At 42.3% G+C, this 54,191-nt stretch carries 79 protein-coding genes (1 of these 79 running past the window's edge); 73 read left to right on the forward strand and 6 right to left on the reverse strand.

Annotated elements, in window-relative coordinates; translation table 11 throughout:
- Positions 1–184 precede the first annotated feature (184 nt).
- The 50 genes from F0228_RS05140 (at position 185) to F0228_RS05385 (ending at position 31,723) form a co-directional block, all read left to right on the forward strand.
- The gene (locus tag F0228_RS05140; protein WP_171761976.1) at positions 185–700 is read left to right on the forward strand and encodes a cytochrome c oxidase assembly factor Coa1 family protein; all 516 of its coding nucleotides are present in this window, start codon (positions 185–187) and stop codon (positions 698–700) included.
- Between the two features lie 147 nt (positions 701–847).
- Positions 848–1,762, forward strand: coding sequence for an alpha/beta hydrolase (locus F0228_RS05145; protein ID WP_171731958.1), 915 nt, complete (start codon positions 848–850; stop codon positions 1,760–1,762).
- A gap of 130 nt (positions 1,763–1,892) precedes the next feature.
- A complete protein-coding gene (locus tag F0228_RS05150) occupies positions 1,893–2,306 on the forward strand; it encodes a hypothetical protein (RefSeq protein ID WP_171731959.1) in 414 nt (137 codons plus the stop codon).
- A gap of 84 nt (positions 2,307–2,390) precedes the next feature.
- The gene (locus F0228_RS05155; RefSeq protein ID WP_171761977.1) at positions 2,391–3,212 is read left to right on the forward strand and encodes an NAD(P)-dependent oxidoreductase; all 822 of its coding nucleotides are present in this window, start codon (positions 2,391–2,393) and stop codon (positions 3,210–3,212) included.
- A gap of 98 nt (positions 3,213–3,310) precedes the next feature.
- The gene (locus F0228_RS05160) at positions 3,311–4,189 is read left to right on the forward strand and encodes a transglutaminase-like domain-containing protein (protein ID WP_171731961.1); all 879 of its coding nucleotides are present in this window, start codon (positions 3,311–3,313) and stop codon (positions 4,187–4,189) included.
- 148 nt (positions 4,190–4,337) lie between these two features.
- Entirely contained in the window at positions 4,338–4,955 is a 618-nt protein-coding gene (locus tag F0228_RS05165) for an HAD family phosphatase (protein ID WP_171731962.1), read from the forward strand.
- Positions 4,956–5,097: 142 nt separating this feature from the next.
- On the forward strand, positions 5,098–5,682 hold the full coding sequence (locus F0228_RS05170) for a nucleotidyltransferase domain-containing protein (RefSeq protein WP_171731963.1): 585 nt from the start codon (positions 5,098–5,100) through the stop codon (positions 5,680–5,682).
- Positions 5,683–5,732: 50 nt separating this feature from the next.
- Positions 5,733–6,158 (forward strand): GNAT family N-acetyltransferase, encoded by a 426-nt coding sequence (locus F0228_RS05175; RefSeq protein WP_171731964.1) that lies wholly within the window; start codon positions 5,733–5,735, stop codon positions 6,156–6,158.
- 44 nt (positions 6,159–6,202) lie between these two features.
- Positions 6,203–6,970: an alpha/beta hydrolase gene (locus F0228_RS05180; protein WP_171731965.1), complete on the forward strand. Its 768-nt coding sequence runs from the start codon at positions 6,203–6,205 to the stop codon at positions 6,968–6,970.
- 292 nt (positions 6,971–7,262) lie between these two features.
- Positions 7,263–7,727 carry a cupin domain-containing protein gene (locus F0228_RS05185; RefSeq protein WP_102425241.1) on the forward strand — a complete coding sequence of 155 codons (465 nt, stop codon included), beginning with the start codon at positions 7,263–7,265 and terminating at the stop codon, positions 7,725–7,727.
- 32 nt (positions 7,728–7,759) lie between these two features.
- Positions 7,760–8,269, forward strand: a complete 510-nt coding sequence (locus F0228_RS05190; protein WP_253820279.1) for a GNAT family N-acetyltransferase — start codon at positions 7,760–7,762, stop codon at positions 8,267–8,269.
- Positions 8,270–8,429: 160 nt separating this feature from the next.
- Positions 8,430–8,810, forward strand: coding sequence for a GFA family protein (locus F0228_RS05195; RefSeq protein WP_239931092.1), 381 nt, complete (start codon positions 8,430–8,432; stop codon positions 8,808–8,810).
- 268 nt (positions 8,811–9,078) lie between these two features.
- The gene (locus F0228_RS05200; protein WP_171731890.1) at positions 9,079–9,444 is read left to right on the forward strand and encodes a GFA family protein; all 366 of its coding nucleotides are present in this window, start codon (positions 9,079–9,081) and stop codon (positions 9,442–9,444) included.
- 91 nt (positions 9,445–9,535) lie between these two features.
- Positions 9,536–10,033: a GNAT family N-acetyltransferase gene (locus tag F0228_RS05205; RefSeq protein ID WP_004741060.1), complete on the forward strand. Its 498-nt coding sequence runs from the start codon at positions 9,536–9,538 to the stop codon at positions 10,031–10,033.
- A gap of 193 nt (positions 10,034–10,226) precedes the next feature.
- Positions 10,227–10,649 carry a VOC family protein gene (locus tag F0228_RS05210; RefSeq protein ID WP_102425725.1) on the forward strand — a complete coding sequence of 141 codons (423 nt, stop codon included), beginning with the start codon at positions 10,227–10,229 and terminating at the stop codon, positions 10,647–10,649.
- A gap of 192 nt (positions 10,650–10,841) precedes the next feature.
- Complete coding sequence (locus F0228_RS05215; RefSeq protein WP_137408500.1) at positions 10,842–11,687, forward strand: MBL fold metallo-hydrolase; 846 nt, start codon at positions 10,842–10,844, stop codon at positions 11,685–11,687.
- 47 nt (positions 11,688–11,734) lie between these two features.
- Positions 11,735–12,334, forward strand: a complete 600-nt coding sequence (locus F0228_RS05220) for a glutathione S-transferase N-terminal domain-containing protein (protein WP_102425783.1) — start codon at positions 11,735–11,737, stop codon at positions 12,332–12,334.
- Between the two features lie 70 nt (positions 12,335–12,404).
- A complete protein-coding gene (locus tag F0228_RS05225) occupies positions 12,405–12,743 on the forward strand; it encodes an aldehyde-activating protein (RefSeq protein WP_102349925.1) in 339 nt (112 codons plus the stop codon).
- A gap of 30 nt (positions 12,744–12,773) precedes the next feature.
- The gene (locus F0228_RS05230) at positions 12,774–13,256 is read left to right on the forward strand and encodes an ATP-binding protein (RefSeq protein WP_171731889.1); all 483 of its coding nucleotides are present in this window, start codon (positions 12,774–12,776) and stop codon (positions 13,254–13,256) included.
- Between the two features lie 142 nt (positions 13,257–13,398).
- Complete coding sequence (locus F0228_RS05235) at positions 13,399–14,154, forward strand: isocitrate lyase/phosphoenolpyruvate mutase family protein (RefSeq protein WP_102413587.1); 756 nt, start codon at positions 13,399–13,401, stop codon at positions 14,152–14,154.
- Positions 14,155–14,346: 192 nt separating this feature from the next.
- Positions 14,347–14,859, forward strand: a complete 513-nt coding sequence (locus tag F0228_RS05240; RefSeq protein WP_008217703.1) for a DinB family protein — start codon at positions 14,347–14,349, stop codon at positions 14,857–14,859.
- Between the two features lie 28 nt (positions 14,860–14,887).
- Positions 14,888–15,346 (forward strand): GNAT family N-acetyltransferase, encoded by a 459-nt coding sequence (locus tag F0228_RS05245; RefSeq protein ID WP_171762020.1) that lies wholly within the window; start codon positions 14,888–14,890, stop codon positions 15,344–15,346.
- 82 nt (positions 15,347–15,428) lie between these two features.
- Positions 15,429–16,277 (forward strand): NAD(P)-dependent oxidoreductase, encoded by an 849-nt coding sequence (locus F0228_RS05250; RefSeq protein WP_171731888.1) that lies wholly within the window; start codon positions 15,429–15,431, stop codon positions 16,275–16,277.
- A gap of 115 nt (positions 16,278–16,392) precedes the next feature.
- On the forward strand, positions 16,393–16,842 hold the full coding sequence (locus tag F0228_RS05255) for a DUF3291 domain-containing protein (protein ID WP_132942140.1): 450 nt from the start codon (positions 16,393–16,395) through the stop codon (positions 16,840–16,842).
- A 350-nt stretch (positions 16,843–17,192) separates the two neighbouring features.
- Positions 17,193–17,678: a GNAT family N-acetyltransferase gene (locus tag F0228_RS05260; protein ID WP_061031389.1), complete on the forward strand. Its 486-nt coding sequence runs from the start codon at positions 17,193–17,195 to the stop codon at positions 17,676–17,678.
- A 50-nt stretch (positions 17,679–17,728) separates the two neighbouring features.
- A complete protein-coding gene (locus F0228_RS05265; RefSeq protein WP_171731887.1) occupies positions 17,729–18,130 on the forward strand; it encodes an HIT family protein in 402 nt (133 codons plus the stop codon).
- A gap of 47 nt (positions 18,131–18,177) precedes the next feature.
- Positions 18,178–18,786, forward strand: coding sequence for a pyridoxamine 5'-phosphate oxidase family protein (locus F0228_RS05270; RefSeq protein ID WP_105057843.1), 609 nt, complete (start codon positions 18,178–18,180; stop codon positions 18,784–18,786).
- Positions 18,787–18,791: 5 nt separating this feature from the next.
- Positions 18,792–19,223 (forward strand): NUDIX domain-containing protein, encoded by a 432-nt coding sequence (locus F0228_RS05275; protein WP_171731886.1) that lies wholly within the window; start codon positions 18,792–18,794, stop codon positions 19,221–19,223.
- A gap of 102 nt (positions 19,224–19,325) precedes the next feature.
- A complete protein-coding gene (locus F0228_RS05280) occupies positions 19,326–20,048 on the forward strand; it encodes a riboflavin synthase subunit alpha (RefSeq protein ID WP_171761978.1) in 723 nt (240 codons plus the stop codon).
- A 36-nt stretch (positions 20,049–20,084) separates the two neighbouring features.
- On the forward strand, positions 20,085–20,621 hold the full coding sequence (locus F0228_RS05285; protein WP_171731884.1) for a GNAT family N-acetyltransferase: 537 nt from the start codon (positions 20,085–20,087) through the stop codon (positions 20,619–20,621).
- A gap of 44 nt (positions 20,622–20,665) precedes the next feature.
- Positions 20,666–21,295: an HAD family phosphatase gene (locus F0228_RS05290; protein ID WP_171731891.1), complete on the forward strand. Its 630-nt coding sequence runs from the start codon at positions 20,666–20,668 to the stop codon at positions 21,293–21,295.
- A gap of 186 nt (positions 21,296–21,481) precedes the next feature.
- Complete coding sequence (locus F0228_RS05295; protein WP_171731883.1) at positions 21,482–21,898, forward strand: GNAT family N-acetyltransferase; 417 nt, start codon at positions 21,482–21,484, stop codon at positions 21,896–21,898.
- Between the two features lie 45 nt (positions 21,899–21,943).
- Positions 21,944–22,378: a GNAT family N-acetyltransferase gene (locus F0228_RS05300; protein ID WP_102425903.1), complete on the forward strand. Its 435-nt coding sequence runs from the start codon at positions 21,944–21,946 to the stop codon at positions 22,376–22,378.
- A 63-nt stretch (positions 22,379–22,441) separates the two neighbouring features.
- A complete protein-coding gene (locus tag F0228_RS05305) occupies positions 22,442–22,777 on the forward strand; it encodes a 5-carboxymethyl-2-hydroxymuconate isomerase (protein WP_116870514.1) in 336 nt (111 codons plus the stop codon).
- A 71-nt stretch (positions 22,778–22,848) separates the two neighbouring features.
- Positions 22,849–23,205, forward strand: a complete 357-nt coding sequence (locus tag F0228_RS05310) for a hypothetical protein (protein ID WP_116870515.1) — start codon at positions 22,849–22,851, stop codon at positions 23,203–23,205.
- A 122-nt stretch (positions 23,206–23,327) separates the two neighbouring features.
- Complete coding sequence (locus F0228_RS05315) at positions 23,328–23,867, forward strand: GNAT family N-acetyltransferase (protein ID WP_171731882.1); 540 nt, start codon at positions 23,328–23,330, stop codon at positions 23,865–23,867.
- A 27-nt stretch (positions 23,868–23,894) separates the two neighbouring features.
- Positions 23,895–24,287 (forward strand): VOC family protein, encoded by a 393-nt coding sequence (locus F0228_RS05320; RefSeq protein ID WP_171731881.1) that lies wholly within the window; start codon positions 23,895–23,897, stop codon positions 24,285–24,287.
- Positions 24,288–24,297: 10 nt separating this feature from the next.
- Positions 24,298–24,771, forward strand: a complete 474-nt coding sequence (locus tag F0228_RS05325; RefSeq protein ID WP_171731880.1) for a GNAT family N-acetyltransferase — start codon at positions 24,298–24,300, stop codon at positions 24,769–24,771.
- A gap of 29 nt (positions 24,772–24,800) precedes the next feature.
- Complete coding sequence (locus tag F0228_RS05330) at positions 24,801–25,145, forward strand: hydroxylase (RefSeq protein WP_105057105.1); 345 nt, start codon at positions 24,801–24,803, stop codon at positions 25,143–25,145.
- Positions 25,146–25,344: 199 nt separating this feature from the next.
- Positions 25,345–25,893, forward strand: coding sequence for a hypothetical protein (locus tag F0228_RS05335; RefSeq protein ID WP_105057106.1), 549 nt, complete (start codon positions 25,345–25,347; stop codon positions 25,891–25,893).
- A 131-nt stretch (positions 25,894–26,024) separates the two neighbouring features.
- Positions 26,025–26,441, forward strand: a complete 417-nt coding sequence (locus F0228_RS05340; protein ID WP_061031374.1) for a VOC family protein — start codon at positions 26,025–26,027, stop codon at positions 26,439–26,441.
- Positions 26,442–26,483: 42 nt separating this feature from the next.
- Positions 26,484–26,891: a GNAT family N-acetyltransferase gene (locus F0228_RS05345; RefSeq protein WP_171731879.1), complete on the forward strand. Its 408-nt coding sequence runs from the start codon at positions 26,484–26,486 to the stop codon at positions 26,889–26,891.
- A gap of 61 nt (positions 26,892–26,952) precedes the next feature.
- On the forward strand, positions 26,953–27,534 hold the full coding sequence (locus F0228_RS05350; RefSeq protein WP_105057108.1) for an HD domain-containing protein: 582 nt from the start codon (positions 26,953–26,955) through the stop codon (positions 27,532–27,534).
- A 168-nt stretch (positions 27,535–27,702) separates the two neighbouring features.
- Positions 27,703–28,116 carry a GNAT family N-acetyltransferase gene (locus F0228_RS05355; protein WP_061031371.1) on the forward strand — a complete coding sequence of 138 codons (414 nt, stop codon included), beginning with the start codon at positions 27,703–27,705 and terminating at the stop codon, positions 28,114–28,116.
- A gap of 67 nt (positions 28,117–28,183) precedes the next feature.
- Positions 28,184–28,576, forward strand: a complete 393-nt coding sequence (locus F0228_RS05360) for a hypothetical protein (RefSeq protein WP_116870521.1) — start codon at positions 28,184–28,186, stop codon at positions 28,574–28,576.
- 162 nt (positions 28,577–28,738) lie between these two features.
- Entirely contained in the window at positions 28,739–28,996 is a 258-nt protein-coding gene (locus tag F0228_RS05365; RefSeq protein ID WP_105057110.1) for a hypothetical protein, read from the forward strand.
- A 104-nt stretch (positions 28,997–29,100) separates the two neighbouring features.
- Entirely contained in the window at positions 29,101–30,105 is a 1,005-nt protein-coding gene (locus F0228_RS05370; protein ID WP_116870522.1) for a S66 peptidase family protein, read from the forward strand.
- Positions 30,106–30,146: 41 nt separating this feature from the next.
- Positions 30,147–30,668, forward strand: a complete 522-nt coding sequence (locus tag F0228_RS05375) for a GNAT family N-acetyltransferase (RefSeq protein WP_116870523.1) — start codon at positions 30,147–30,149, stop codon at positions 30,666–30,668.
- 141 nt (positions 30,669–30,809) lie between these two features.
- Positions 30,810–31,271, forward strand: coding sequence for a DUF302 domain-containing protein (locus tag F0228_RS05380; protein ID WP_171731878.1), 462 nt, complete (start codon positions 30,810–30,812; stop codon positions 31,269–31,271).
- A gap of 227 nt (positions 31,272–31,498) precedes the next feature.
- A complete protein-coding gene (locus F0228_RS05385; RefSeq protein ID WP_105057115.1) occupies positions 31,499–31,723 on the forward strand; it encodes a hypothetical protein in 225 nt (74 codons plus the stop codon).
- Between the two features lie 88 nt (positions 31,724–31,811).
- On the opposite strand, the gene F0228_RS05390 is transcribed toward F0228_RS05385, so the two are convergent.
- The gene (locus F0228_RS05390; RefSeq protein ID WP_171731877.1) at positions 31,812–32,144 is read right to left on the reverse strand and encodes a PBPRA1643 family SWIM/SEC-C metal-binding motif protein; all 333 of its coding nucleotides are present in this window, start codon (positions 32,142–32,144) and stop codon (positions 31,812–31,814) included.
- A 266-nt stretch (positions 32,145–32,410) separates the two neighbouring features.
- Between F0228_RS05390 and F0228_RS05395 the strand changes: the two genes are divergently transcribed.
- The 4 genes from F0228_RS05395 (at position 32,411) to catB (ending at position 35,103) form a co-directional block, all read left to right on the forward strand.
- Complete coding sequence (locus F0228_RS05395) at positions 32,411–33,127, forward strand: HAD family hydrolase (RefSeq protein WP_061031363.1); 717 nt, start codon at positions 32,411–32,413, stop codon at positions 33,125–33,127.
- Positions 33,128–33,168: 41 nt separating this feature from the next.
- Positions 33,169–33,564 carry a nuclear transport factor 2 family protein gene (locus F0228_RS05400; protein ID WP_171731876.1) on the forward strand — a complete coding sequence of 132 codons (396 nt, stop codon included), beginning with the start codon at positions 33,169–33,171 and terminating at the stop codon, positions 33,562–33,564.
- 86 nt (positions 33,565–33,650) lie between these two features.
- Entirely contained in the window at positions 33,651–34,382 is a 732-nt protein-coding gene (locus F0228_RS05405; protein ID WP_105057119.1) for a glucose 1-dehydrogenase, read from the forward strand.
- Positions 34,383–34,476: 94 nt separating this feature from the next.
- A complete protein-coding gene (gene catB / locus F0228_RS05410; protein WP_061031360.1) occupies positions 34,477–35,103 on the forward strand; it encodes a type B chloramphenicol O-acetyltransferase in 627 nt (208 codons plus the stop codon).
- Positions 35,104–35,137: 34 nt separating this feature from the next.
- Here catB and F0228_RS05415 read toward each other — a convergent pair whose 3' ends face one another.
- Complete coding sequence (locus F0228_RS05415) at positions 35,138–36,316, reverse strand: BamA/TamA family outer membrane protein (RefSeq protein ID WP_105057120.1); 1,179 nt, start codon at positions 36,314–36,316, stop codon at positions 35,138–35,140.
- Between the two features lie 115 nt (positions 36,317–36,431).
- Positions 36,432–36,797: a cytochrome c gene (locus tag F0228_RS05420; protein ID WP_061031358.1), complete on the reverse strand. Its 366-nt coding sequence runs from the start codon at positions 36,795–36,797 to the stop codon at positions 36,432–36,434.
- Between the two features lie 204 nt (positions 36,798–37,001).
- On the opposite strand from F0228_RS05420, the gene F0228_RS05425 reads away from it, so the two are divergent.
- The 3 genes from F0228_RS05425 to F0228_RS05435 are packed head-to-tail and all read left to right on the forward strand — an operon-like array spanning position 37,002 to position 37,997.
- Positions 37,002–37,253, forward strand: a complete 252-nt coding sequence (locus F0228_RS05425; protein ID WP_105024956.1) for a Rho-binding antiterminator — start codon at positions 37,002–37,004, stop codon at positions 37,251–37,253.
- A gap of 8 nt (positions 37,254–37,261) precedes the next feature.
- Positions 37,262–37,495: a hypothetical protein gene (locus tag F0228_RS05430; protein WP_105057121.1), complete on the forward strand. Its 234-nt coding sequence runs from the start codon at positions 37,262–37,264 to the stop codon at positions 37,493–37,495.
- A 52-nt stretch (positions 37,496–37,547) separates the two neighbouring features.
- A complete protein-coding gene (locus F0228_RS05435) occupies positions 37,548–37,997 on the forward strand; it encodes a GyrI-like domain-containing protein (RefSeq protein WP_061031355.1) in 450 nt (149 codons plus the stop codon).
- Between the two features lie 71 nt (positions 37,998–38,068).
- Here F0228_RS05435 and F0228_RS05440 read toward each other — a convergent pair whose 3' ends face one another.
- Positions 38,069–38,728 (reverse strand): glutathione S-transferase, encoded by a 660-nt coding sequence (locus F0228_RS05440; RefSeq protein ID WP_105057122.1) that lies wholly within the window; start codon positions 38,726–38,728, stop codon positions 38,069–38,071.
- A 104-nt stretch (positions 38,729–38,832) separates the two neighbouring features.
- Here F0228_RS05440 and F0228_RS05445 point away from each other — a divergent pair, with 104 nt between their 5' ends.
- Positions 38,833–41,088, forward strand: coding sequence for a peptidase U32 family protein (locus tag F0228_RS05445; RefSeq protein WP_105057123.1), 2,256 nt, complete (start codon positions 38,833–38,835; stop codon positions 41,086–41,088).
- A 106-nt stretch (positions 41,089–41,194) separates the two neighbouring features.
- Here F0228_RS05445 and F0228_RS05450 read toward each other — a convergent pair whose 3' ends face one another.
- Positions 41,195–41,659 carry an acyl-CoA thioesterase gene (locus F0228_RS05450; RefSeq protein ID WP_008217785.1) on the reverse strand — a complete coding sequence of 155 codons (465 nt, stop codon included), beginning with the start codon at positions 41,657–41,659 and terminating at the stop codon, positions 41,195–41,197.
- A 126-nt stretch (positions 41,660–41,785) separates the two neighbouring features.
- Complete coding sequence (locus F0228_RS05455) at positions 41,786–43,624, reverse strand: ABC transporter ATP-binding protein/permease (RefSeq protein WP_171731875.1); 1,839 nt, start codon at positions 43,622–43,624, stop codon at positions 41,786–41,788.
- A 517-nt stretch (positions 43,625–44,141) separates the two neighbouring features.
- Between F0228_RS05455 and artP the strand changes: the two genes are divergently transcribed.
- The 15 genes from artP to F0228_RS05535 form a co-directional block, all read left to right on the forward strand.
- Entirely contained in the window at positions 44,142–44,870 is a 729-nt protein-coding gene (gene artP, locus F0228_RS05460; protein ID WP_116870621.1) for an arginine ABC transporter ATP-binding protein ArtP, read from the forward strand.
- Between the two features lie 97 nt (positions 44,871–44,967).
- On the forward strand, positions 44,968–45,699 hold the full coding sequence (locus F0228_RS05465; protein WP_102424729.1) for an arginine ABC transporter substrate-binding protein: 732 nt from the start codon (positions 44,968–44,970) through the stop codon (positions 45,697–45,699).
- Between the two features lie 3 nt (positions 45,700–45,702).
- The gene (gene artQ, locus F0228_RS05470) at positions 45,703–46,389 is read left to right on the forward strand and encodes an arginine ABC transporter permease ArtQ (RefSeq protein ID WP_171731873.1); all 687 of its coding nucleotides are present in this window, start codon (positions 45,703–45,705) and stop codon (positions 46,387–46,389) included.
- Positions 46,386–47,054, forward strand: a complete 669-nt coding sequence (gene artM, locus F0228_RS05475) for an arginine ABC transporter permease ArtM (RefSeq protein WP_171731872.1) — start codon at positions 46,386–46,388, stop codon at positions 47,052–47,054. The genes artQ and artM overlap by 4 nt, the downstream gene beginning before the upstream one ends.
- 313 nt (positions 47,055–47,367) lie before the next feature.
- Positions 47,368–47,718: a RidA family protein gene (locus F0228_RS05480; protein ID WP_171761979.1), complete on the forward strand. Its 351-nt coding sequence runs from the start codon at positions 47,368–47,370 to the stop codon at positions 47,716–47,718.
- A 174-nt stretch (positions 47,719–47,892) separates the two neighbouring features.
- On the forward strand, positions 47,893–48,519 hold the full coding sequence (locus F0228_RS05485; protein ID WP_061034095.1) for a hypothetical protein: 627 nt from the start codon (positions 47,893–47,895) through the stop codon (positions 48,517–48,519).
- A gap of 142 nt (positions 48,520–48,661) precedes the next feature.
- Positions 48,662–49,330, forward strand: a complete 669-nt coding sequence (locus tag F0228_RS05495; protein WP_171761981.1) for a hypothetical protein — start codon at positions 48,662–48,664, stop codon at positions 49,328–49,330.
- Between the two features lie 126 nt (positions 49,331–49,456).
- Entirely contained in the window at positions 49,457–50,236 is a 780-nt protein-coding gene (locus F0228_RS05500) for an FRG domain-containing protein (RefSeq protein WP_171731196.1), read from the forward strand.
- Between the two features lie 155 nt (positions 50,237–50,391).
- Entirely contained in the window at positions 50,392–50,847 is a 456-nt protein-coding gene (locus F0228_RS05505) for a GNAT family N-acetyltransferase (protein ID WP_171731195.1), read from the forward strand.
- A 60-nt stretch (positions 50,848–50,907) separates the two neighbouring features.
- Complete coding sequence (locus F0228_RS05510; protein ID WP_171731194.1) at positions 50,908–51,462, forward strand: nucleotidyltransferase family protein; 555 nt, start codon at positions 50,908–50,910, stop codon at positions 51,460–51,462.
- Positions 51,463–51,729: 267 nt separating this feature from the next.
- Positions 51,730–52,368, forward strand: coding sequence for an RraA family protein (locus F0228_RS05515; RefSeq protein ID WP_171731193.1), 639 nt, complete (start codon positions 51,730–51,732; stop codon positions 52,366–52,368).
- 164 nt (positions 52,369–52,532) lie between these two features.
- Positions 52,533–52,955: a hypothetical protein gene (locus tag F0228_RS05520; protein WP_171731192.1), complete on the forward strand. Its 423-nt coding sequence runs from the start codon at positions 52,533–52,535 to the stop codon at positions 52,953–52,955.
- Positions 52,956–52,999: 44 nt separating this feature from the next.
- Positions 53,000–53,407, forward strand: coding sequence for a hypothetical protein (locus tag F0228_RS05525; RefSeq protein ID WP_171731191.1), 408 nt, complete (start codon positions 53,000–53,002; stop codon positions 53,405–53,407).
- 345 nt (positions 53,408–53,752) lie between these two features.
- Positions 53,753–54,085, forward strand: coding sequence for a YnfA family protein (locus tag F0228_RS05530; RefSeq protein WP_171731190.1), 333 nt, complete (start codon positions 53,753–53,755; stop codon positions 54,083–54,085).
- Between the two features lie 57 nt (positions 54,086–54,142).
- Positions 54,143–54,191 carry the start of a DUF6434 domain-containing protein gene (locus F0228_RS05535; protein WP_171731189.1) on the forward strand. It continues 167 nt past the right edge of the window, so 49 of the gene's 216 nt are visible here — the first part of the coding sequence; its start codon is at positions 54,143–54,145; its stop codon lies off the right edge, out of view.

Genomic DNA, 54,191 nt, shown 5'->3' on the forward strand with positions numbered 1-54,191 from the left:
GAATAAATGACTTATGCGTATCTAAGCCAATGAAAATTATGCTATCTTTACTCATGCTAGCCTCCAAATTTAGTTGTTTGACGCACTAATTATGGCTCTGGCTTTAAGCTAACCCACGATTTTGGAGGCTAGCACCTCGTGGGGGTCATTATGTCTATGTACCCGAATAGAATTAGTGGAATATATGGAAAATAGTAAAGAAATCCCTGAACAGATTAAAGGTTGGAATTGGGGGGCATTTGAGTTCAATTGGATATGGAGTATTCGCTTTCGTACCTATCGCGCTTTGTTAGTTTTGGTACCGTTCGTCAACATTGTGATGCCATTTATTCTTGGCTTCAAAGGCAATGAGTGGGCTTGGAAGCATAACCAGTGGAGTAGTGTTGAAGAGTTTAAAAATTCTCAAAGAAAGTGGTCTGTTGCAGCTGCGATAATGTTGACTTGTGGTGTTCTCTTTGCGGTCATCTTAACTATCAGCATGAATAGCTCATTTGAAGAGTCTGGTTCAACTAAGTTAGCACTTCGTACTCTAGAGGGTTCGGATAAGTTTCTCGCAAATATTGGTACGCCTTACGACATTGATTTAATCCAAGGAATTATTCGAGGGTATGAAGTTTCCGGCTCTGCGGATATGCAGTACGAGATTGAAGGCCCACAAGGTGAAGGCCTATTCGAGTGTGGTGCTTGGAGTTCTATCTGACGTTCGTACTTGTTACCGGTCTCTCAATAGAGGAGCCATCGTTTAATCGAACTACCAGATAGAAGAACTTTAGTTGCAGCTAAAGTCTGGGTCTCACCTTACCCGATTGGAGTGCTTATTATCCATACAAGCGTATAGAGTTATAAAATGACCAAGTACCTAGAAGCTGGCATCAGAGAGCTAGTCGAAGAATTTGAATCTAATGGTAAACCTTGCCCTTCAGCACAAACAGTCGCTGATCGCCGGGCTGGCTATATTGGTAGCACTGTACTAGCTGGTGAAAGTCCTAAAATTGAAAGCGAATACTTAGATGTAATTAATAGTATTCCGGTTAAGATTTACAAGCCTACAGATGAAGTGAACTTACCTATAACAGTCTATTTTCATGGAGGTTGTTTCATCAGTGGTGGCTTTGAGACACATGATGCTCAGCTAAGACAAATTGCTCTTCTATCCAACTCGATAGTTATTTGCATTCAATACAGGCTTGCACCTGAACATGCTTATCCAGCGGCACACGATGATGTATACCAAGCTGTACTTGGTGTTAAGGAGCAAGCGCACAAGTATGGTGGTGATTCAGAGCACTTAGTATTTATTGGCGATAGCGCCGGAGGACAATTAGCTTTGGCTACGACGCTTAGATTGAAAAAGCTAGACCAGTGGTTGCCACGTCAGCAAATTCTTATTTACCCAATGCTGGATCCAACAGGCAATTCGAAAAGTTACAGAGAAAATGGTTCAGATTATATTATTACGGCAAATATGCTTCTTTCTGGTTTCGAGTTATACGCGAATTGTAGCTCTAAAGAAATTGTTGAACCAGAGCTTAACCTTTTAAACAGTGATTTCAGCGGTCTGCCCATCACAACTATTATTACCGCGGAGTTTGACCCGCTACGTGATGAGGGTGAGCACTTATACAAATTGATGCTTTCACAAGGCGTTGAGGCTTACTGCGAACGTTATTTGGGTGTGATTCATGGTTTCTTTCAGTTGTCTGGCGTTTGTAATTCGGCAAAACGCTGTATCACTTCAATTTCAAACCAAATAAAAAACTAGATATAACAAACTGCTCAAGATGGATTTGCAACGCGTGGCATTTTTACTATGTGTTGCGTTTAGTGTTTAAGGTGGTAGGAGGTGGCGTTGGTAACACCTTAATGCGTCGTTATGTACCACATGAGGATTTATGGAACTAGCTAACTTTAATGACGACTTTTGGCACCTAAGGAATGGAGAAAAATGTCATAGAGACAATCCTGATACCTTTTGGATTCCTTCCTTAAACGAGCGGAGAGCGCTGAAAGTTGGAGATGCAGCTAAAATAATCTTGGAAATTGAGTGTGAAGATGAAATGGGTCGAGTCCAGATTGAATCTGAGCGAGGGTACGTAATTATATCTGAAATCGTTGACGATAAGTTTATTGGTATTCTGGATTTCCAACCTTGTTGCATCGAACCTAACGAGGAAAGTGTATATCTTGGGTTTGGGGTTGAAATCCCGTTTGGTATAGAACATATAATCGATATAGATCGACCACCACAAGACTATGTCGACTGGCAATTAAATCGGAAACCTGAAAAAGTCTGGTATCGTCGGTGATAAATAACAAGCGTTCAAGACGAATTCCCAACGCTTGGCAGTTTTGGTTCAAAGTGTTTTGTGTAATCGAGAGCTAAAGAAAGAATGAAAGTACTGATAGCAGGATCTAATGGGTATATTGGTAGCCACGTGACTAAATTGTTTGTCGAATGTGGCTTTGAAGTTTCGACATACAGCAGGACTCGCGGTGTCTTATCTTCTATTCGGAGGCTTAACCAAGCCCCATCAGATTTCTCTGGTTACTTTGATATCGTTATAAATTGTGCTCGTCCACATTGGTCAGAATTTTCGTCGGAGGAAATAGCTGATTTAGAGTCCAAGCTGCTAACTCAGTTGGATAGATTCGCAGCTGAAGGAGCGACAAAAATCCACACATCGGGTGTTTGGTTATTCGGTAATGCTTCTTACCATGACCTCAAAGAATTTAGGCTTAAGCCTCTAGAGGTGGTGAAACCGGACACAGTTACAATAGGCTACGCTATCAAGAAGAACTGGCATGTCGTTTACTGTCCTAGTTTGGTTTATGGTGGAGAAAACTGCCAACTAAAGCGAATTGTAGATTCTTTATCCGACCAAACTCTCCAAGTAGCGATACCATCTAAAGGTAATAACCAATATATTCATGTTGATGACATCGCTAAATTTTATTTGGCACTGGTTCGAGGTAAACGTCCCGCTATACAACATTTTATTGCTGAGATTGAAGGGTATAGTCCTGAAGCTTTTTCCCAGCTGTTACTAGACTGTCAAATCGTAAAGCGGGTTCATCAGATCAGTTGGGGTGACTTTGAGAGACAACATGGCGCTTCGGCAGCCGAAATTGAAAAGCTAAATCTTTACCTTCCAATTAGTCCTTTGTTTGAACCGACAGAGTCATTGAGGAAGTACATAGAAAATTATACATAACAAACTGAACAAAATTGATTCGTAATACATGGCATTTCATACCTCACATCATAACTAGACGCCATATATACGCACATATCCACAAAGGCTTAAAACAGATGGTTATCAATGACTATATAAAAAATACGGAGTTTACAGAGCTCCCTAATGATTTACTCGATATCAGTAAGGTGCCTGATGATATAGCGGGTATATGTAAATTTGTTCAAGGGAACCTTATTCACTCTTATTGGCTTGAGCACTATGGTGTTGAGGCTGACCCCTTAAGTAAACTGACAGAAATGCAGACTCGGCATGCTAAAGACTTAGTCTCTTTAGCAATGTTGAAATCAGCTGAGCCTTCTCATACGTTCAAGAAGCCAAACCACCGAGTTATCAGTATTTGTAGAGACTTTTCACTGCTGGTTTGCGCTATTTTGAGGGCGAAAGGGTTACCAGCTCGGCTAAGGAGTGGGTTTGCGACTTATTTGACTCAGAACCATTTTGAAGATCACTGGGTATGTGAGTACTGGAGTGAAGGGAAAGGGTGGGTATCCGTGGATGCTCAGCTAGACGACGTTCACCGACAAGTGTTGCAGTTTGAATTTGATCCGTGTGATGTACCGTCAACAAACTTTATAGTGGCAGGCCAGGCTTGGAAGTTATGCCGTGAAAACGTGGAGTCTGCTGATAGTTTTGGTTTTCGAGATTTTAAAGGTTTAGCGTTTATCAAAGGGAGCCTCATTAGAGACTTGTATGCATTATCAAAATTTGAAATGCACACATGGGATACAGGGTGGGGCATACTGCCTAAATTCATTAGCCCAATTTCTGGAGAGTGGGAATTAACTCTGCTAGACGAACTTGCAGAGGTCAGTTGTTCTTCAGATAGTGTTAAAGCTCTTGATTTAGTGAAGTCGTGTAATGAAATAAGGCTTCCAAGCGGCTGGGATTGTTCTCAGTTTCCGACATTGAGTGAGCTCTATGCTTCACTGTAGCTATGGCGTACGAAAGCAAGGAAATTAAACTTGATTTATATTCCAGTGATTTTATCAGTCGGAGAAAGGTGAACACTGTTCTGAGAGTATTTTAGTTTGGTATCTGGTGGGTTTTTGAGCCATTTCATTCATTTTAAAGGAGTAAATAGTGAGTTCTGAAAGGATAAAAAATATTGTTTTCGACATCGGCAATGTCGTCGTTCGTTGGTCACCTGAAGAGATTATTCGTCTTACTTTTGGAGATTGCGCATCAGCAGAAGAGAAAGCGAAGTCTGTATTTCAGTCTGATATTTGGTTAAATCTAAACAAAGGGCTGTTATCTGAAAATGATGCAAAAACCCAATACCGTGATGTGCTAGGTTTCACTGAATTAGAATGTGAACGTCTATTTTACTACGTTAAGCAAACCCAAATCTTGATTTATGGCTCCGTAGAGCTTGTTAGACGTTGTAAATCTGCAGGTTATAGAGTTTTTGCATTGACTGATAACGTCCATGAAATTGTGTCTCATTTAAAAGCAACATATACATTTTGGGACTTATTTGAAGGCGCTATTGTTTCCGCTGAGGTTGGTCTACTTAAACCTCAAGTTGAAATATACGAATCATTGCTCTATCAGTATGGCTTAGAGGCATCAGAAACCGTTTTCATTGATGATATGCCATATAATGTGGCTGGCGCAGAGTCAGTTGGTATGAACGCAATTCTCTTTAAAAACACTTATCAATGTGCACAAGCTTTGAAAGCACTGGGTGTCCAACATTGACAATATAATTGTCACTAGATCGCAAAGCCTGATTCATGGTTCTCGACATTTGTTGTTCGAATTGGTTGAAATATCTATCCTCAAGATCAGGTTTGACGGCTTTGTTTAATGAAAATATTTTGCTATCAAAATGGAGGTAACTTTGAGAACAGAAAAGCTAGATTTAGAGCACCTTCCCCTTCAAAGTGAACTAATTCGCTCTGTTTGCTCAGCCTTTATGGTAGAAAGTGACGTAGTAGCGGCTGTGCTATTAGGCTCATTAGCAGCAGGGAGAGGTGACCGAGTTTCGGATGCTGATATTCTTATTTTTACGAAGAACAACTTCCATAAATCTGCCAATAAGTGCTTCTCAGTTTTTGAACACGACAAGGAAATATTTTACCTACTTGACGGTTTTCACAATGATAATGCTTACTTTAAAAAGTATATCTTCAATGATTTAACGAGTACCGAAGTTCACTGCTTAGATTTGAGTGAACCGTTCAGTATTTCAAAGCCATTCAAAGTTCTATTCGATAAAACAGGCATCATCGAACAAAGGGTAACCAGTGAGCCCGCTCCAAAGCATGAGGATTTTCCTGCCTATACGAATGGTGATAAAGGCCTTACTTGGGAACTTTTTGATTGCATTAAGTGGATGAGTCGAGGGAACCATGAGTTGGCTAAGAACCATTTAAAGAAGCTTGTCGATAAACTTGAACCGACTGCATTAAAAAAAGAACGATAGTTTATTCTTTGCGAGAGCATAATTTTTTCAACCAAATTAAGGACAAATCATTGGATATCATTTTTACTCACTCGCCGAGCCCTCAAGATATCGATCAGATTTACCAAGGGCTAGGTGATTTCAATCGAAGATTTATACCAGAAATCACAGATGAGTCTTTTGCTATTTTTGTTCGCGATAAATCAGGAGAAATTCTCGGAGGTTTAACTGGTTTTATCTATATGACTTCAGTTCAAATTAGATTTTTTTGGTTAACAGAAAAGGAAAGAAATCAGGGGTATGGAGCTGCACTAATACGAAGGATAGAGATGTATTGTAAAGAGCGAGAAATACGTAATATTGCAGTTGACACTTATACGTTCCAAGCCCCCGACTTTTATGAGTCTCATGGTTTTAAGGAGGTAGGTCGTTATAAGGATTATTTGAAAGAAGGAGTAGACAAAATCTTTTATCAAAAAGCATTAATAGACGGCTAACAAATGGAAGCGTAAGTGACTTATAACTAAGGGTAAGAGGAATCATGGAAGGTGTTTTTGTCGAAAAAGTTGATTTAGGTGAGATTGTACACCTGCTTTATTGCAACAGAGAGTGGGTGAAAAGCCCTTTAGTCATCATCTGTCATGGTTGGAACAATGATAAGTATGAAGGTTCTAATTTGGCGTTAAACCTAGCTCTCCAGGGTTATTCAGTCATCTGTTTTGATTCAGATAGCCACGGTGAGAGGAATGATGGCAAAGCTCAGAGCATGGATAGCCACTCGCGTTTTATTAAAAGGGTGACACAGGTTATCAAGCAGAACGCAAACGACATTGATACACTTATTAAGCATTATCAAGAAGATATTCGGATTGACCCATCAAGGATAGCTCTTGTCGGCATTTCGATGGGGGCACTGTCTACATTCTATTCGCTGACTCAAAATAACCAGATTAAAGTTGCGGTGCCTATTCTTGGTTCTCCTGATTTCGTCGGTTTGGAGAAGTTCGCATTAAAAGCAGATTCGGACAATAAGACTTTTAACGAAGACGAAAAGTTAGCAATTAGGTATATGAAAGAGATCGATCCATGTTTGTATCTTCTTGAAAATGAAAGTCGCCCAATGCTAATTATAAATGGCGAGAGAGATGATTGGGTTCCAGCTAAGTTCGCGAAAGACTTTTTTGAAAAGGTTAAGAGTAAATACGATAAAAATAATACTGAAATTGCGTTCAATTTGGCTGACGAATCACATTATTTTTCGAATGATATGCGTGATCATACGATATGTTGGTTGAATAAACATCTGTAAACTACCACTTATATCTGGAACGAAAAACAGCTACAACCGTCCCTATTCTGATTCATAAGGCTTGGTATTTCTTTTTCCGGTGAAGGGTTCAGTTTGGAATATTTCAAGACTATGTGTTTTTAAAAATCGGCAAAGTACAAGAAATCTAATGTAAAGAGTGATTTATCGATTCAATACGCAAGCTTGAGGGATTCAGATTAAAAGCATTTTAACAGTTCGCTAAGTCTTGAGGTTAGAGAAGCTTATCAATCTTCGCTGTCGAGCTTTGTATCACATCCCACTGAGGAAAAATATGACGAAAGTAAAAGATACTGCAAGCTTAATAGGTGACACTTTTAACCCGTTTCCAGAGCCATACAAATCAATTCTGGGGGACTCTGAATGCAAGGGGCTGGGAGACCTATTTGGCTTAACCCAGTTTGGAGTGAACCTAGAGATACTTGAATCCAATGCGCAATCAGCTTTAAGGCATTGGCACACAAAATCCGACGAGTTCCTATATTTGCTTGAAGGTGAGCTGTGCTTAATCATGGACGGCGGTGAGCAAGTTATGAAGCGAGGAATGTGCGTTGGTTTTCCCGGTGGTGTCGAGAATGGGCATCATTTAGTAAACCGAAGTGACAAACAGGCAAAGTTTATTGTTATAGGTAGCCGCGTAGCAGGTGATAAAGCTCATTACCCGGACGACGATTTTAAGTGGGTAGAAGCAAGTTCTGGTAATTGGGTGGCATGCAGAAAGGACGGCACGCGCTATTAGCCTTTTTCATATTAGTAGATAGGAAGGGAGTTTTGACATTCACAAGACAATTCGAATGCTCAGACCTTACATTTAGGCCAGTGGTCGTTGATGACGCTGTTTACTTGCTCAAATCTGTAGGTTCAGATTTGTTCCCTAAGTCGCTTCCTTTAGCAGACATCAAAACGCTTACACAAGCACGGGAGTGGTGTTTAGAGCGTGCTTTAGAGTGGGAAGAGGGTAAGTGCTATGTTTGGAGTTGTCGGCATTTAAACGATTCGCAAGTTATTGGTCAGGTCACGTTACTCCCTTTGGAAAATTGTCTTGCGTTAGCTTATTGGATTAGCCCCAAATGTTGGGGGAAGGGAATTGCTACGCAAATGTGCAAAGCATTATTGTCACAAGTTCAGAGTTCCGGCTATCAAGGCGAAATTTGTGCTGGTGTTCACTCTTGGAATCACAAAAGCGCTTCGGTGTTGAAGAATTTGGGCTTTCAAGAGATTACCTCTAGTAACGCAAATACTGTGGAGTACCATTTAGCAATGGCTGAATATCAAGTTTAAGAGTTGCTGGCATTTAACCTGTGGTAGTAAGTCTTTAGAGTAACCATCATTAGGTATTGCTTGCCCGTTCCGCTTAAACGCATTTTTATAGGTATTAATAAGGAGTATTTGAGTGAAAGGTAACTGTTTATGTGGCGCTGTCTCGTTTGAGTTGTCAGGCGTGTTACCCCTTATTTATCAATGTCACTGTTCATTGTGTCGCCAAGTCTCGGGGTCTTCATCAAATTCAGCTTTAATTATAAAAGAGTCGCAATTCAAATGGTGTACCGGCGAGCATCAAATTAAGTCATTTTCTACTCATTCGGGTTTTAAATCGGAGTTCTGTTCTCAGTGCGGTAGCCCTGTACCCAACATGAGTTCTAGCGGTGAATCTTATTGGGTTCCAGCTGGTTTGCTAACTGAAGCGGTAGATACAAAAGTTGCTGCCCATGTTTATGTTGGTTCTCACGCTAATTGGGATGTAGGTTTTGTTAACGACGGGATCCCTCAGTTTGAAACAATGCCAAGTGAACAAGATTGGTTAGCGCTAAGCGGGAAATAACTTCGTTAAGTGGGCTTTCCTTTTCTGCCCCAAAAGTAGCCTGAACTTAACCATAGTACTTATAACGTCGTCCATATTATCGTTTCTATTGCTCATTGATGCGCATCGCTACTCAGTTCCGTATATATCTTTATGATTGGTGTTTTTGATATTTAATCAGTGGCTTATAGTCGATTAGTCACTTGTGAGTTAGCTTCATACTTTTGTCGATGCTATGAATACGAAAGTGTTTGGGTGACTCAGTTAAACGCTAGTAATGAGGTATTAAATGGTTTTAGGAAGTTGTCTCTGTAATGCTGTACAGTTTAAAGTCACTGGTGACTTTAAGCGTATCGTCAATTGTCACTGTAATTTATGTCGAAAAATGAATGGAGCTGCATTTTCAACTTACGTTGCAGTACTGCAGACAGACTTTGAGCTGGTTACTGGTGATTTATCGTTTTGTGATGTGACGGAGAATGCGCGAAAACACTTTTGCGGTGAATGTGGCACACCGATATTCAATTCAAATCCAAAATACGCAGGGTTAAATATTCTACATCTCGGCTGCCTAGACTTAGATTTGTTAGGTGAGCTAAAACCAGATGTAAATATCTACAATGAGTCGAAAGTCAGTTGGTTAGAAAACATTTAAGGTTTGCCCACTTTCGACAAGGCAATAGGTTGACGCTAAAGCCCGTTCATTAGCATAGTTGAACTTGTTTATTTCATAGGTAGGCCCTTCAATGGAAGTACAATTAATTGAGATTAAAGAACAAGAACGGAAAGTGCTTGAGAACTTGTTCTCTTATTACATATACGATATGACCGAGTATATGAAGTGGAGCCCTAACAATGAGGGCAAATTCAGCTACGACTCTTCCCAGTTTGACGTGTACTGGGAGCGAGAAGATCATATTCCCTATTTCATCTATGTGGATGCCGAGCTCGCAGGGTTTGTATTGGTTCGCCGTTATCCTAGTGATTTATCGAGCTATGATATTGAACAGTTTTTTGTACTCAGAAAATTTAAAGGGCAAGGTGTTGGCAAGGAAGCCTTAGCACAGGTCGTTTCTGTATTTACAGGCAAATGGCAAATTCGAGTGTTGTTAGAAAACTCTGCGGCTCTATATTTCTGGAAGTCTGCTGTTTCTCGCATTGTTGGGGACAAATTTAGAGTGACGAAAGCCAATGATGTCGACCTTTTGATGTTCTTCATACACTTTGAAAGCAACGGTTATTGATTAGCGAAAAGTAGTTTCCGAGCTTCGTTGACATGGCTTCAAGTGAGCTAAGAATTGATAAGACAGTAGTAGCAATTCTCACTCAGTCGCTTAGCATCGTATTACTGAGTAAGTTTGCTTGACCTCAAGTTAAGTTGAAGTAACAGAATGTTTTCGATTGTTATTCGTATCACTAACTAGAGGATTATTTAGCATGACTCAGATAGAGCATTTAAACATTACTGTTCCAGATATTGATGAAACCCTGATGTTTCTTAGTATTGTCGCCCCTGACTTTAAAATACGTAAAGATGTGGACCTCCCTGGCCGCCATCGTTGGGTTCATGTTGGAAATGAGCAAAGCTATTTCGCTCTTCAAGAGCCTCACTTAGACTCGCTCGCACCAAGAGCTATGCAAGAAACGTATAAGAACCATGGGGTCAACCATATTGGTTTAGTTGTACAAAATCTACAAACAATAGAAACTAAACTTGTCGAACAAGGCTATCGTCGAGGTATATATGCTCCAAGAGAAACGCATCGAAAGCGAGCATACTTTTACGATAAAGCGGGTTTTGAGTGGGAGCTCACAGAGTTTTTATCTGACATACATGATGAAATGTACTTATACGAGTGATCGTAGAAATATGTGTGACTAGCAATAAAAAGTTTACACTCGATGGCTATTACGCAATGGCTTTGTCATAAGTGGTTTTCTTGCCTATGTAGTACTCAAGGCTGCAACGGAGCCAAGGCCACAAGGAAATTAGCACCAAAGTTGCATTGATGTTTGCGCTCTGAAGAGTGGGCAAAAAATATAAGAGAAACGATGAAAATAACGACGTTAGTTGATAATAATCGCTTAGACAGTAGGCCTGATTTAGCTGTTGAACGCGGGTTGTCACTGCATATCAAAACTGAGTCGCTAAGCATGTTATTCGATATGGGAGGTGGCGGTACTTTTTGTCAAAATGCGCCTTTACTCGACGTAGAGATCAAAGACGTAGACCTAGCCGTTATATCACATAGACACCACGACCATTGTAATGGCGCCATCGATTTTGTTCGCCATAATTCTAATGCCAATGTGTTTTTGAAACACAGTGATGAGCGTAGCTACTACTTCCGTGCTTATGGTTTTAAAAATAATGTCGGTATTAATCCGGATTTACTGAAAAATAGTAGTGGTCGTTTGAAATTCGTGAATAAGACGACCGAGATTGCGCGTAACGTATTTATCATTACTGATATCAGCGATAAATACGAAAAGCCAAAAGGGAATCAGTACCTTTACACAAAATCTCAGGACAAATGGAAGCAGGACTCATTCGATCATGAGCTTTTGTTAGTAATCAAAGAGGAAGACGGCATCGTTATTTTTACTGGCTGTGCGCATAGTGGTGTCCTAAATATGGTCGATACCGCGGTTACTCATTTTCCAGAAGAACGAATTAAAGCCGTTGTCGGGGGCTTTCATTTAGTGGGGTTACCCTTATTTGATAGCATTGGTGGGACTACGAAAAACATCAAAGACCTTGGACTTGCGTTATCAGAGTATCCAATTGATAAGCTCTACACGGGGCATTGCACCGGAAAAAAAGCATATAAGTTGTTAAAAGAAGTATTGGGAGAACGCCTGGAGGCGATTCCAACAGGTAGCTGTATCATTGTGTAGTTACTCTCAAACTGGTTCCAATCAAATGTCATTTTGAAGGAGTGGGGATGGCAATTTTGTTATATAGCGCAAAGGGCTCGAATAGCTCTGAACGGGTAGAGTGGGCGCTCAATTTCAAGCGCATAGCTTACGATAGAATTGAAGTTAGCTCTAATGAACTAACGACAACATACCTCGATATAAATCCGTTTGGTTATGTTCCGGCACTTTCGGTTGATGGTTTAATTTACTCTGAATCGATGGCAATCATTGAGTACCTTGAAGAACGCTTTCCTAATCCGAGTTTGTTTGGAAAAAACCTAGATGAAAAAACTCACATTCGTCGAGTTTGTGAATACGTGAATAGCAGCATCCATTCTCCTCAAAATAGAACAGTATTACGATTTCTACGCCCGCAGTTATGTGAGCAGTCAAAGCGCGAACTGCGTGGAGACTGGATTATGCAATGTCTAGAAAAGTTAAGTACGTCGATTTGCCTTAAATCAGGGTTCGCTGTGGGGGTGGATTTTAGCGCAGCGGATATCTTTGTAGCTTCAATTTATAAAAAGGCGTTACAACACGGTTGTGAAAGAGATAATTTCTATGACGGGCATTTGAAGTACCTCCTTGAAAATGAGAGTGTTAAGCTTTCAGAGCCACAAGGCTGATAAGCCTTTAGCGAATGATTCAAAAGGTCCAACGCTTAGACGCATGTTGAGTTTCTTCAAGAGGAAAGAAATGGAGTTAAAGTGTCACTGCGGTAATGTTAGCTTGGTGTTGGACTCACTCCCTGAGGAGGTTGGTGAGTGCAATTGTTCGATTTGTCGTCGTTATGCCGCAGCTTGGGCGTACTTCTCTCCAGACCAAGTTCAAATCAGTATGAAGGAAGATACGGATTTTTACTGTTGGGGAGACAAAGAAGTAGAGTTTCACCGTTGTAACTCATGTGGGTGCCTGACGCACTATGTAACAACGGAGAAATGCTCCGAGGATATTTTGGCAGTAAATATGAGAATGGCCGATATTGAAATGCTTTCGAGTATTCCTGTTCGTAAGATTAATGGTGCGTCCTACTAATCATCCAACAACAAAAACTGACGAGAAATTATGGCTAAAATCTATTTCGTATGTGGTTTCATTGGTTCCGGTAAAACGACTTATTCCAAGCAGCTTGCAGACAAACATAGCGCTTTTTGTTTCTCGATTGATGAGTGGATGATTCCTCTATATGGCGAGCATATGGAGCGCGATGTCTTCGATAAACGGCTTGCTACTCTACAAGACTTATTTAAAGAATCTGCGCTTCAGCTATTTTCTCTTGATGTCCCTGTTATTTTCGATTTTGGCTTTTGGAAGAAAGCGCACCGCGATGCTTTTATAACATGGGCATCGACTGTCGGTGTTGAAAGTGAAGTTCATTATCTCGATGTATCGTTCGAGACATGTAAGCTGAGGGCATTGAAGCGCAACGCAGATCTGAACGGAAAGTCGTATGAAATGACTCCTGATATGCTAGCGTTGTTCTGGTCTTGGTTTGAAATACCAACCTCAAATGAAAATGTGGTTTGGGTAAAGCCCCCCTCCGAGTAGATATTCGATAGCCTTATTGTTTGTTCGGTACATAAAGAGTCTGGGGTATAAATTTACTATTCACTTCCGAAACTGGCGAGTTCTTTGTTATGCCTGTTGCTAGCCTATGTCTGAAACCAAAACACTTTAAGGAGTATCAGACATGTTTAAGACAATGCATACCGCATCAAAACCACTCGTTATTTGTAATGTTTGGGATGTAGCAAGCGCCTTAATTGCAGAGCAAACCGGCTTTTTAGCGATTGGGACATCGAGTGCAGCGATTGCACGCAGTCACGGGCTTGATGATGGTGAAAATATCGAATTTGAAGAGATACTATCGGCGGTAAAAGCTATTGCACAGGCAACAGATCTACCTCTGAGCGTGGATATTGAATCAGGTTACGGAGATACACCGCAGGCAATCTATGAAAATATTACTGAGTTGGTGAATGTTGGCGTGGTCGGAATCAATATAGAAGATAGCGTAGTCGTTAATCGTGAGAGGCGACTTTGTGATTGGATGATGTTCTCGCAAACGTTGAGAAAAGTTAAAAGTATGCTCAACAAAGCCAACCTAGAAGTGTTCATTAATGTCCGCATTGACACATTTTTAATGGATGTAAAAGAGCCTCTAGTGGAGAGCATCAAAAGAATCCAAGCCTATCAGCAAGCAGGTGCTGATGGAGTTTTTCTTCCATGTATCAAAGGAACCGATGATATTAAAGCCGTTGTAGATAGCACATTGCTGCCCATAAATGTCATGTGTGTTCCTGAATTACCAAATTTTAAAGAGTTAGAGGCTCTTGGCGTGAAGCGCATCAGTATGGGTAATTTCTTGTACGAAGCGATGCTTTCCTCATTGCAAAAGAACCTGATAACCATAAAACGTGAGCAATCATTTAGAACATTATTTTGATACCGCAACCCTAAATAGGGTGCAAGCGATCGGAACTTTAAGCTACAGCACTTGTTTTCAAACCAAGTGTGACCCCGTTCCCGTGCGCGGATAAGAGTTGGGACTTTAAAACTCCACAGTTGATTTGCTTGATTTCAAAGGTTATGGAATTCTTAATGCACGGGAGTCAATCAAACCAAAAAGGACAAATAAATGCAGTTTGCTAAAGCATTTGAATACAAAAAATGGGCAAATAGTCAGCTACTCGACTTTGGAGAGAGACAATTTTCAAAACTGCCGGAAAATGATGGCATATTTTTCTTAAGAATTCTGAATCATACGACTGTAGTGGATAGTCTTTTTACAAGTCGAATCCTAGGAGAACCGGAAAAATACACTGCTGATAATACGGTTGAAACGCCTTCCTTTTCAGAGCTACGTGAGCGAATGGCTCATAACGATACTCGGTTAGTGCAGTATGCAATGTCAGCCTCAAAAGATGAGTTAGAGAAAGTCATTCAGTTTAACTTCATAGATGGTGATATAGGGACAATGTCTGTTGAAGAAGTCCTTCTCCACTTGCTCACACACGGTAATAACCACAGAGGCATGGCTTCTAGAGTGTTAGCTGAAAACAATTTAGAACGCCCAAAGGACACATTTACCCGTTACCTTCATCTCGCGGAGCCGACACGCAGAGGTAGCGCGGTGTTGAAAGAAAAATAGCAGTAAGTGAATTTGGGAATTCAATATGATGACTTTAAGAACTGCAGACACGCATGAGTTAGATGATATTTATCTTATGGGCTTTGATGTATGGGGAGGTTCCGCATCTGTCGATGAGTATCTAGCTTGTTGTAATAAAAGTGATAAGTATCAGAAGGGAACTTGGTATGTGCTTATTGAACATCAAAAAATCTTATCTTCCTTGATTGTTTATCAGGGAATGTTTGGTCTTGAAGATGGTAGCTGCGGGCTTGGTTCCGTTGCTACACCTCCAGAGCTAAGAGGCAAAGGCTATGCTTCAAAGTTAATTAACATGATAAAGAATGAGTTACTCCAGAATCAAAATAATACGGTGTTGTTCTTACATAGTGATATCGACAAAACGTTTTATAGGCGGTTAGGGTTTACAGTGACTGAAGGTTCTGACTGCATGTACATTACGAGTGATGGTATGGCATTTAAAGGGACCCTGCCTAGATACTTCTAATCGCAGATGTCATGTAAGCTTTTTCGTAAAATAAATTACCAGTGTTAGAAGCCTAAGGCTTGGCACTTAATTGAGGGAACGAATGAGAGTTTTGATATCAGGCACCAGTGGTTATATTGGTCGCCACGTTCATAAAGTGTTCGTAGAAAGTGGCTTGGAGGTCTTTCGGTACTGTAGGGACAATGGTGTTGTTCCTTGCTCGGTTCATTCTAAAAACGTATCGACAGGGTATGAAAATTACTTTGATGTGATTATCAACTGCGCGCGTCCTCATTGGGCAGAGTATTCAGCAAGTGAAATTGTCGATATTGAATCCAGGCTAATCAAGCTGCTTGATAATTTTGCAAGTGAAAATGCAATAAAGATTCACACCTCGGGAGTTTGGTTATTTGGCCGTGCATCTCACCAAGATCTTAAAGAGTTTAGACTTAACCCCCTCACAGCCGTTGAGTTAGACGTAAGAACAATCGAACATGCGATGAGTTCAAACTGGAATATTGTGTACTGCCCAAGCTTGGTGTATGGCGGTGACAATTGCCAATTAAAGCGAATTGTCGAGTCTCTTACTGAACAAACGGTTCAAGTTGCTGTTCCGTCGACAGGGAACAATCAATACGTGCACGTTTATGATGTCGCCAAATTTTATTTACTTTTGGTCTTAAAGCCAACTTCGGAAACGCAGCACTTTATTGCAGAAACTAAGGGGTATAGCCCAGAACAGTTTGCTCAACTCTTATTTGAATCAAACGTTATTGAAACAGTCGACAAATGTTCTTGGAGTGAATTTGCGAGACTGAAGGGCCGTGATGCAGCAGATATAGAACGATTAAATCTCACTCTTCCAGTTAGCCCTTTATTCGAATCGACAGAACTTATTAGCGACTACATAACAAGTTTGTGTACCAAAATTAATTGTAGAACGATCAGGTAGTTGCCGTGTTACAGTGTGAAGCATCAGTGACAAGTTAAGGTTAGCGAATCGCCTTAGCTATTGCTCAAGGAAGCGTTCTTTATTTCCATCATAATCCATTCAAGGAAGAAGCATTGTGAAACTCGCTCAATTAAATATAGCACTCGCGAAATACCCTTTAGACGCACCAGAGATTAAAGACTTCGTCGATAATTTGGAATTAGTAAATGGCATTGCCGAAAGTAGTGAAGGGTTTGTGTGGCGCCTTAAAGATGAATCTGGCGATGCTACCAACATAAAAGCGTTTGATGATCCGAACATGATCGTCAATATGTCTGTCTGGGAATCGGTCGACGCGTTAAAGAACTTCATGTTTCGTACTCATCACCGCGACTTTATGCGAAGAAAGGGCGAATGGTTTCATCGCTTAGCGGAGGACACGTATGTGCTTTGGTGGGTTAAGGATGATCACATCCCAACTCTTAATGAAGCGATTGAACGTTTGGAGCACCTTAGAGAAGTGGGAGACTCTCCTTACGCATTTACCTTCAAAACAAACTTCACTGAGGAAGAGGCTCCAAGATAATCTGCTGTCGGAGCTTGTTAGTCCTCGGCTTACCTCAATAACTGGCTTATAAAAACGTTTTATTAATAGTAGCTCTTTGTTAATAATGTGTATCACTACGCACTTCCGCATCTATCCGGATTGGTGGCATATTTGCTATGGTAGTCAGTACGTTACGGAAATATATTAGCCAGTTAGCGAAGGTGTGTAACTTCTTTAACCACCCAGTTTTGACCTCGTGCTGCTGTTATCTCCTTTCATAACATACTAATTATTAACAGGGCGCCTCCGATAAATAAGTACCACATCAATGTGTCAACTTGGCGGTAGTAGAATCCGTTTTGCCATAAATTTGGTTCAGGAGGAAATTCATGATCAGTGAAATGTCTAAATCTGACTTTGAGTCATTTTGGCCTACTTTCTTGGCTGTGATTCAAGCACAAGAAACCTACGCATTTGATCCGGAAATGACGATGGAACAAGCCTTTTCGGTTTGGTGTGAACAGCCATCAAAAACTTATGTCTATACCGAGAATGACGTTGTTTTAGGCTCGTACTACATAAAGCCTAATGCAATGGGTCCAAGCGGTCATATTTGCAACTGTGGTTACATGGTTTCCGAAGAGGCCAGGGGGCAGGGAATCGCGCGGTCTTTGTGCGAACACTCTCAACAAGTTGCGATTGAATTAGGCTTTGAGGCGATGCAATTCAACAGCGTCGTGTCGACGAACAAAACGGCAATCAAGCTTTGGGAAAGGCTTGGCTTTAGTATTATCGGATCGATTCCTAAGGCCTATAAGCATCCGCAATTAGGGGCCGTGAGCAGCTATATCATGTACAAATCACTTAAAAAGTAATATAGCTCGACTTCTGGTCCCTTAAGAAAGTTAACGTTAAAACTGAATTCATGAGGCTTAAAGTGACGATAGTCGAAAAAATTGTTAGTCGTGAAATAGAAGCCGTCATCGTTTATGAATCCGATGACGTGATTGCTTTTGCTGACCACAATCCTATTAATTTTGGGCATATTTTGATTTGTCCGACACATCCGTACGCCAACTATATCGATCTACCAGAAGGTGTTCTTACTGAAATTCATTCTGTCGCTAGGCAGGTGTATAGACGTATTGAAGAGGCGTTTAAACCTGATGGTATTTCATTCTTGCAAAATAACGGTGAGTTTAATGAGTTGTCTCATTACCACCTGCATATCTTTCCAAGATTTGAGGGCGATCAGTTCGGTTGGCAGAGTAGTGAACTCGGTATCCAAAGTATGGAGAAACTGCGCGAGTCATTAAAATACTTGTAATTTATAGTAAAAACTAGATGCACAAAAGTGCACGAAAAGGCTTAACAATGAGTGAAATAAAAACATTAGAACAATTAAATGAGCTTTATGCCGAGCCGAGTAAAAGGGCTAAAAATAAAGTACTTCCAGCACTGGATGCCCATGCGATTACTTTGATCAATCATTGCCATTTCGCGGTGTTGGGGACGACAGACTCGCACGGATTTGGCGATTTGTCTCCAAAAGGCGGCGAGCCCGGTTTTATTAAGGTTGTCGATGAGTCTACGGTCCTAATACCTGATAGTTCGGGAAACAATCGAATTGATGGTTTAAAAAACATCATCAACAACCCTGAAGTTGGATTACTGCTGATGGTTAATGGGATTGATGAAGTGGTACGTCTTAAAGGTAAAGCGAGCATCCATACCGATCCAAATTTGCTTGCCGCTTGTCCTGACGGGAAGAAAGCCCCAAAAGTCGTGATTAAAATCGCTGTAGAGTCTATGTACTTTCATTGTGCCAAGGCGGTCATGAGAGGCAAGCTTTGGTCTGATACGTTTAAAGTTGAGCGTTCCATTCTGCCTTCACTGGCACAGATCATGAAAGATCAACAGAGTTTAGAAGGCCCTGCGATCAATCAAGACGATATGGTCAAATATTACCAATCGACACTGTGATACTCATGAAGAATGTAGTTCAAATTATCTTTGTGTCGGGCTCTAAGTTTCTGCTCGGCTTTCGTCAAAACACAGATGCGTTCGACCAATACTGGGGATTTCCTTCCGGAAGAATAGAGCAAGGGGAGTTGCCTAGAACCGCAGCAGAGCGAGAAGCGCGAGAAGAGGTTGCGGTTGACGTTGGGAACTTAACATTGTTCGCGATTGTCTCTGACCCGGAGCTACCCATTTGTCACTATTTCTACCTATGCCATGAATGGGCTGGCGACATACAGAATGCTGAGCCCCATTTATGCCAAGAGTTACGCTGGTTTGACCGTGATGAGCTACCCGAAAATTGCACACCGATAACTTACTTAATCAATCAGCAATTGAACGACACCGCGCTTACAAAAAACATAAAGCCTGAGATTAACCACCCCAAGCTATGTGCGTAAGCCGTTTTGTGTCGAGTAACAGACTTTTCATTTAGGCTAGTGGCGTTGGGTATTAGTCAAACGTCACGTTGTGCCAACACTAAACACAATAACAGGGAAGATATGTTTACAGGTATTGTACAAACCGTTGCTAACATTGCTGAAGTCAGCGATAACAACGAAATAAGAACGTTTGTCATAGAGTTTCCAACAGGCTTTTGCGACGACTTGGAAATTGGTGCCAGTATCGCAATTGATGGCGTGTGTTTAACCGTCACTGAGTTGCTGTCAGATGTTCGGGTAAAGTTTGACGTCATGCTGCAAAGCCTATTAATTACGACGCTAAGCAATTATGAAGTTGGTCAATCAGTGAATGCTGAGAGGGCGGCCAGAGACGGTGCTGAAATTGGCGGTCACCCACTTTCTGGTCACGTTGATTTTAATGTCGCGATTATCCAAATATCCGAAATTGAAGATAACTACTGCGTGCGCTTAGCTCTTCCTGATGAGTGGAAAAGATATGTATTCCCAAAAGGTTATATTGCAATCAATGGGGCAAGCTTAACCGTTTCTGACGTTAATAAAGTCGAAGGGTGGTTTGAGGTTTGGTTGATCCCAGAAACCCGTCGAATGACCGTCTTTTCATCGAAATCAGTAGGTAATTTCGTCAATATCGAAATCGAGCGTGGTACTCAAGTTGTTGTCGACACGGTGCGTGATACTTTAAATGAAAATCTAGGTCCATTATTACCTTTATTTGAGAAGTTACTGTCAGAGCAAGGTATCGATTTAGATGCATTGGGTTATAAGCCTAATACATTGGGTTGCGAAAACGAACCAAAGTAATGCGGATTGGTACGCCAAAAAAGATGAGCACTTGAAATGTTAGAAACGACACGAACTCAGATTGAAGCAATGGGTAAGCAACACGCGGCATCGCTCTTACAATATCATCTAGAAAATCGCTGCCATTTAGCTCCTTGGTCTCCCATGCGCGACGAGCAATTCTATACCTTGGAGTATTGGGAAGACTTTTGTCATGCCAGTGAAGCGTTATTCGAGAGCGGGAAAGAAATTAAATTTGTCGCAATCGACAAAGAAACGAGAAAAGTTGTCGGTGTTTGCAGTTACACCGCCATTGCTCGAGGGGTTTTTCAAGCATGCTTTTTGGGCTATCACATGGCACAAAAATATGAAGGTAAAGGTTTTATGACTGAAATTCTTGAGGTCACACTTCGATACATGTTTGACGTTGTCGGTCTCAATAGAGTTATGGCGACCTATATGCCACGTAATAAAGCGAGTGAAAAGGTTTTGTTTAAGCTTGGTTTTGAAAAAGAAGGCTACGCGAGGAAATACCTGAAAATCGCAGGGAAATGGGAAGATCATATTCTTACCTCGAGGATTAGCGACAACTAGAAAGTACAATGATGAGCAAATGACACAAGGAGAGTAAATTGAAAATGTATGAAGTGTACCTATTTGATATGGACGGTACATTGGTTAATTCAGAACCTCTAAAAGGCAAAGCTCTAGCATTAGCATGTCAAGATTATGGTGCAGCGGTAGACCACAATATTTACAAAGAGGTGATGGGAGAAAGTTGGCAGGTGGTGACAAACCACTTTTTCAAGCATGCTGATATCGCTCCAAGTTTGGCAGAGTTTAATCTAGCTTTTCGTTCACACTATGAGCAAATGCTAAGTGAGCAACTTGAATTGAATGATGGTGCTAAGGCTTATCTCAACAGCTTGAAACTTGCTGGCAAAAAATGCGGTGTGGTGAGCTCTGCGGCAACTTGGATGGTTGAAAATATCTTAACCTCGTTAAAGCTTGAAGATACCTTTGACCTAGTTATCACACAGGAAGATGTGACTAAGCATAAGCCAGATCCCGAAGCATACAATCTTGCTTTATCTGGGCTTAACGCTTCACCAGAACAGACTATCGTGTTTGAAGATTCAGCTGCAGGTATTCAAGCAGGTAAAGCAAGTGGTTGTGATGTTGTTGCAATCCAGCATGAGTTTAATGGAAAGAATGACTTAAGTGACACCATAAAAGTCATCAATACATATGAAGAAATCTCTCTTTAAGCATCTAGCGACCATATGGACTGTAACCCTAACCTGTGCCATCACCTTTTTATCGTCAGGTACCCATCCCCCAAAATACGCAATAGATCGCCAAAAAAATTTGAAGACTGGCTTGTTGGCCCGGCAGAAGTTTCAATAATGAACGAGTTATTTTATATAACTCGACAGACTAGGAGTACTTAGCAAATGGAATACACATTAGATACCGACCCATCAGATAGTGACATAAACGAAGTTCGCACTGGTCTAATCAAACACAATACGCCATTTCTTGAAGGCATACCTAAATCTCAAGTGGGTTATTACGCCATGGAAGAGGGTGTTAAGGTTGGTGGTGTTATTGCGGATCTTTGGGGAAACTGGCTATTGATCAAGTTTCTTTGGGTCGATGACTCAATGAGAGGCAAGCAGGTCGGCAGCCAGTTACTGCAACACCTAGAAGAGTACGCACAGTCTCAAGGCTGTACTTCATCACTGGTCGACACGTTAAGTTTTCAGGCCAAACCTTTTTATGAGAAGCATGGCTACCAATGCCAAATGGTGCTTGAGAATTATCCTCTAGACTCATCATTAGCGTTTCTCACCAAGTCGCTAACAGAGTAATCATATAGGGCAAGGATGAACACAAACAGACACAAGGAAAGTGAAGTGATTAATATTCGAGAGATGTGCATCGCCGATTATGATTCTGTGATTAACTTATGGTGCGAAACCGAAGGTATGAGCATTCGCGATGCAGATTCAAAACAGAGCATTGCAACTTATCTCGAGCGTAACCCCGGCTTGAGCTTCGTTGCAGAGTCTAAACAAGGCGTGGTTGGTGCGGTGTTAGTAGGGACGGATGGCCGTCGTGGATATTTGCAGCACCTAGCGGTCAGTACTGAATTTAGAGGACAAAATCTAGGTTGCCAACTAGTAACTGAAGCGGTTAACGCATTGGCTGGGGTAGGTGTCCCCAAGACACATTTATTCGTGTATAACGATAATATTAACGCTCAAAAATTCTATGAAAAGTTAGGCTGGTTTCCACGTGATGAAGTGCGGATGTACTCGTTTAATAGCTCGGGTAACAGTAACGCCTAACGGTTCTATTTTGTCAGTAAAAGCAGCACATAACTAAAACTAGGTTAACCTAAGGAGCAAGATTTGCCTCATTGTATTATCGAGCACTCGTCGACAATTAATGCCGAGCAACTGAACAGTAAAGTGTTTTTAGGAGCACTGAACTCAGAGTTATTCGAAGCAGACGGGCGAGATATCAAAGTTCGAAGTATCGCTTATGAGAACTACCAAACGGGTACAGAAAGAGAAGATTTTATCCATGTGACTGTGCGTATATTGTCTGGCCGAAGTGACACCGACAAAGTAATGCTATCTGAAACAGTGATGACGCAATTGCTGTCTTTGTCCCTCAGCAGAGCATCGATCACCGTTGAGGTGGTTGATATGGACAGAAATAGTTACGGAAAGGTCGTTGTCTAACAGGCTGGAAGTCGCATTTTATACGCTGATCTTTGTTCTTTCACTCCAACTCGCTACAGGAATATTGGGAAATGTTGTTTATCCATAAATCTCAACCTTTGGTTCATGGCTCAGCTCTATGCTCTGAGCTGGCCGATTTTTTAGCTGACAATAAGAGTAAAATTGAGGACAAACTGGTTCCAGACCTGTCGTACATCGATGATATGGCACATGTGGTCAACGGAATCAAAATCAAAAGTGTGCAACATGTGAATCATAACCAGTATCGTCTTGAATATGCGTTCGACTGGGAACTATTCCTTGGGTGTTCAGATAGAAATGAAACGGGCGTTGAGAATGGGCGTGTTCTGTTTATCTTGGAAGACGATAATAATCTTAATTTCGATTTTCCAGATATGAGCTCTCGGGATACCAGAGACGAGTTTTAACTCATACGTGAGGTATCGTTTTTATTAATGTTGATTCTTTAGTTTTGGCATTAACGAAATTCAATGAGTAAGGCGATAAAACATTTCAGCCATTTTGAGGCGAAGTTGGAATAGGAGTAATAATGAAAATAGTAGAAGCAAAACACTCTGACTTAGAAAGTTTGTTCGTGTATCTGGATACACAGTTGTCAGAAATCGCATTAGAAGAAACACCGCTATTCCAGCCAGTCTCAAAGTCAGATTGTAAAATGTCGGAAGCACATAAGGCTCGCTTTTCTGATGGGTTTAAATTTGAGTTTGGTGCGAACGGCTGGCGAAAAATTTGGTTAGCTAAAGATTCGAATGGTGCTATTTGTGGCCATATCGACTTGCGCCATCATAATGGCAATTACTGCTCTCACCGTGTGTTACTTGGTATGGGTGTCGACAGCAGCGTGAGAAAGCAAGGCTTAGGCTCGAAACTAATGAATGTAGCGATTCAATATTGCCGAGAGAGCGAAGCGATTGATTGGCTGGACCTTAATGTACTGTCAAACAACCTTCCTGCTAAAAATCTTTATTTGAGAACGGGGTTTACGGTTGTCGGCGAAATGGAAGACTACTATCGAATTGATGGTCAGTCGGTGTCTGAGCTAACAATGACGCTGCAGACTCAAGGGTGATAGACCCAAATCAATCAGGAGGCAAACTTGACCAGACCACTAGCAATTCTCATTCATGTTCCAAACATCGAGCAGGGACTCAGCTGGTATCAAGCCGCCTTTCCTGAGTCTGTCGCCACCTATCATCCGTCTTCTGACTTTACGACTCTAGATATCAATGGTTTTTCTATTGAGATTGTACAAGCGGATGAGAAAGTTGGCTCTGGCAAAAAGGGAACAGTGCTTTATTGGTCTACAGAGGATTTTGATAAGTCACTTTTGCATTTTCAGTTAACTGGGGCTCAGTTATACAGAGGTCCAATGGAAATTGAGGGCGGACTAACGATGTGCCAAGTCGAGGACCCTTTTGGAAATCTGATTGGTTTACGCCGCATTCGTAAAAATATCGCTTGTAATGAGACACGACTAGATAGCGAATAAAGGAATAACAATGATCACTATCGAAAGACTTAATGATGCTGATATTGAGCAAGTTAACGAAATTCAGCTCGCAGATGAGCAGGTTAAATTCGCAGGAACAGCAACGGACTTTTTGTCAGACGGCAGCGAGACCACGCATCTACACATTATCAAAGATGGCAGTGAGGTGGTGGGCTTCTTTAAGCTTGATGTTGCTTACCCCGCTGGCTACAAATTTTGTCCTGAAGGTAGTATTGGCTTAAGGGCGTTTGCTCTTGATAAAAACCAACAAGGAAAGTGGCTAGGTACTGGCGCGGTGAAAGCGCTATTTCCTTATCTAGCAGCCAACTACGAAGGATATGACTGGATTTACTTAACGGTTAATTGTAAAAATCCCGCAGCTTATAACTGCTATGTTAAAGGTGGCTTTGAAGATACTAATGAACAGTACCTAGGCGGCGCTGCCGGTCCACAGTTCATTATGCGTGGAGCCATCAGCGCTTAACTTAAATCTGTTTATCAAAAGGCAAGGCCATGAAAGTTCAATATCTTGAAATTGTTACCCCTGAAGTAGATTCGGTTTGTGCAACTTACGCGCAGATCTACGATGTGAAGTTCAGTGATGCCGATGTGAACTTAGGTGGCGCTCGTACCGCTAAGCTCTCAAATGGTGGAGTGATTGGTGTGAGGGGACCACTCCGTGAAACTGAGGAGCCAGTCGTTCGCCATTACACGCTGGTAAAAGACATTGAAGCCGCAGTAAACGCGGCTGAAAAGTTGGGTGCTGAAGTTGCCGTTCCACCAATGGAGTTACCACGTCACGGAATGTGTGCCATTGTTATTCAAAGTGATGTTGAACTCGGTTTTTGGCAGCTGTAGCTGGTCGTTTGACCAAAGGTATAGAATATAAAATGGCATTTGTTCTAAGGAGGGAACATGTCAATTACATCCGACATCCTTAACAAGGTATCGGGCGGCTTTTTGGCGACATGTGGGGTGTTACTCGCAACAAGGTCATGAGGTTATGTTCTAGAGTAGTGCGGTCTTAACTGCGGGAAAAGAAAGGAGCTCAACCAATATGAAGACTCGTTTTAAAACGGCAACTTTCTTGTTGGCTTCACTCGCTCTATTTGCTTGTAAAGACAAAGCCGATATCTACGCTAATCCACCAGCTAACCTTGTTAAGCAGATCGACGCGTATTATCCGCTTTCGATAAAGTATGTGAAAAAGCATGAGCAAATCGCTTTGTCTCAAGGTGTCCCTTTACGCCCCCAACAGCTAAAAATTGCTCGCGACATCGGTATCCAACATCCAGAAAAAATACGCGTTCTTTATGTCGATCAAATGCCATTACCTGAAAATGAGTCGCTACGTTTTCAGATGCAAAGGTTGGGTTTAGATTCTCCTTATTTTACGGGAACGGCTTTCGGATATGGTATTTGGATTGCGAATAGGGCCAAAGGAGATAAGTTGTTGTTTGCTCATGAGTTGATCCATGTAAAACAGGCGGAAGATCTTGGGATAGAGGCGTTTACTAAGGAGTATTTATTGCAGTTAGCGGTGTTTGGTTACGGTGAGGCTCCAATCGAGTTAGAAGCTTATAACAAGGCGCCCAATTACTTGTAATTCAGAACAATATGGTTTGTTTTAAGCTGCGCACCAGGAAGCTTTTTCTCTATTTTAAGGAATCTATTCTAGAGTATGAACTAAAGGCATGGCATGATTTTGGTCTTGCTTAACCCATAACAAGGTACGTTATGAAACAAAATATTGTCCATATTGCACTTGTCGTAAAAGACTACGATGAAGCCCTAGACTTCTACGTGAACAAACTCAAGTTTGAGCTTATCGAAGATACCTACTTACCAGAAGAAGATAAGCGTTGGGTTGTTGTTGCTCCACCTAATTCACACGGTGTGAGCTTATTATTAGCGAGAGCCTCCAAGCCCGAGCAATTGGATTTTATCGGCAACCAAGCTGGTGGCCGTGTGTTCCTCTTCTTAAATACCGATGATTTTTGGCGTGACTATGAACGCATGATGTCTCTGGGAATCAAATTCGTTCGAGAGCCGAAAGAGCAAGCCTACGGAACAGTGGCGGTATTCGAAGACCTTTATGGAAACCTATGGGATCTTCTGCAATTAAACCCAGACCACCCAATGGCAAATCGATAAACCTGAATCTTACAAGCCAACACCAAATAGCACCGGAGCAACATGGACATAACCAAAATTTCAGCGGATAACGTGCTCCCCATTCGTCACCAAGTACTCTGGCCAAACAAACCAATGTCGTTTTGTGCGGTAGAAGGCGATGAGCATGCCTCGCATTATGGTGCTTATATTGATAACCAATTAGTTTGTGTTGCGTCTGTTTACGTTCAAGGGAAGCAAGCCAGGCTACGTAAGTTCGCTACATTGCCAGAATACCAAGGGCAGGGTGTTGGCTCTAAGGTGATCGCGCACATCATCAAAGATCTACAAGCGGATAAAGTGAGTTATTTTTGGTGTGATGCTCGCACAACCGCTTTGGGTTTCTATCAAAGGTTTGAGATGCAGGTTGAAGGCGTTGAATTCCAAAAATCGGGAGTCTCTTTCTACAAGATGTCAGTTCAGTGGGGGTAAAGACTTTCACCGTAACCCTGTGCATCACTTAAAACATCAATTCAAGTTAAGGAAGCGTATCGTGGAAGAAATCAAAGGCATTTTGCAATTCATGGCTGAAGTGGAAAAGTTGAAGGATGTTCATAGACAAACGAAGCCAGTTGGTCTGGATCGCTATGAAAACTCCGCTGAGCATAGCTGGCATGTCTGTTTGAGTGCTCTGATGTTGAAAGACTACGCGAATGAAGAGATCGATATAACCCGAGTGATGAAGATGCTGCTGATACACGATCTCGGTGAAATCGATGCGGGTGACACGATCATCTACGCCAGTGAAACGGAAGAAAACAAACTTAAAGAGAGAAACTGTGTCGAGCGTTTGCTTGAGTCATTGCCGAGCCATCTAAGATCCGAATATTTGGAGTTATGGCTAGAGTTTGAAGCGGGTGAGTCACCGGAAGCGCGATTCGGTAAAGCGATTGATAGAGTGCCACCTTTACTTCATAACATCCATGGCGGCGGCCATAGCTGGAAGAAGCACAATATATCTAAAGATAAGGTACTGACATTTAACGGTGAACGCATTTCTAAAGGCAGCAAGGCACTGTGGAGTGAACTAGAAGTTCAACTTGAAGCGGCCGCCGATCAAGGGTTATTGAAGTAAATTTACATCCAGCTTGCCAAGGGTGATGGAAAAGGGATGACATCATCCCCACCTTTTAGGCGCTGATATGCCCTTTAGATTGTGACATTCTCATCAAAATATCGAGGTACTGTTTATTTATACAGTTGCCGTGTGTATTCTCACAGCTCATTAAAAGGAGTAGTAAGAATGGCGTTCAATTACGAAGAAAAAGTCCCAAATCCAGCCGAGTTTTGTGAGATGCGAGTGAAAGCAAAATTATCACCGAAGTCACTGAAGGCAGCCACAATCGCTTTACCAAATAGTTTATACGGCATTTCTATTCGAGATGGTGACCAACTCATTGCGATGGGGCGTGTTGTTGGCGATGGCGCGTGTAATTTTGAAGTGGTTGATGTCGCAGTCGATCCAACCTATCAAGGGCAGGGTTTAGGTAGAAAAGTGATGGAATACATCGACAATTACCTATCGTCTGTGGCATTGGAAGGATCGTATGTTTCCATGATTGCTGATGAACCGGTGTTTTATGAGAAACTCGGTTATAAGCTTGTATCTCCTGCTAGCCAAGGCATGACAAAGAAGTTTCCACCCAAGCGTATGTAATAAAAACTTGTGGCTCTACCATGACGTTATGCAAAGAGCCTCAAGTTTAAAAGGAACACATAAATTAATGAAAAATAGAATCTTGGCGTTATCGCTGCTTGGTCTATCAAGCAGTGTATTCGCTGACAGTGAATTACCAAGCAGTAGTTATGAAATGACCGTTGCAGTGGAAGAGCAATCCCTAAAGCACGACTTTCCATCTGTTAAGTTTGATTACCTTGGCCAGACGCTTACCACGAGCGTTGATGAGTGTTCGTATACTGGAACGCTCTCTGAAGATGACGACAACACGATTCTTCTATCGGCGACGATGTCATGCACTTATGAAAGTGGATCAAGCTACAGTGAGATGCCAGACTTCGTGCTCAAGCATGAGGGTGGTGAAGCGAGTATGAGCTTTGGTGATGGCGATACTGATATGTGGACATACTCCGTCACAGTTAAGAAGCTCGATTTATAATTAATCTTCATTAGCAAGTTGACACGTTAGCCATGGCACTCTCGTCGCCTCTTGCTGCGTAACTACATGCCATGAGACGTCGATCAATATAATAAGTTAGATAATTCAACGTTAGATTGTTACTATGCAATCAACTTTATAAATGTGTATTGGCTTATATAAATGATTGATAGTAAGTACATTAAACACCCATACTACTGTGAAAACTGTAACTCAATGACTCCACACCTTGCTATGAGCAGCTCTGTTGAGGAGCAAAAGGAGCAAGCGGAATCAGAAGCAAGGCAGTGGAAAATAGGGATGTTGGTGGAGTATATCGTAAACCTGCTCTTTAAAGACGACAAAGACACGCCTGGCTTTTTCATAGACCAAGAATATCAATATCAGTGTGAGAAGTGCGGCACCAAGTCATGGCATTGATATTATTGGATTTGGTTTCATTCGATACCTAATTTTTAGCCTCTAAAACTTCAGCTAAAAAGGCTCATTCTGCAGTTTCCTTTTTGTTATGGAGGACAAAGGAAGTGATTTACCCAAAGGCTTTAAACATCGGTGACAAAATTGGTTTTTTCTCACCGTCTTCCCCTGCGACAGTGTTCGCTCCCAATCGGTTTGCTCGCGCTAAAAACTACTTGGAATCAAAAGGTTTCATCTTGGTTGAAGGCTCATTGACGGGGAAGTCTGATGGCTACCGTTCTGGCTCTATTCAAGCAAGAGCCGAAGAGCTAAACCAACTCATTCGAGATCCTGAAGTGCGCTGCATTATGTCTACAATCGGTGGCAATAATAGCAACTCGTTATTACCGTATATTGACTATGAGGCACTCAAAAACGATCCAAAGATCATCATAGGTTACTCCGACGTAACCGCATTGCTATTGGCGATTCATGCTCAAACTGGCTTAGTCACATTTTATGGCCCGGCACTTGTTGCCTCATTTGGTGAGTTTCCGCCGCTGGTTGATCAAACGTTCCAATCATTCAGTGAGTTGTTGTGCGAGAGTACAAGTCAACATCAATACACCATTCCCCAGGTATGGACGGATATTAAACACGACTGGGAAACTCAGAACTCCGCGAAGCCAGTCTACAACAATGAATGGAAGTTTATCGGCAAAGGAAAAGTCAGTGGCCGAGTGATTGGTGGTAACTTGAGTACGATGGCTGGGATTTGGGGTAGCCAATATATGCCCGAAATTCTCGATGACGATATTCTCCTTATCGAGGACTCGTTGAAGGGTATTGAGACCGTAGAGCGCTCTTTTGCGCACCTGTTGGCTTGCGGGGTGTTTGATAAGGTGGGCGCTATCATCTTAGGTAAGCATGAGTTATTCGACAATAAAGGGACCGGACGAACACCACTCGATGTGCTTCTTGAAGTGTTAAACGGTAAAAACGTGCCGATATTGTATGGATTTGATAGCTGCCACACTCATCCAATGTTAGTCACGCCACTTGGCGTTCAAGGGAGTATCGACTTTGATAATCAGACCTTTGAGCTGCAGGGACCTTGGGTTACTAACTTCTAGTCTCATAGTGTTTCGAGAATCCATTTGGAGCAAGGAAGTGCATGGAAGTCATATCTGAAATTGAAGTAAGTAAAGAGCAGCATCAAGCGATTACGACACTCAGGAATAGTGCATTCCCAGAGCATCAGGTTCAACGCTCATACTACAAACAACTCCCTCATATGCGCGCTCTGCAACACCATGAAGGACAGTTGGTTGGTTATCTTGGCCTTGATTATCGAATGATCAACGTTGGCGGTCATGCTTTTAAAGTTCTAGGTGTTATTGATTTTTGTATCGCCGAGGACGTTCGAGGTAAAGGTCTTGGTTCAACAATGCTTTCTGAACTTGATGCTTATGCAAAGGAGAGGGATGTTGATTTCATTATCTTAATCTCCGAGTTACACAGTTTTTATTCATCGCACGGTTACAACCGAGTCGTTGCCGACCATTCTTGGCTAAGGCTCAATGAGCATCTAAGTTATGGCATCGCTGTCGAGGAAGTTGACGAGCTGTATGTCAAATCGATCAGCGGTGTCAGTTGGCCATCAGGGAAAGTCGATTGGTTAGGGTACATGTATTAACACTGATAATAGGATGCATTGGAAAGGTGATCCTCTCGGCAAACTGAGTTTATAAACCTGTCTATACTGAGTTAGGTTACGCCACGACGTTAGATGGCGCTATGAATGTAAGTTTGATTAGGTTAAATCTCAGAGGTGACGATGAAAAAATTACTACCACTATGCGCCATTCTACTTTCTGCATCCTTTTCAGTTGCCGCTTCCGACGGTTTGATAAAGTACCAAAGTAATTACTCAGTGAAAGAGACGGCAGACCGTTTTGAAGAAATAGCCAAAAGCAAAGGTTTAACCTTGTTTGCGAGAATCGACCATCAGAAAAACGCGAGTACGGTCGATCTTGAATTGAGACCAACTGAAGTCATCATCTTTGGTAACCCGAAAGTAGGGACATCGTTAATGCAATGCGCTCAAGAAGTCGCGATAGATTTACCGCAGAAGGTGTTAGTCACGGAGGATTCTAATAAGAAAGTATGGTTGTCTTACAACGATCCTAATTACTTGGTAGAGCGTCACGCGATAAATGGCTGTGACGAGGTGATTAAGAAGATTTCAGGTGTGCTTAGTAAGTTATCTGAGGCGACGGTTGCTAAAACGAAATCTTGATTAGGTCGCGCTTAGAGCTACGTGCGAAAGAGCAAAAGGTTCACCTCATCAGAAATGTGATCGAGTTAAACAGCTTTGTGCGTAAACAAGTAACTGGCTGAGCGATTTTTCATGGTCGCCATATTTGTTATATGCATCTTTGATTCTATAAAATATCTTGAGATTAACTGAAGCTATGTCATATTCGTATCTCTTAAGTCTCTGTTATCAATAGGATTGTAGATACGATGTATGGAAGTGAACAAACGCGAGCATTTTGTTGTAATTGCAAAGCGCTAACATTGCACAAATACACCTTGTTCAGTAGCCAAGCGCAAAAAGCGCCACAAGATGAGAAGAAACCAGGCTTGCTGATGCAAATCTTGTCCGGGTTTATTTCCAATGGTGCAACGGGAGACTACAAATGTACTCGATGCGGTACCTACCTAGAGACGCCGGACCATCTAGATTGATGAAGGGTTTGGGTAAATAAAAACGGGAAGATCTCAGCGATCTTCCCGTTGTATTTCGTTTTGCTATTGGTAATTCAATTCAGAAGTATTAAGCGCAGCACTTCTTATATTTCTTACCGCTACCACAAGAACATGGATCGTTACGGTTAGGCGTTTTTTCGAACGTCATTGTTTTTGGCTTGTTTAGTACAGTATCAAGCTCAATCGTGTTCTCTTCTTTCTCTGCGTCTACTGTTACGTTAACGAAGATAGCGTGCTCAGCAGCCAGTGCTTCAACTTCTGCTTTACGAGCTTCAGTTTGAACCATTGCAGAGATTGGAGATTCTTCAGTACCCGCTTTTACATCGCGGTTTACGTTATAGCCTGCAAGAACGTGGTTTTGTCTTGTTTCGATACGGCCTTTGAAAAATAGTTTCGACATGGGGTACTCATTCAGAAATAGTGTAATTGCGCTCATATTCATGTTGATGGCGCATGGAGCGGGGGATTATACGCATATATTCCAATTGATAAAGCAATGATCTAATCAAAGGCTTATAGGCTTGTCCTTACACAGAAATACCTAATGTGATCCGTTAAATTTTTGCTTTTGTGTGGATTAGGTTTGAAGTTAGAGATATTTATATTTCACTCTGCAGCCATAGGAGTGGTAAATTCAAATATCTAATCTAAACAAAGAGATAAACAATGAAGCTAGATGCTATCTTGTGGGACTATGATGGAACCTTAGTCAATTCGGTGCCAAAGAATATCGCCATAACGAAGGACATTATCTCTGTGGTTGCACCGCACCTCTCTGGAGAAAACTTGCCAAAGTACTTAACGAGCGAGGTGCTTTATCACGAAGCAAATCACGGCGCTAAAAACTGGCAAGCTTTATATGTCGACTACTACGGAATGTCTCATGATGAAATGTTGGTTGCTGGTGGGATGTGGGCAGAACATCAAGAGAAGAACCAAACGCCAGTCGAGTTGTTTGAGGGTATGGAAGCGGTGATAAACCGGTTTGCAAATCTTCCTCATGGCATCTGTTCTCAAAATTCTCAATTGAATATTCGCGGTGTACTCGATAGCTATGGTATTGGTGAGTTGTTTAAAGCGGTTGTTGGTTATGATGACGTATCAAATGGCAACCAAAAGCCACATCCATTTGGTGGTATTAAGTGCGTTGAAAATATTTTTGGTGAAGGTCAAAGCGACGAGCTTTGTTTAATGTATATCGGTGACCATGAAGCGGATACTCATTTTGCACGCAATATCGAGGCTGCACTTGGTGGGAGAGCTAAGGTGGTTGCTGTTGCCGCGGGTTACAGCCGTTCTGAACCAGAAAAGTGGCAGACTAAACCCGATTACATCGCTAGTAATGTTGATGATCTTTTGGCGATCATTGGCAAATATGCGTAATCAACAAGTACCAAGTAATTCGATAAATTTAAGGAAGAACAATGACACCGAAAGAAGTGGTATTAGGTTTTTGGGAAGCCATGCGTACTAACGATTTTGCAAAAGCGAGCGAATGGTTGGCGGAGGATTTCCAAGGTTATTGGCCTCAGTCGTCTGAATTGACGGTAGGGCGTGATAACTTCACAGCAATCAACTCTGAATATCCAGCAAATGGACTTTGGAAGTTCACACTTAACTCGATTGTGTGTGAGGGCGATACAGTCGTTACTGATGTGTCGGTGACTGACAGTGTTCTTAATGACCGTGTGATTACCTTCCATACCGTGGTTGATGGCTTGATCAAAAAGCAAACTGAGTTTTGGCCGGATGGCTTTGCCCCACAAGAGTGGCGTTCGCAATGGGTTCAGTTAGTCAGCCCTGAATCACTCAATCAATAACCTCAAATGCCACAACACGAGCGCACAGTAGCGTACGTGAATAAAAACAATCAGATAAATTGAAAGTCAGCAAGTTAGGAGAGTTCATGAACAAGGTCGTAATCGTTACTGGAGGAAGCCGAGGTATAGGTGCTGCAACGTCTAAGTTATTAGCAAAACAAGGCTATGCGGTTTGTGTCAATTTCATCCAAAATGAATCAAGAGCTGAAGCGCTAGTTAACGAAATTAGAGAACAAGGCGGCACTGCTATCAGTGTGCGTGCTGATGTATCGGTTGAATCAGACGTTAAATCCTTGTTTGAAATTGCACGCAATAAACTCGGGCCTGTGACTCACTTGGTGAACAATGCGGGCATCTTATTCACTCAATCTGCATTAGAAGATATTGAGCTTGATCGCTTTGAAAAGGTAATGAAGTCAAATGTGTCGAGCTGTTTCCTCTGCAGTAAAGCCTTTATCAAGCAAGCGGATGGTGCTGGCTCGATTGTGAATGTATCCTCTGCGGCTTCACGTACCGGAGCGCCATTCGAATACGTAGATTATGCAGCTTCGAAAGGTGCAATGGACTCCCTTACTAAAGGTTTGTCCCTTGAACTGGCGTCAAGAAACATCCGTGTCAATGGCGTAAGGCCGGGTTGTATCTATACTGAAATGCACGCCGATGGTGGTGAGCCAGGAAGAGTGGATAGGTTGGCTTCACAACTTCCGTTGCAAAGAGGTGGCACGCCAGAAGAGGTCGCGAACTCTATCGCTTGGTTATTGTCAGATGAAGCTTCTTATGTGACAGGGTCATTTATTGATATTGCCGGTGGGCGTTAGGAAAAGTAAGGCTTTTACGCAAAAATAGAAATTAGTTAGAATCATAGCGCAATAAAGAGTACCCAACTAAAAGAACGAAACTAAGAGTACAAATATGAATAACTATTTTGAAAGCCCATTCGTGGGTAAATCACTTAAAGAACAAGTAACCAACCCAAATATCATCGTGGGCGAGCACAGTTACTATTCCGGCTACTATCACAACCATAGTTTTGATGATTGTGCGCGCTACCTGCTCCCTGACAGAAACGATATCGACAAGTTGATCATCGGTAGCTACTGCTCGATTGGTTCTGGTGCCGTGTTTATGATGGCAGGCAATCAAGGTCACCAAAACCAGTGGGTGAGTACATTCCCATTTTTCTACCAAGAAGATGAAAAATTTGAAGGGGCAATCGACGGCTTTGAACGCTCAGGCGACACTGTGATTGGCAATGATGTCTGGATAGGCACAGAGGCGATGATCATGAGTGGCGTAAAGGTTGGCGATGGGGCCATTATCGCTAGCCGCGCAGTTGTAACCAAAGATGTTGAGCCGTACTCAATTGTTGGTTCTAACCCAGCTCGTCATATCCGCTATCGTTTTAGTGAAACTGAAATTGCGCAGTTGCTAGAAATGAAGTGGTGGGAATGGAATGAAGAGCAGATCAAAGGTGCGATGTCCTTGATGTGCTCTTCTGATATCGATGGCTTGTACCAGTATTGGAAGACCTTCGCCTAGTATCTTCTGCTTGGTACATCGAATCGTTATTTAGCTAGATACCGGCTCCGACTTGAAAGTAGAGTGCGGTATCTTCTTCGCTGAACGCAATATCAATCCCTGAAATCAGGCCATAACGCCTTGCGATAAGATAACGAAATCCAACGCCATACGCTGACTGTGAGCTTTGGTCGAACATATCGCTGTCACTGTCGCCAGCATAACCAATCCCAGTAAACACACCGGTAGACCAACGTGGCGTCCATTGTTTGCTTACTTGCACCTCTGCCGCAAAGGTATGCTCTCCTTGATAACGGTTTCTTGCAATACCCCTCAACTGAATGTCTGGATAGTATTGAGGCGATAGAAAGCGTTCATCAGTCGACAAGGATTTGTATTGTCCGCGCAAAGCGAGATTCCATTCTTTGTTGAGTTCCCAATAATTCAGTCCCTCTAGATTGAACGTTTGGTAGTTGTAATCACTGCCAAGTCCATCACCAAACCATAGATACTCAGCGACATAGTTATAGCCTTGAGTAGGATTTAGAAAGCTATTTTTACTGTCATACTCAGCGATTAAGCCCAAACCTGATGAAGTTGGTGAGGTATTACCAATATTGTTTAGGATCTCTTGTGCTTTGGGGTGGTTATTGAGTGACAATTTAGGTGCAAAAAACTGTTGAGATAGGCCAACTAACCATGGTGAGTCTTGGATTCTAAATTGAAGCTTTTGTATCCCTCCCATGCCTTTTAAGCCAAGCTCGATACCTTCATTTGGAGCGAGTGGTGAAAGGGCATTGGGAGAACTTTGTCGGTAGAAAGTCATGTTGATATCGCCATAACCCAAACCACCAAGGTAGCGTATCGAATCCTCTTTCCAGCTTCGCTTGTGACCAATAAATGCCATCCAAGTGCCGTTTTCTGTCGCAAAGCCACCGACTGCGGTGATTGCTGGTGTTAAGAGTTGTGCGCCTCCATCAATCGATTTTTCTGCTAGCTCTTTACGTGTGTTTTTCTGTTCTTCTGATTCATGAAGGAAGATACCGGTGAAACCACCACCGTAGCCAACCGCTGGCTCTGTGATCAAAATCGGGACGGGTAAAAAGCCATAGGCATTTTCAGCTAGGTATTCACCCATGTCCAAGTGACCATCGATTTGGTCGATAAAACTCACCGCACCTGCTGTTGTAGATACGAGCACGAGAGCACTTGTGGCTAGGGGTGTTAAGTTCATAACGTTCCGTATTATTCACTGTCCAATAACTTCAGTGTAATCAAACGAATAGATAGCGCAATAAAACGAACGTTATTAAGTAAGTTCAGCGTTTAAAAGTTGAATCGATTAGCAATTATCGTTGGATCATTTCGACATAATCAAGAATATCAATGGCATCTTGTCTTGTAATCACTCCTTGCCACGATGGCATTCCCTCTTCAATGTCACCTTCTAAAATGTCATCAACCAAGGAGTTCTTTGTCGTAAAGAATTCGCCAAGCTTATTGGGAATATTGGCGGGTTTGCTTGGCAGAGATGCGGCTGTTGGTCCATCACCGAAACCTTTGTCACCATGACACGCTTGGCAAAGCTGTCGATATTTGGTCTTGCCGTTGGCGAAGTGGCTCGCATCATTCGCTGTCGCGGCACTCGCGGTGAATGACATGATTGACGCCATTAAACAAAAAATGAAAAGGGCTATGTGTTTGGTGGTTTTCATTGTCTTGTTCTCATGGTTATTTAACAACGTAAGAATAAGTGGGTGTGGGTAGAAGAAACGTGAATAACCAAAGTGGGACTATGATTAAACCCATGAGCATCTTGTGTATATGCTGTTTCAATGTGACGTGAGTAAATGATTGATTATAAACAGTTTGCATAGAATGGCATGTCGCATTAGCGTGATGGATGAATGGGAGGCATTATGATTAGTTGCAGTGATTACGATTATATTGAAATTGTGTGTATGCACAGATACCCAATTAAGCTCACTTTACGTTCTGGCGAACAGGTCGAGGGTGTTGCATTAGATACCCAGCGTAACCAAGACAAAGAAGAATGCATTAAGCTAAGTGTCTCTGGTCAAGAACAACTTGTTGTATTGACGGGAATTACTGAATTAGAAGTGTGTGTCGACAACCCTCATTTTAAGCAAAAATCTTTCAAAACGTCATAGGGTGACATATGAGTAATTCAATAGAGCAAAGCTACTGCACATCTTGTCGTGATCGTACGCAACACGTTGTTGTTTTGGTTAGAAAGGAGAGTGCATTTGCAGGCAAGCCAAACCAAAAGCGGCATGAATTTATCGCAGGCGTAATTAAAGGATGGCTTCTTGGGCCTTTTATCGCCTCTATGGATGAGTTTTCTCGCCATGTTGTTTGTCAAAAGTGCGGACACAAAGAAATCCAAGACTAGAATCGAGTTGGCTTAACAGTTGACGCAATAAAATGGCTTAGGAAATAGAAGAGTGAAAGAACAAATATTAGGAGCGGTAAAGGCATATGGTTTTTCGGTAAGAACCAACAATACCGATGAAGTTGACCCAGCTAAGGCAAAAATAGGGCAATTATGGCAAGGCTTTTTCGAACAAGCTTTTCCAAAGTTGACTCCGGACTCCAAGGTTTACGGCGTATACACCAACTACGAGTCAGATTTTACGGGTGACTTTGATGTGATTGCTTGTACCAATGCGCTTACTGATAACGCTATGGATGATCTAGTTGAAACCAATATCGAGGCGGGTAAGTACCTAACGTTCTCTGCACAAGGCGAGTTGCCACAAGCGGTGATCGATCTGTGGGGAGAAGTATGGGCGTATTTTAACGCCACAGATTGTCCACATACTCGAGCGTACACAACCGACTTTGAGCTGTACAAAGGCGAAACTGAAGTCGAGATTTCAATTGCGATTCAATAATCTTTGAGTGCAGACGCATCGTGTAAAAGTTTATGAAGTAAAAGAGCCGCTCGTTATGAGCGGTTTTTTTGTTATCCAAAAAGACAATCTTGCTTGGTGTCATTCCATAATGGGTACTGTTTCATTACTTGGGTATAGAGTTTACTTTCAAGGTGCGACCGTAACCAACGCCCAACGTTCTGGTATTCAGACTGCACAAACCATTTCTTTTCTACTCTTACAAACTGACTGACGAATGGCATCACAGCAAAGTCGGCTAGGCTAGGGGAATCTCCAAACAAATAGTCATGGTTGGCGAGCTTAGCCTCAAGCTCGCTAATAAAGGTTTCACATAAGTTTCTACGCTGCTCGATGTCGTCATTGCGATAGCGAACAGAAGCGCGATATTTCTCTAAGTGACCAATAAACTCATTGTCGTTTTGTTGAATGAGTTGGTGGATTTGTTCACTGAGTGAAGGGTTACTCGAACGCAGAAGATCTTGAGGATCGTTCTGCTGAAGCGCCCACATCATCACATCTAAGCTCTGCTCAATAACTTTGCCATCGGATAACACTAATACTGGAACCGTACCTTTTGGCGAACTGGCCAGTAGTTCACTAGGCTTGTCTTTGGTGACGATTTCTCTCAGTAGTACTTGTTGTTTGGATAAAGCGATGCCCATTCTCCCGCGCATGGCGTAAGGACAGCGGCGGAGAGAGTACAGGACAGGTAAAGCTGAAGGATTAGGCATTGTTGAGGTCATTGAGTTTGAAAAGTGTTGTACAGTGGTAAACAGATCGTGATGTGGGTAGAATACGCGGCTTAAAAATTATAAGTAAGTGAGCGACTTCAAAAATGAGCAGAAAAATTGAGTTATTAGCCCCTGGTGGCGATGTAGAAGCGATTAAAGCAGCCATCGTAGCCGGAGCAAATGCAGTTTATTGCGGTTTAGATACCTTCAACGCTCGTAACAGAGCTTCTAACCTGTCGTTAGATGAGTTGAACGGGGTAATCCGCCTTGCTCATGAATACGGTTGTGAGATCTTTCTAACGCTTAATGTAGTGTTGCTGGAGCACGAAACGAAGAGCATTACTAAGCTATTAAACCAGCTGGTGAACACCAAGGTAGACGGCATCATTGTCCAAGACTTGGGCTTGTTTAACCTAGTGAAGAAGCACTTCCCATCATTAGATGTTCACGCTTCAACTCAGCTAACCACACACAACGAAGGTCAGATTAAGTTCCTGTCTAAGGTTGGTGCATCGCGCGTTAACTTATCTCGTGAGTTGAACCTACCTGAAATTAAAATGCTGACTGAAGTCGCACACGACCATGATGTACTAACAGAAGTGTTCGTACATGGCGCACTGTGTATCGCGTTTTCGGGTCAATGTTACTCAAGCTCAGTAAGTGTGGGGAACTCAGGTAACCGCGGTCGTTGTAGCCAAGCATGTCGTGATGAATATGAAATCACCAATGCGGGTAACCGCTTTCCACTGAACCTAAAAGACAACTCTGCCTATTACGATTTGCCAGAACTGGTAGACGCAAAGGTAGACTCGCTTAAAGTCGAAGGTCGTATTAAAGGCGCACACTACGTTTACACCGTGGTAGATACGTGGCGTAAGCAGATCGATAGCTTTGTACAAGAGGGTTTGTTGCTTGAAGACGATGCTAACCTACACAAAGTATTCAACCGTGAATTCACGAACTCTTTCCTTAAGGGCAACTTAACGAAAGACATGTTCATCGATAACCCTCGTGATAACAGCATTAACTATGCGGTTGAGCAGGCGAAAGAGAAGAACAACGAAATCTCAGTGGTTCAGATTCAAGAAGCGACAGTACAGCTGCATGAAGCGAAAGATGTACTTGGTGACGAAATGCGTGACAAGATTAAGTTCCTTGATATCCGTAAAACGCCGGTTGCTATGTCTTTCAGCGCAAAAGCAGGTCAGCCATTTACGGTGACAGTGAAGACAGAAAAAGAGAACTTCACCCTGCAATCTAAATCGCTGCTTACAGCAACAGAAGAGAAAGCGATCACTCAGGAGCTACTTGAGAAGCGATTCAAAAACGTGAAGAGTGCGGTTCACACACTAGAAAGCCAAGATTTCAGCGAAGTGGACTCTGGGCTAGTGATTCCGTTGAAAGAAGTGTCTGACCTTAAAGACGAGATCGACTTCATTCTAAATGGCTCTGTTGAAGTGATTAAGCACGTTGAAGTGCCAGCACTGCCACAGCATCCTAAAGTGAACGAAAAGCCGACTATGTCAATGCTTATCGCTGATGTTGCAGACCTGCACCTATGTGATGTGACGGATGCGGACGTTTACTTCAAGCTACCAGAAAGTTTTAAAAAGCGTTGTAACAAGTACATCGATATCTTAGCGGCAAACCCACGTTTGATTCCTTGGTTCCCTGCAGTATTGATCGGTAAGGACTACGACGAAGCCGTTCGTATCCTGGAAGTCGTTAAGCCTGCTCGCATCGTGACTAATAACACGGGTATCGCATACAAGGCTTACGAAATGGGTATCGAGTGGGTTGCAGGTCCATTCATGAACACGACAAACTCTCACGCACTAGTGACGCTTAAAGAAGAGCTAAACTGTGCGGGCGCGTTCATTTCGAACGAGATCAACAAAGGTCAGATTCGTCATATTCGCCGCCCAGAGAACTTCAAACTGTTCTACAGCATTTACCACCCAATCTTGATGATGACTAGCCGCCAATGTTTCTTCCAAAGAACAGTAGGCTGTAACAAACCAAGCATCGAAGCGGGTTGTATGTTGAAGTGTGAGAAAGCTACCACGATTACTAACGTGAAAGGTATCTCGTTCGCTGTTGATAAGCAGAAGGGTGGCTACCCAAGCATTTACAACCACGAGCAGTTCCTAAACCATGACGCTGTAACGGATTTCTCTGGCCTGTTTGACGAATTCTTCATTGACCTAACCAACATCGGCGCGGGTTCAAAAGAAGTTCAAGACAAGGTAGAGCTGATTAAGCACTTCGAAGGTTTAATCAACGGCGTTGAAGGCTCACAGCAACACCTAGAGCAACTTGTCGAGATTCGTACTAACGCTCAGTACGTTCAAGGTTTATAAGGCTTAACTGCTTATCAGCACAGTGAACCAAGAAACAAAAAGCCACTCAAACGAGTGGCTTTTTTTATATCTGAGGTTTCTAATTCGGTCTGAATTAACGAATCGTTTATTCCGTTACTGCTTCTTGTTTGAAGCATGGGCTTTTAAGCGTGTTCATGCGTTCAATTTCACTGGTTAGGCGCAGTGACAGCAGCGCTTTTTGGTTCGATGCAAAGTCGAACATCACGATAGTCGCTGTACCAACAGTAGTCAGCTTTTGTTGCGCTTTACTGACGATCGCGTATTCCATGGTAAACCGATCGTCTTGAATATCGGTGACTCGTGAACCCACCATCAAAGTATCAGGGTAGGTGACAGGTCGGAAATATTTACAATAAGTGTCGCCAAGAACAGGGCCAACTTTGGTAATTGCCATCTCTTCCATTAGCTCTACGTGCTTAAAGAAATCTAAGCGAGCGGTTTCAAAGTAGCGAAAATACACAGCGTTGTTGACGTGATTGAGTGCGTCCATTTCTCCCCAAGCGACTGGGATTTCTGTTACTACCGGGTAGTCAGATAATAATGCTTCCATGCGAACTCTCTTATTGTTATTTATCCTTCATTGGAATAAAAACCCTACCGCTAATTTAACAAAACTGCAACACGTGTGATTTAAGTTTTTGAAGCTAGAAATCACACGTTGTCAGAGACTTGGCTGTTAGTTATTAGCAGGTTCGTCACTCAGGTGTTTGAATTGGAGTTCAACCAGGCGTTGGTAAAGTTCACAGCTGTTGATGAGCGACTGGTGGTTGCCGATGTCTACAAGCTGTCCTTGATCGAGTACTGCAATTTGGTTTGCGTGTTTGATTGTCGATAAACGGTGGGCGATGATGATCGTTGTTCTGCCGCGCATTAATTCTTCCAATGCTTGCTGAACATGATGCTCACTTTCACTGTCTAGAGCACTTGTCGCTTCATCTAACAACAGAATATTAGGATCTTTCAAGATGGCACGTGCAATCGCAATGCGCTGACGTTGACCACCGGAAAGCCTTACACCGCGCTCACCGAGGAAGCTATGATACCCATCGGGTAGGTTCTGAATAAACTCATGTGCGTGTGCTTTTTTCGCGGCTTCAATCACTTGTTCATCGGTCGCTTCTGGGTTGCCGTAGCGAATGTTATGGAACACATCGTTACTGAATAGAGCAGGCTGTTGAGGAACAAGCGCCATCTGTTTTCTTAGTTCATTCGGGTCAAACTGATTCAGTTCCACACCACCAAGCGTCACTTTACCCATTTGAGGGTCGTAGAAACGTTGCAGTAATTCAAATAGGGTGGTTTTACCTGCACCAGATGGGCCAACTAACGCCAATACTTTACCTTCGTGCGCGGTTAACGACAGGTTGCTTGTTGCTGGTTGATCAGGTCTAGACGGGTAACAGAAGGTCACATTATCAAAAGCGACTTCTGGCGTTAAGTTATCGAGCGATGTTGGATTCTCGACTGGGGCAACGATGTGGCTTTCCACTTGCAGAATCTCAATTAAACGCTCAGTAGCACCTGCTGCGCGTTGCAATTCGCCCATCACTTCAGAAATTGTCCCTAGGGATGAAGCGACCATAATCGCGTAAAAGACAAATGCAGCCAGATCGCCGGCGGACATTGTGCCGTTGATAACATCAGTACCACCCACCCAAAGCATGCCTGCAATCGCACTGAACACGATAACAATCACGCCAGAGATAAGAATCGCGCGCTGTTTTACGCGTTGACGACCAATTTCATAAGCCTTTTCTACTTCAAGCGCGAATGATGCTTTCTCTTGAGCTTCTCGGCTGTAGCTCTGCACGGTTTTGATGTGCTCAATCGCTTCGCCCGCATAAGAGCCGACGTCTGACATCGAATCTTGGCTTTTACGTGATAGCGCTCTTACACGACGCCCGTAAACCAAAATTGGAATCAAGATAAACGGCACCGATGCCAGCACGATAAGCGTGAGTTTAATGTTGGTGGCAAACAACATGATGATTGCACCAAGGCACATTAGCGCGCTGCGCATCGCCATCGAGAACGAAGAGCCGATGATACTCTGAAGCAGGGTGGTGTCTGTTGTAATGCGCGACATGATGTCGCCACTGCCATTGGTTTCAAAGTAGCTCGGATGGAGTGTTACCACGTGATTGAAGACGGATAGGCGGATATCTGCACTCACGCGTTCGCCTACAGAAGACACCAAATAGAAGCGGAAGAAGGTACCAATAGAGATCAATACCACCACAACCATGATGAATTGGATTGCGCTACCTAAGTCTGATAACGATTGTTGGCTAAAACCTTGGTCAATAAGAAGGCGAATACCGTGTCCCACTGAAAGGGTTAAGCTCGCTGTGAAGATCAAAGCGATCAGAGCTGCAATCACGCGGCCTTTGTAAGGTTGAATAAATTTAATCAGCTCAAGCAAAATGCTGAGGCTTTTCTTCTCTGGTTTTGATTCTGGATTCTGTTGAGTCTGTCGCTGAGTAGCCTCAAGCGTAGAAGAGACATCGTTTTGCATATGATTGCCTTAGTGTTTGTCGCTTTAAGAATAGATGACTGGTTACTTGTAATACGTCTTGTTCGCTGGCAAGTGCTAGTTATTGAGAATAGATGCCATTAAAGCATTTATTGGAGCGTCACGCTTCCTAGGAAACTCAATTTTCAATAACTCGTGTGCATTCGATGCGTACGTGGAAAGCTAAACAAAAGAAAAATTAAGCACACTTATTCGCTCCTGTCAGAGTAATAATAGGGTGGTTACCCCTGATTTTTATTCAGGTTTATAGGTTCAATTAAGAGTCTACTACCTTCGCTGATTAAGTGGGTTTGGATTTATATAAACGTTTGCTTTTTGGTGTCATATCCGAGTTTTCAATAGCTTGGATGAAAAAGAGGTAGGAGCAGTTAATGAGGCTGTTTTTTGTGCAATATTTGTTACAAAAATTCAACAAATTAATTTTTTATACATTTTTCTTGCATAAAAGTTCAGTTTAAATAGAATAACCAACAAATGACAATTAATGCAGTATTTTGGCATGAGTATTCAAGTAAAGAGCATCAATAAATCATACGGCGATATCCAAGTTCTTCACGACATCAGTTTTAACTGTGAGAGTGGTGAAACCTTGGTCCTGCTTGGCCCAAGCGGCGCCGGTAAGAGTTCACTACTGCGTGTTTTGAACCTGCTAGAAATTGCGGATAACGGTGAGCTAGACATTGCGAATGAGCAATTCGATTTTTCTAGCCAGATCCAAGAGAAGCAGGGGCTGAAACTTCGTCGTAAAGTCGGCATGGTTTTCCAACAATACAACTTGTGGCCACACATGACGGTAATGGAAAACTTGATTGAAGCACCAACTAAGGTTGCAGGCCTAGATAAGCAAGAAGCGATCAAACAAGCGCAAACGGTTTTGAAAACGTTACAGCTTGCAGACAAAGCAGACGCTTGGCCGTTACAACTATCAGGTGGCCAGCAACAACGTGTCGCCATTGCTCGTGCTCTTATGATGAAGCCAGATGTATTGCTATTTGACGAACCAACAGCGGCTCTTGACCCAGAGATCACCAACCAAGTTGTTAGCATCATCAAAGAGCTAAGCGGCACCGGGATTACTCAGGTGGTAGTGACTCACGAAGTTGACTTCGCCAAGAAGATTGCGAGCCACGTTCTTTACCTTGAGAAGGGTTACATCGTGGAACACGGCACTAGCGACGCATTTATTAATCCGCAGACTCCAGAGTTTGCTGAGTATTTGACTCACTAAGTCACTGACTAGATTTACCTAAACACAACATCGATTAAAACAATCAAATTATAAGAATGGCCACAGGCCACTATCACAATGTATTCGGAGTAACAAAATGAAAAAGATTCTACTAGCTTCACTTATCGGCCTTGCTTCTTTCAATGCAGCAGCTCAAGAAGAAATCAAATTCGCAATGGAAGCGACTTATGCACCATTCGAATACATGGATGAGAACAACCAAATCCAAGGCTTCGACGTTGATCTAGCAAACGCACTTTGTGAAGAGATGAAAGCAACGTGTACTTTCCACAACCAAGCATTCGATAGCCTGATCCCAGCTCTTAAATTCAAACGTTACGATGCGGCTATCTCTGCAATGGACATCACTGAAGCACGTCTTCAACAGGTAAACTTCTCTGACGCTTACTACGACAACTCTGCAGCATTCATCTCTATTGAAGGCAAAGTAGCAGACCAAGCAGCATTAGAAGGCAAGCGTATCGGTGTTCAAAACGGTTCTACTCACCAAAGTTACCTTCTGGAGCAACTGCCAGGTGTGACAGCTGTTCCTTACTCAAGCTACCAAGATGCATTCATCGACATGAAAAACGGTCGTATCGATTCTGTATTCGGTGACACAGCGGTAGTAGCTGAATGGTTTAAGAAAGAAGACAACCTAACGTACGTTGGCGACCAAGTAACAAACCAAGAGTACTTTGGTAATGGTTTTGGTATCGCAGTAAACAAGAGCAACCCAGAGCTAGTTGCACAACTGAACACAGCACTTGCAGCAGTTAAAGCAAACGGCGAGTACGACAAGATCTTCAACAAGTACTTCGGTAAGTAATTTATGGAATTAACGGGTTACTCTTTAGGGCTCGTCGAGGCAAGCTGGATGACTATTCAGCTTGCATTCGTAAGCCTATTGGTTGGATTAGTTTTAGCGGTAATGTTTGCTGGCGGTGAAATGTCTCGTCGCATTGCAATCAAATGGCCGACAACCGCGTTCGTGACAATCGTACGTGGTCTACCAGAAATCTTGGTAGTTTTGTTTATCTACTTTGGTTCAACGCAAGTGCTCTTCATGATCACTGGTGATTTTATTGAAGTAAGCCCGTTCTTATCTGGTGTTGTTGCGTTGTCACTTATCTTCGCTTCTTACGCTTCACAAACCATTCGTGGTGCTTTGAAAGCGGTAAGTAAAGGGCAGAGAGAAGCGGCGAGTGCATTGGGTATTCCACAATCGCACGCATTCTTCAGAATTGTTTTGCCACAAGCAGTAAGACACGCATTACCAGGCTTAACGAACCAGTGGTTGGTTCTATTGAAAGATACCGCATTGGTTTCTCTGATTGGCGTAACCGATCTTCTGAAGCAAGCGCAACTAACATCAGCAGCAACGCACGAAGCATTTACTTGGTACGCAACGGCGGCAGCTATCTACCTAATCATCACATTGATCACGCAAAGAGCAGTAAAAGTGATTGATGGTAAGTTCTCTATTCAAGGTTTGGGTAACAAAGGGGCAATGGCATGAATCAACAATACCTCTCTCAAATGCTTGAAGGTTTAGCGACCAGTCTTCAACTCACAGGCGCGTCACTGCTTGTTGGTTGTATCTTGTCGCTGCTGATGACGGTAACACTGATCCTAAGATTACCTGCGATTCACTGGGTAACACGCGGCATCATCACCTTGTTCACCGGTACACCATTACTGGTTCAGATCTTCTTGGTGTATTACGGCCCTGGTCAGTTCGATTGGATTCGTGAAAGCTTCATGTGGATATGGCTTAGCCAACCTTGGTTCTGTGCAATGTTAGCATTGGCTTTGAACACTGCGGCATACAGCACGCTACTGTTCAGAGGTGCATTCAACGCGATTCCTGCAGGGCAGTGGGAAGCATGTCGTGCACTAGGTATGGACAAAATCGCGACCCTTAAAGTGCTATTGCCATACGCACTACGCCGCGCCGTTCCTGCTTACTCGAACGAAGTAATTTTAGTCTTCAAAGGCACATCGCTGGCAAGTACCATCACCATTATGGATTTGATGGGCTACGCGCAGCGTATTAACGGCCAAACCTACGACACACTAACTGTGTTCGGTATTGCTGGCGCATTCTACCTAGCAGTAAACGGTATTTTAACGCTGATCTTCCGCCAAGTTGAAAAGAAAGCTCTAGCATTTGAAGCTGCATAATCTAGCCACTCACGAGTCTAATTAACGTATAAAGCCTGCCATTTATGTTCGCATAGATGGCAGGCTTTTTTGTGCTCTCAACATGGTTAGTAGATCTGGGAGTATATACAGTGCGAGCGATTTTCGCTAGATTCATACTATATGGAAATATTCTATATTTTGTTATTCGATGTACCTATCTATGTTTTAAGTCACTGAAATAATGAAATTAATTGTGCTAGAGTACCTTGCATATGAAACTAGATAGAATGATTCTGTGTTTAAGTGCAGAATTTCTCTGTCTAATAGCTGTTAGCAGTTCAAGGAGAACAAAATGATCGAAAGGAAGCGGGGTGTCTATCAAGGTCGGAATAAGTCCTCAGCATATAAAGACTTGGTTTGGACGGTAGCAACATCATCAGACACTTCTCTGGATATAGTTGGTCAAACTAAACTGACGCTAGAAACGATAGAACAAAACCTTAAAGAATTGGGCTCTGACAAAACTCAAATAGTAATTGCGCAAGTGTTTATCGCCAATATGCCAGATAAACCTAAAATGGATAAAGTTTGGTGTGAGTGGTTGGGTGAAAATCCAGAACACTGGCCTCAACGAGCGTGCCTAGGTGTTGCGTTAGAAGGTGACGTACTTATTGAAGTGACAGTAACAGCGGTAAGACGTTAGAACACTGCTAACAAGCAATTTAAGAGGGATTCACAACGCTTGGCATTTTTGCTTCTACTTCAAATATAGTGTTTATGGCACAATGCATTAGGTTGGGTGGAGGCGTTGTTCACCCCTTAATTGGGCGTTATATAAACCTAATAAACACCCAGCCACAGTGATAATGGAAGAGAAATGATTGAACTATTTGAACCTTTGAAACCATACCTCCCCATGATTACCATGGGGTTAGCAATATGGTCATTGTGGAATTCAATCAAAAACCGGAAACAAAGTAACGAGCTAAAAATGCAGGACTTGGCATTGAAGCGTTTAGAAAGGGAAGACAGGTTTCGATACCAACATCCTCACATGTATGTGTGTTTAGATGCAAACTTGCCGGTTGGTGATCCACCTACTATTTCTGCGAGCGAAATAGTGGTAGCTAATCGTGATGAGAGAGATGTTCGAGTTGAGACAATAGAATGGGCTTACAGCAATGGCTCAAGTTGGCCTGTTGAAAATTTAAATTTTCAGCCTACAGTATTGAGTACTTCAGACTCTTTTACGTTTAACATTGATCCGGATGTAAATATATTCAGGTTCAGCAGTGGTAAAGCTAGCGATATGGTTTTTAATATCGTAGACCTATCTATAAAGGTGAAGTTGTCGACTGATGGCGGTCAAATATATTCAATTGATAACCCACGTTTAAAAAGGGCATTGCTTTATAAACACGTAAACTCTTACTTTATGAGAAAGTTTGGAGAGTATCTCATTTGCCGTAGATACAACATTGGGCTATGGGAGATATTCATATAACAATCTGTTTAAGATCGATTCGCAACGCGTGGCATTTTTACTATGCGTTGCGTTTAGTGTTTAAGGTGGTATGCGGTGGCTTTGGTATGGCGTTGCTCACACCTCAACAGGGCGTTATGTGTAATCATTGGGAAAAGAGAAAGTGAAGCTTTCAAAGTCGTTAGAAGAATCTCTTAAAAAAGATGATCTGAGCAATTTAGCTGTAAATCTTGGTGAAGTTGGTATAGATCCAATTTTAGATAACGGAGTACTAAGAGACATACCGATTCTTTCTAGTCTTGTAGGTGGTATTAATGCGGTTGGTAGCGTGCGTGATGCTCTGTTTACGAAAAAGCTTATATCATTCCTTTCTGAGTTGTCTGATATTCCGGTAGAACAGCGCCGAAGTATGATCGATTCAATTGATAACTCGGATGACTACAAAGTAAAAGTTGGAGAGAAGCTTATCTATATCATAGAGAAAGCAGAAGACCACTATACGAGTAAAATCATAGCAATATTCTTCTCTGAGTTTCTTGTTGGAGAAATTACATACAATCAATTTTTAAAAATTAGTCGAATTATCGATAGTATGTTTATTGGTGATTTTTTAGAGTTTGCTAGTGAGTCGTCAGAACCGATTGATTTTAATTCTGAAAATACATTTATTAACACTGGCTTAGTCGATGTGTATTTTGAACCTGTGGTAGTTAAAGATAGCGATTGTTACGATGACTGTGAGAAATACGAAACGAGTGGAGGTGCGAGCCTGTACATCACTTCTATCGGTGAGATTGTAAGGTTAGTACTCAAGGGAAAAAATTACACATAACAAACTGTTCAAGAGGGATTCGCAACGCGTGGCATTTTTACCATGCGTTGGTTTAAGTGATTAAGGTGGTATGCGGCGGCTTCAGTATTGCGTTGCTTACCCTTTAACAGGGCGTTAGGGGAATTAATGAACTATATCGATACAAAATTATTCCGAACAGTAGCTCAGCCGAGTAATTTAATTGAGCTACTATCTTATGTGTCTAAACATGCTGAAGACCGTCGAAATGTGTACTTATGGCGAGGACAGGCTGATATTTGTTGGCCTATACATAGCTCAGCATTTCGCCGACTTTCTAATCGAGGTGAAGTTACAGAATCGAGCATGCAAAGTTATGAAAAGTACTTGCTTGAACACGCAACACATCAAGGTTATCGATTTGAAAATGGTAGAGAGCTATCTGATTTTGAGCTATTAGCTAAACTCCAACATCATGGTGCCGCTACTCGGCTAATTGATGTTTCGCGAAATCTTCTTGTTGGCTTGTGGTTTTGTTGTTCATCAGAACCTCAAGCGACCGGCTTATTGCTGGGTGTTCACTCAGACTTCCTTGGTGGTGGTGAGAATAAAGTTGAAAGTAGAGAATATACGGAAATTTTCGAGGATCTAGAAGAATATGAAAATCCGCAAACGTGGCAACCACCAACGGTAACGAAGCGTATTGCAGCTCAAGGTGGGCAATTTTTATATAGCTCAGTTTCGCAGAACGCAATGGGAAGTCTAACGTTGGATACAGATCCTGAGGCTAACTTACCGATTGCTATAACCCCAGAAGTTAAAAAAGTACTTCTTGAAGAGTTAGAGGGTACGTTTGATATTAGGTACTTAACTCTATTCCCCGATATTGATGGTTTTGGTCATGCTCATAGCTTTAGGTATGACCGTTGGGATGCAGAGCGCTGGTAACATTCTCCATACAATCTGTTTAAGAGTGATTCCCAAGCATGTCATTTTCCATCCAATAGTTGAGTTCGGTTTTTAGGGTGGTAAGGTTAAGCTTTGTCGTCGCATTGCTCATACTTTTATGTGGCGTTAGTAGTCACAAGTAAAAGGATTTATAGATGGAATTAAAGTATCGTTCAGCTGAATTTGAAGATTTGGAAAGTCTTGTTGCTTTGCTTTCAAATGACCCGCTTGGTAGTAAAAGAGAAGATGCGTCTATTCCGTTGAATTGTGGCTATATTGAAGCGTTCGAAGCGATTGCACGAGACCCAAATAACGAATTACTGGTTGTTGAACTGGAAGGCGCTCAGGTCGGGATGCTTCAACTAACCTTTATTCCGTATCTAACGCATATTGGTAGTTGGCGCTGTCTTATCGAAGGTGTTCGAATCCATAGTGACTATCGTGGACAAGGTTTCGGTGAGCAAATGTTCGGACACGCTATCGAATTGACAAAAAACAAAGGCTGTACAATCGTTCAGTTAACAAGTGACAAGCAGCGCCCTGATGCCATCAGGTTCTATGAGAAACTTGGATTCAAAGCAACACACGAAGGGTTCAAACTCGCGCTGTAGGCATCTGCTCACAATCTGCTTCAGTTCTTCTTCACCTTTAGCATGCTCTAATAGGCCAATATGAATAAACAGCTTGAATATCTAATCCATCAAGTTCCTGAGCTAATTGAGACAGCTAAAGTGTGTCGAGAAGTAGGGTTGCCAAACTTCTATATTGCTGGTGGCGCTATTACTCAAGTGATCTGGAATAGCATTGAAAATAAGCCACTTCTCGATCAGGTGAAGGATTTTGATATCGTTTATTTTGATAGTTCTCAGATCGCCAGTGAAGATGAGTTTAAAAGCCGCATTCGCTCACGGTTAAGTCATTCCGTAGATGTTGATGTAAAAAACCAAGCAACTATACATGAGCGCTATTCGACGAAGTTCGGATGTTCCATTCAGCCATATGACTGTGTTGAGCAAGGTATTGAATCTTGGTTATCTGCTTTTGCTATTGGCTTCACCATAGAAGGGTCAGATCACATCAGGATATTTGCACCTTACGGATTAGAAGACGCATTTAACATGTTGATCAAGCCAAATAAGCGAGCAATGACCGAACAGAACTACAACACAATGACGGCGGGCTACAAAGCTAGATGGCCGCAAGTACAAGTCTTAACTTGGGATTGATCTACCAATAAGTGTATATGGAGTGAATAGGTGGGAACTGTAATAGGCTTGGTCGTTTAGCGGCGATAGATTGGTATCTGGTTCGTAAAACAGAGCTTCATATTCATCAATGGATTTCTAATAAATACGCAGAGTATCAACAGAATAAGCGCTACAGTAAGTAACATTAATGAATTACGAAAATTCAAAGTGTATAGAACGGGGTTGAAATGAGAGCCCGTGACTTGTATTTGAGGCTTAAGGATACCCTGGACAAGGAGTGTAAATATGAAGCAAGACTTTTCTACATTAGCGACAACCGAGTACGGAAACATATTGGGTAATCAGTACTTTATGGATTTCAATATTGGTCCTCTTTGGCAGGACATGCCGCGAATTTGTGGCGAAGCTTTTACGGTTCAATTAGCTGCTGGTGATAACTTAATGCTTCATTCTGCAATATATGAAGCACCAAAAGGCTCAATTATTGTCGTCGATGGTGTTGATAGCGAATATGCAGTTGCAGGAGGCAACGTATGCGCAGTTGCTAAGCGTAGAGGCATAAAAGGTTTCATTATTGATGGTGTTATTCGGGATTTGGCTGAAATTACAGACATGAAATTCCCAGTTTTTGCTAAAGGTGTTCATCCAGTTCCGGGAAAAAAAGAGATCTATTCTGAACTAGGTACTGAAATTAGATGTGGAGGCGTAAACGTCTCAACCGGAGATATCATTGTGGCTGATATCGAGGGTGTTGCTGTTATTCCTAAGTTCAGAAAAGATGAGGTATTTTTAATGGCTTCAGATAAAGCTAATAAAGAAGCCTCGTTAACATTGGCTCAGTGGGAAGAGAACCATAAGGCGAAGATTAAGCAAGCAATAATCTGTGCGAAACAAAAACAAAGTGCGCAAAATGATGTAGGTTGACCCAAAGACTTAAGACTTTCGTTACATGAGATTCACCGAAGACTGAGTTTTCTATCGAGTTATTTAGATATAAGTAAGTTTCAGATGCTCAAATTTTGGTAATTAACGTTCCCTGTCGATTATCGAATTTTTCTTCAAGCTAACTACTAAGACAGGGAACTGAAATGAACAGATTAACATGGACTGCACTTGTGCCGCTTTTGCTATCAATGGCCATGGTGTTTAGCACTTATAGTTATGGAAGCGAGAGTGGGTTAGAAGCTTTCACTGTCTCTTTGGTGTTGTCTGCACCTTTAATTTTTACCTTTTTTCTCGTTTTCTCATTTTGCCGAGATGGCGCTGCTGACAGGCATGCGTTACTTGGAACCATTGCCATTTGTATGCATCTATCTACGGTATTGTTACATGTTTGGTGGAATGGATTCATGTTCACCGATGTGACCAGAAACGATGGTTTAGGGCCAGCACAAGGTTACTCGGGTTTGATACTTTGGCTGGGTAGCATCAAGGCGATGATCATTGGCGTCGCTGTTGGAGTCTGCGCACATTTCGTGACTCGAATGGTTAGAAGGCTGGCCTTCAGATAAGATTACGTAGCTTACCAACACCTCTAACAAAAGGAGTTTGAAGTATGTTTTATAGCAAGGAGCTCAACAAAGGGTTGCTCTTGATCCTCATTGTGCTTAGCGTGTTTATTGTATTTACATCTGACAACGGCTTCGGAGCCTTGTTTGCCCTGTCGATAAACGCTTTAATTGCGATTCTCTTTTTCTCCATGACGATTGAGCTCAAAGGCGACACGCTGACTTGGTATTTCGGTTTTGGTTTTTGGCGTAAGGTTGTGAAGGTATCTGATATTGTCGACACATCGTTTTATCAAACTAAGTGGTATCAAGGTATTGGTATCCGAATGTTGAGCGATGGATGGCTGTATAACGCATCGACAGGCTCAGCGTTAAAGCTAAGCTTAAGCGATGGAAAACATATCTATATTGGTTGTAAAGACGCGCAAGGTTTGAAGGCTGTCCTGAAACCATGATGAGTTTATAATCACGAAAAGATAAAGACGTTTTAATACTCAACAAACATACGTTAAAAAGGATAAGGATATGTCTGTTAGCGAGAAGATATTGCATTGCGGGAACTGCAATAAAGAGACGCCCCATATAAGGTTAAGTTCAGCAGAAATTGAAGCGAAACAACTAGATAAAAATACGTTGAAGTCGCATGTGTTGAACATCGTGTTCGGTGTGTTGTTGGGAACTCAAAAGTCTAAGTCTCAAATTAGTTATTTCAGGTGCTCAGTGTGTCACGCAGAGTATGATAATGATGAAAATGTTCCAAATGGCTGGAGCTAGTGGGTTATAAAAAGTACAGGTAAGTTGTGATTGAATTAAAAACGGTAGGTCTTTTTGTACTTACGGCGATAGCGGAAATAGTAGGGTGTTATTTACCTTACCTTTGGCTAAGGGAAGACAAGAGTGTCTGGTTACTGATCCCGGCAGCCATCAGCCTTGCCGCATTTGCTTGGCTACTCACGCTGCACCCTACAGCAACAGGGCGAGTTTATGCGGCTTACGGTGGTGTGTACATCTCAGTCGCGCTGGTATGGCTGTGGCTTGTCGATGGTGAGAAACCAACAACTTGGGATCTAGTTGGTGGTTCGGTTGCGCTGCTTGGTATGGCGATTATTATGTTCGCACCAAGAAACGTGTAATTAGACGCTGTTGTGGCGCAATTTGAATCGCTTATTTTCAAGGAGGAATTAGAGTACATGACAAAGGTTGATTGGCACAAAAATCAGATAGATGAGAATACGTTAA

Source organism: Vibrio sp. 99K-1 (genome assembly GCF_013114585.1).
GTDB classification, from domain to species: Bacteria; Pseudomonadota; Gammaproteobacteria; order Enterobacterales; family Vibrionaceae; genus Vibrio; species Vibrio chagasii_B.

What these genes read in the sequence shown, in the direction of transcription:
- F0228_RS05515 (WP_171731193.1), top strand. Translation starts at nt 51,730, where the DNA reads ATGAAGCAAGACTTTTCTACATTAGCGACAACCGAGTACGGAAACATA.
- F0228_RS05330 (WP_105057105.1), top strand. Translation starts at nt 24,801, where the DNA reads ATGAAAGTTCAATATCTTGAAATTGTTACCCCTGAAGTAGATTCGGTT.
- F0228_RS05385 (WP_105057115.1), top strand. Translation starts at nt 31,499, where the DNA reads ATGTATGGAAGTGAACAAACGCGAGCATTTTGTTGTAATTGCAAAGCG.
- artM (WP_171731872.1), top strand. Translation starts at nt 46,386, where the DNA reads ATGAATCAACAATACCTCTCTCAAATGCTTGAAGGTTTAGCGACCAGT.
- F0228_RS05520 (WP_171731192.1), top strand. Translation starts at nt 52,533, where the DNA reads ATGAACAGATTAACATGGACTGCACTTGTGCCGCTTTTGCTATCAATG.
- F0228_RS05270 (WP_105057843.1), top strand. Translation starts at nt 18,178, where the DNA reads ATGAGTGAAATAAAAACATTAGAACAATTAAATGAGCTTTATGCCGAG.
- F0228_RS05240 (WP_008217703.1), top strand. Translation starts at nt 14,347, where the DNA reads ATGCAGTTTGCTAAAGCATTTGAATACAAAAAATGGGCAAATAGTCAG.
- F0228_RS05480 (WP_171761979.1), top strand. Translation starts at nt 47,368, where the DNA reads ATGATCGAAAGGAAGCGGGGTGTCTATCAAGGTCGGAATAAGTCCTCA.
- F0228_RS05280 (WP_171761978.1), top strand. Translation starts at nt 19,326, where the DNA reads ATGTTTACAGGTATTGTACAAACCGTTGCTAACATTGCTGAAGTCAGC.
- F0228_RS05245 (WP_171762020.1), top strand. Translation starts at nt 14,888, where the DNA reads ATGACTTTAAGAACTGCAGACACGCATGAGTTAGATGATATTTATCTT.
- F0228_RS05365 (WP_105057110.1), top strand. Translation starts at nt 28,739, where the DNA reads ATGATTGATAGTAAGTACATTAAACACCCATACTACTGTGAAAACTGT.
- F0228_RS05425 (WP_105024956.1), top strand. Translation starts at nt 37,002, where the DNA reads ATGATTAGTTGCAGTGATTACGATTATATTGAAATTGTGTGTATGCAC.
- F0228_RS05375 (WP_116870523.1), top strand. Translation starts at nt 30,147, where the DNA reads ATGGAAGTCATATCTGAAATTGAAGTAAGTAAAGAGCAGCATCAAGCG.
- F0228_RS05295 (WP_171731883.1), top strand. Translation starts at nt 21,482, where the DNA reads ATGGAATACACATTAGATACCGACCCATCAGATAGTGACATAAACGAA.
- F0228_RS05485 (WP_061034095.1), top strand. Translation starts at nt 47,893, where the DNA reads ATGATTGAACTATTTGAACCTTTGAAACCATACCTCCCCATGATTACC.
- F0228_RS05445 (WP_105057123.1), top strand. Translation starts at nt 38,833, where the DNA reads ATGAGCAGAAAAATTGAGTTATTAGCCCCTGGTGGCGATGTAGAAGCG.
- F0228_RS05420 (WP_061031358.1), bottom strand. Translation starts at nt 36,797, where the DNA reads ATGAAAACCACCAAACACATAGCCCTTTTCATTTTTTGTTTAATGGCG.
- catB (WP_061031360.1), top strand. Translation starts at nt 34,477, where the DNA reads ATGAATAACTATTTTGAAAGCCCATTCGTGGGTAAATCACTTAAAGAA.
- F0228_RS05215 (WP_137408500.1), top strand. Translation starts at nt 10,842, where the DNA reads ATGAAAATAACGACGTTAGTTGATAATAATCGCTTAGACAGTAGGCCT.
- artQ (WP_171731873.1), top strand. Translation starts at nt 45,703, where the DNA reads ATGGAATTAACGGGTTACTCTTTAGGGCTCGTCGAGGCAAGCTGGATG.
- F0228_RS05285 (WP_171731884.1), top strand. Translation starts at nt 20,085, where the DNA reads ATGTTAGAAACGACACGAACTCAGATTGAAGCAATGGGTAAGCAACAC.
- F0228_RS05395 (WP_061031363.1), top strand. Translation starts at nt 32,411, where the DNA reads ATGAAGCTAGATGCTATCTTGTGGGACTATGATGGAACCTTAGTCAAT.
- F0228_RS05450 (WP_008217785.1), bottom strand. Translation starts at nt 41,659, where the DNA reads ATGGAAGCATTATTATCTGACTACCCGGTAGTAACAGAAATCCCAGTC.
- F0228_RS05225 (WP_102349925.1), top strand. Translation starts at nt 12,405, where the DNA reads ATGGAGTTAAAGTGTCACTGCGGTAATGTTAGCTTGGTGTTGGACTCA.
- F0228_RS05455 (WP_171731875.1), bottom strand. Translation starts at nt 43,624, where the DNA reads ATGCAAAACGATGTCTCTTCTACGCTTGAGGCTACTCAGCGACAGACT.
- F0228_RS05340 (WP_061031374.1), top strand. Translation starts at nt 26,025, where the DNA reads ATGAAACAAAATATTGTCCATATTGCACTTGTCGTAAAAGACTACGAT.
- F0228_RS05390 (WP_171731877.1), bottom strand. Translation starts at nt 32,144, where the DNA reads ATGTCGAAACTATTTTTCAAAGGCCGTATCGAAACAAGACAAAACCAC.
- F0228_RS05200 (WP_171731890.1), top strand. Translation starts at nt 9,079, where the DNA reads ATGGTTTTAGGAAGTTGTCTCTGTAATGCTGTACAGTTTAAAGTCACT.
- F0228_RS05230 (WP_171731889.1), top strand. Translation starts at nt 12,774, where the DNA reads ATGGCTAAAATCTATTTCGTATGTGGTTTCATTGGTTCCGGTAAAACG.
- F0228_RS05465 (WP_102424729.1), top strand. Translation starts at nt 44,968, where the DNA reads ATGAAAAAGATTCTACTAGCTTCACTTATCGGCCTTGCTTCTTTCAAT.
- F0228_RS05405 (WP_105057119.1), top strand. Translation starts at nt 33,651, where the DNA reads ATGAACAAGGTCGTAATCGTTACTGGAGGAAGCCGAGGTATAGGTGCT.
- F0228_RS05355 (WP_061031371.1), top strand. Translation starts at nt 27,703, where the DNA reads ATGGCGTTCAATTACGAAGAAAAAGTCCCAAATCCAGCCGAGTTTTGT.
- F0228_RS05310 (WP_116870515.1), top strand. Translation starts at nt 22,849, where the DNA reads ATGTTGTTTATCCATAAATCTCAACCTTTGGTTCATGGCTCAGCTCTA.
- F0228_RS05440 (WP_105057122.1), bottom strand. Translation starts at nt 38,728, where the DNA reads ATGCCTAATCCTTCAGCTTTACCTGTCCTGTACTCTCTCCGCCGCTGT.
- F0228_RS05415 (WP_105057120.1), bottom strand. Translation starts at nt 36,316, where the DNA reads ATGAACTTAACACCCCTAGCCACAAGTGCTCTCGTGCTCGTATCTACA.
- F0228_RS05150 (WP_171731959.1), top strand. Translation starts at nt 1,893, where the DNA reads ATGGAACTAGCTAACTTTAATGACGACTTTTGGCACCTAAGGAATGGA.
- F0228_RS05155 (WP_171761977.1), top strand. Translation starts at nt 2,391, where the DNA reads ATGAAAGTACTGATAGCAGGATCTAATGGGTATATTGGTAGCCACGTG.
- F0228_RS05160 (WP_171731961.1), top strand. Translation starts at nt 3,311, where the DNA reads ATGGTTATCAATGACTATATAAAAAATACGGAGTTTACAGAGCTCCCT.
- F0228_RS05360 (WP_116870521.1), top strand. Translation starts at nt 28,184, where the DNA reads ATGAAAAATAGAATCTTGGCGTTATCGCTGCTTGGTCTATCAAGCAGT.
- F0228_RS05145 (WP_171731958.1), top strand. Translation starts at nt 848, where the DNA reads ATGACCAAGTACCTAGAAGCTGGCATCAGAGAGCTAGTCGAAGAATTT.
- F0228_RS05140 (WP_171761976.1), top strand. Translation starts at nt 185, where the DNA reads ATGGAAAATAGTAAAGAAATCCCTGAACAGATTAAAGGTTGGAATTGG.
- F0228_RS05500 (WP_171731196.1), top strand. Translation starts at nt 49,457, where the DNA reads ATGAACTATATCGATACAAAATTATTCCGAACAGTAGCTCAGCCGAGT.
- F0228_RS05400 (WP_171731876.1), top strand. Translation starts at nt 33,169, where the DNA reads ATGACACCGAAAGAAGTGGTATTAGGTTTTTGGGAAGCCATGCGTACT.
- artP (WP_116870621.1), top strand. Translation starts at nt 44,142, where the DNA reads ATGAGTATTCAAGTAAAGAGCATCAATAAATCATACGGCGATATCCAA.
- F0228_RS05260 (WP_061031389.1), top strand. Translation starts at nt 17,193, where the DNA reads ATGATCAGTGAAATGTCTAAATCTGACTTTGAGTCATTTTGGCCTACT.
- F0228_RS05325 (WP_171731880.1), top strand. Translation starts at nt 24,298, where the DNA reads ATGATCACTATCGAAAGACTTAATGATGCTGATATTGAGCAAGTTAAC.
- F0228_RS05510 (WP_171731194.1), top strand. Translation starts at nt 50,908, where the DNA reads ATGAATAAACAGCTTGAATATCTAATCCATCAAGTTCCTGAGCTAATT.
- F0228_RS05180 (WP_171731965.1), top strand. Translation starts at nt 6,203, where the DNA reads ATGGAAGGTGTTTTTGTCGAAAAAGTTGATTTAGGTGAGATTGTACAC.
- F0228_RS05275 (WP_171731886.1), top strand. Translation starts at nt 18,792, where the DNA reads ATGAAGAATGTAGTTCAAATTATCTTTGTGTCGGGCTCTAAGTTTCTG.
- F0228_RS05220 (WP_102425783.1), top strand. Translation starts at nt 11,735, where the DNA reads ATGGCAATTTTGTTATATAGCGCAAAGGGCTCGAATAGCTCTGAACGG.
- F0228_RS05185 (WP_102425241.1), top strand. Translation starts at nt 7,263, where the DNA reads ATGACGAAAGTAAAAGATACTGCAAGCTTAATAGGTGACACTTTTAAC.
- F0228_RS05290 (WP_171731891.1), top strand. Translation starts at nt 20,666, where the DNA reads ATGTATGAAGTGTACCTATTTGATATGGACGGTACATTGGTTAATTCA.
- F0228_RS05210 (WP_102425725.1), top strand. Translation starts at nt 10,227, where the DNA reads ATGACTCAGATAGAGCATTTAAACATTACTGTTCCAGATATTGATGAA.
- F0228_RS05235 (WP_102413587.1), top strand. Translation starts at nt 13,399, where the DNA reads ATGTTTAAGACAATGCATACCGCATCAAAACCACTCGTTATTTGTAAT.
- F0228_RS05525 (WP_171731191.1), top strand. Translation starts at nt 53,000, where the DNA reads ATGTTTTATAGCAAGGAGCTCAACAAAGGGTTGCTCTTGATCCTCATT.
- F0228_RS05345 (WP_171731879.1), top strand. Translation starts at nt 26,484, where the DNA reads ATGGACATAACCAAAATTTCAGCGGATAACGTGCTCCCCATTCGTCAC.
- F0228_RS05505 (WP_171731195.1), top strand. Translation starts at nt 50,392, where the DNA reads ATGGAATTAAAGTATCGTTCAGCTGAATTTGAAGATTTGGAAAGTCTT.
- F0228_RS05250 (WP_171731888.1), top strand. Translation starts at nt 15,429, where the DNA reads ATGAGAGTTTTGATATCAGGCACCAGTGGTTATATTGGTCGCCACGTT.
- F0228_RS05315 (WP_171731882.1), top strand. Translation starts at nt 23,328, where the DNA reads ATGAAAATAGTAGAAGCAAAACACTCTGACTTAGAAAGTTTGTTCGTG.
- F0228_RS05335 (WP_105057106.1), top strand. Translation starts at nt 25,345, where the DNA reads ATGAAGACTCGTTTTAAAACGGCAACTTTCTTGTTGGCTTCACTCGCT.
- F0228_RS05205 (WP_004741060.1), top strand. Translation starts at nt 9,536, where the DNA reads ATGGAAGTACAATTAATTGAGATTAAAGAACAAGAACGGAAAGTGCTT.
- F0228_RS05380 (WP_171731878.1), top strand. Translation starts at nt 30,810, where the DNA reads ATGAAAAAATTACTACCACTATGCGCCATTCTACTTTCTGCATCCTTT.
- F0228_RS05430 (WP_105057121.1), top strand. Translation starts at nt 37,262, where the DNA reads ATGAGTAATTCAATAGAGCAAAGCTACTGCACATCTTGTCGTGATCGT.
- F0228_RS05265 (WP_171731887.1), top strand. Translation starts at nt 17,729, where the DNA reads ATGAGGCTTAAAGTGACGATAGTCGAAAAAATTGTTAGTCGTGAAATA.